The organism is Dietzia sp. Alg238-R159 (assembly GCF_900537145.1).
GTDB lineage: Bacteria > Actinomycetota > Actinomycetes > Mycobacteriales > Mycobacteriaceae > Dietzia > Dietzia kunjamensis.
Map to the genome: position 1 here is coordinate 1 of NZ_UNRI01000005.1, position 57671 is coordinate 57671.

Below are 57671 nucleotides of genomic sequence, written 5' to 3' on the forward strand. Positions count from 1 at the left end.
GGTTAAGGCCCCCCACAGACCATGGGGTTGATAGGCCGGAACTGGAAGCGCAGCAATGCGTGCAGGTGACCGGTACTAATCGGCCGAGGGCTTACACACAAACAGCCCCTAAAGAATCGCAACGCGTCCACTGTGCAGTATCTGAAACAACACACCCACGCAAAAACACGTGGGCCTTGTTTCACAGAGTTACGGCGGCCATAGCGGCAGGGAAACGCCCGGTCCCATTCCGAACCCGGAAGCTAAGCCTGCCAGCGCCGATGGTACTGCACTCGTGAGGGTGTGGGAGAGTAGGTCACCGCCGAACACAACTTCACACGAGAGCCCCGAATCACCCTCACCGGTGACTCGGGGCTCTCGTCATTCCACCCACAACACCCCGACCGCCGGCAGCACCCATCACCCGACGCGCCAACAACGAACCCCGCAACTGCTCCACACCCACCACCTCACCACCGGGACCCGACAACGGCACCCTCCAATTCGGATACTCATCCGACGTCCCCGGAACATTCACCGCACGGCGATCACCCACGAGATCCGCCACCGACACGGCGAACAACAGCGACGGCGACTCGGCCACGAATCGATGCAGTGCCACGACCAGATCATCGGGGGAGTCCCCGTCGAGCAGGCCACGCTCCCGCACGACAGCAGTGAAGGCCGAGATCTCGGCCTCGGCACCACGACGTTCCTCGGCGCTGTCGCCCGTCAACTGTCCCAACTCCTCGCGGATATCCACATGGACGAGGTCGGCGTAGCCGGCGGTCGGCGGGAGATCATGGGTCGTCACCGACGCCATACACAGCCGTCGATAGTCCTCAGGCGGGATCGGGGCGTCCTCGTCCTGCTCGAACCACATCACGGACGTGCCCAGGATCCCGAGCTCGGACAGCGTCTCGCGGACCCCCGGAGCCACCGTTCCCAGGTCCTCGCCCACCACGACCGCGCCGGCCCGTGACGCCTCGAGTGCGAGAACTCCGAGCATCGCCTCGTGGTCATAGTGGACATATGTGCCCTCGGTCGGAGCCGCGCCCCGGGGAATCCACCACAGCCGGAACAGGCCGAGGATGTGATCGATCCGGACGCCGCCTGAATCCCGCAATGCCGCGCGGACGATGTCGCGGAAGGGACGGTAGCCCTCCTCGGCGAGGGCGTCCGGACGGAGCGGCGGCTGCGACCAGTCCTGACCGCGTTGGTTATAGGCGTCCGGGGGAGCACCCACCGAGACCCCACGGGCCAGTGAATGGTGGAGCGACCACGCATCGGCGCCCGTGGGATGGACCCCCACCGCCAGATCGTGCAGGACCCCGAGACGCATCCCCGCGGCAAGGGCCTCGCGCTGGGCGTGCGCCCGCTGCTCCGCGACCAACCACTGCAACCACAGGTGGAAACGGATCTCTTCCGGATTCTCGTCGGCGTAACCCGCGACGGCCTCCGAGCCCGGATCCCGGAGTTCCTCCGGCCAGGTGGACCAGTCGGGGCCGTGGTCACCGGCCAGCGCGGACCACGTGGCGAAGCCCAGAATCCCGGGCTGCTCATCGACGAACCGGTCGAACGAGTCGGCCCGGGCGCGAGCCAGCGGGACCATGAACAGGATGCGCAACGCCTCGAGCTTCGCGGTCCACGAACTGTCGCGATCGATCGTGTCCACAGTGTTGGTCGCAGCCGCGGTGCGGGCCAGGTCATCCACGCGACGGCGGTCGGCGACTGACAGGGCGGAGTACTCCGGCACGAGCTCGGGGCGCAGGTACAGGGGGGAGGCGAACCGGCGGGTCGTCGGGAGATAGGGCGACGGACCGACCGGCACGAACGGCTCACCCGCATGCATGGGGTTGACCAGGACGAAGTCCGCGCCGAAGTCGCGGCTCGCCCACCCGGCGAGGTCCCCGAGGTCGGCCAGATCGCCGACGCCCCAGGATTGTTCCGACCGGACCTGATAGATCTGTGCCGCCAACCCGACTGCACGGTGCTCCTCGAGTCCGGCGGGCACGGGGATCGCGCGGGGATGGACTAGCAGGGTGCACTCACTGGAGTGGCGGGTGCCGTCCGGGGCTCGGACCACTGCGGTGACGCGATGCCATCCGACGGGCAGATCATCGGGGACCGCCAGAGTGACCCGCTCCATCGCCACCCCGTCGACATCCCGGGCGATCCGGGGTTCGTCGAGGGGGAGCAACGTCGACGGCACGTCGGCGTCCTCGAGAAGGACCTCGACATTCACGATCGCGCCGCGCGGGACGTGGACCGGGCACCCGATGGCGGTGCCCTCACGCGCCACCAGCGTCGGTGGCAGCACACGTCGCCAGGGGCGCAGACGAACAGCACCGAGTGCCTCACGTTCGGAGACGCCGCCCTCGTCGTCGTCGTCGCCGCCGACCTCGACGCCCATCGCGGCGAGCACCGCGCGCAGGGTCGAGGCCGGGACCTCGCGACGGACGCCGTCGGCGTCCTCGTAACTCGATGCGACGCCGCAGACATCGGCGAGCTCGGCCAGGGCAGGGGATACGGCGTGGTTCTCGGTCACGGGACCCACTGTGCCACCGGAGCGAGCCCAGTGAGTCTCGTGCAGAAACGGACCGCAGTCCGAACCGTCCGGTGGGCACAGCGTAGTGTGAAGCGGAACACGTATCAGCTCGCTCAGAGAAAGGCCGTGGACCACCCATGACCGAGGCATTCATCTACGACGCCATCCGGACTCCGCGAGGCAAGGGCAAGCCTGGCGGCGCTCTGCACGGGGTCAAGCCGATCGACCTGGTCGTCGGCCTCATCGAGGAGATGCGGCGTCGCTTCCCCGATCTCGACGAGAACCGGATCTCCGACATCATCTACGGGATCGTCACCCCGACGGGGGATCAGGGCATGGACCTGCCGCGGATCGCCGCGCTGGCCGCCAAGATGCCCGACACCGTCGCGGGTGTGCAGATCAACCGTTTCTGTGCCTCCGGTCTGACCACGATCAACATGGCAGCGCAGAAGATCCGCTCCGGGTGGGACGAGGTCGTCCTCGCCGGTGGTGTCGAGTCGATGTCCCGGGCGCCGATGGGCTCCGACGGCGGCGCCTGGGCTCTGGACCCGGCCACCAACTACGACACCTACTTCTCCCCGCAGGGGATCGGCGCCGACCTCATCGCCACCCTCGAGGGGTTCACCCGCGAGGACGTGGACCGCTACGCCGAGCGCTCGCAGCGCCTGGCCGCCCGCGCATGGGAAGAGGGGCGCTTCGCCAAGTCCGTCGTGCCCGTCAAGGACATCAACGGCGTCACCATCCTCGACCATGATGAGCACATGCGCCCGGGCACCACCGTCGAGGCCCTGGCCAAGCTCAAGCCGTCCTTCGCCATGGTCGGCGACATGGGCGGATTCGACGCGGTGGCACTGCAGAAGTACCACTGGGTCGAGGAGATCAACCACGTCCACCACGGTGGCAACTCGTCCGGCATCGTCGACGGCGCCGCACTCGTGGTCGTCGGATCGGAGAAGGCCGGGCAGGAGATGGGCATGACCCCGCGCGCCCGCGTCGTCGCCGCGGCCACCTCCGGTGCCGACACCACCATCATGCTGACCGGGCCCACCCCGGCGGCCAAGAAGGCGCTCGCCACCGCCGGCCTGACCCCCGATGACATCGACCTGTGGGAGCTCAACGAGGCCTTCGCCTCCGTCGTGCTGCGCTTCCAGAAGGACATGAACATCCCCGACGAGAAGCTCAACGTCAACGGCGGCGCCATCGCCATGGGGCACCCGCTCGGCGCGACCGGCGCGATGATCACCGGCACGGTGCTCGACGAGCTCGAGCGCACCGGCGGCAAACGAGCCCTCATCACCCTCTGCGTGGGTGGCGGCATGGGCGTGGCCACCATCATCGAACGCGTCTGACCCGCACCGACACCACAGGCATAGGAGTAGAAAACCAGTGAGCGAAAACATGTTCCGGTGGGAGCAGGACGGCGACGGCATCGTCACCCTCACCATGGACGACCCCGACCACGGCGCCAACACGATGAACGCCCGGTTCATCGACGACTTCTCCGCCACCGTCGACCGCATCGAGGCCGAGAAGGAGTCCATCAAGGGCGTTGTGCTGACGTCCGCCAAGAAGAGCTTCTTCGGCGGCGGCGACCTCAAGTCCATGATCAAGGCCGGTCCCGACCAGGCCGACGAGCTCTTCGAGCGGTCCATGAGCATCAAGGGCCGCATGCGCGCTCTTGAAACCTGCGGCGTTCCGGTCGTGGCCGCCCTCAACGGCGCGGCCCTGGGCGGTGGCCTCGAGCTCGCGCTCGCCTGCCACCACCGCGTCATGGCCGACGCCCGCGGCGCCAAGGTCGGCCTGCCCGAGGTCACCCTCGGGCTGCTGCCGGGCGGCGGCGGCATCGTCCGCACCGTCCGCATGTTCGGCCTCGCGCAGGCCGTGCCCAACATTCTCATGTCCGGCCGGTCCTTCGCCCCGGACAAGGCTCTCAAGGCCGGCCTGGTCGACGAGGTCGTCGAGCCCGAGAAGCTCCTCGACGCAGCCAAGGCCTGGATCAAGACCGACCCCGAGGCGAGCCAGCCGTGGGACCGCAAGGGCTGGACCCTGCCCGGCGGCACCATCAGTGACCCGGCGCTGGCCGGCGTCCTGCCGTCGTTCCCGGCGAACATGCGCAAGCAGACCAAGGGCGCACCCTCCCCGGCACCGCGCGCCATCATGGCCGCCGCCGTAGAGGGCTCGCAGGTCGACTTCGCCACCGCCGAGAAGATCGAAGCACGCTACTTCGTGTCCCTCGTCACCGGCCCCATCGCGAAGAACATGATCCAGGCGTTCTTCTTCGACATGCAGCACTGCTCCTCGGGCGGGGCCCGGCCCAAGGCCGCCGACGGCTCGGAGATCCCGCGCACCCAGTTCACGAAGGTCGGTGTCCTCGGCGCCGGCATGATGGGCGCCGGCATCGCGTACGTGTGCGCGAAGGCCGGCATCGAGGTCGTGCTCAAGGACGTCGAGCAGGCCTCCGCCGACAAGGGCAAGGCGTACTCGGAGAGCATCGAGGCCAAGGCCCTCGAGCGCGGTCGCACCACGCAGGAGAAGTCCGACGCCCTGCTCGCCCGCATCACCCCCACGACAGACCCGCAGGCCCTGGCGGGGTGCGACCTCGTGATCGAGGCCGTCTTCGAGTCGCCCGAGCTGAAGAAGAAGGTGTTCCAGGAGATCGAGGACATCGTCGCCCCCGACGCGCTGCTCGGCTCCAACACCTCGACCCTGCCGATCACCGACCTCGCCACGGGCGTCAAGCGGCCCGAGGACTTCATCGGCCTGCACTTCTTCTCGCCCGTCGACAAGATGCAGCTGGTCGAGATCATCAAGGGTGACAAGACCACCCCGGAGACGCTGGCCAAGGCGATCGACCTCACGCTGGCCATTCGCAAGATCCCGATCGTGGTCAACGACTCGCGTGGCTTCTACACCTCACGGGTCATCGGCACGTTCGTCAACGAGGCGATCGGGATGCTGGCCGAGGGCATCGAGCCCGCCACCATCGAGCAGGCCGGCCGCATCGCCGGCTACCCGGCGGCCCCGCTGCAGCTGTCCGACGAGCTGAACCTCAACCTCATGGTCAAGATCCGTCAGGCGACCCGCGACGCCGCAGAGGCCGCTGGTGAGGAGTTCGTCCCCGACGCCGTCGACCAGGTGATCCTCAAGATGGTCGAAGAGCTCGAGCGTTCCGGCCGCGCCGCCGGCGCCGGGTTCTACGAGTACGCCGACGGCAAGCGCGCCGGATTGTGGTCGGGTCTCCGCGAGGCGTTCAACACCTCCCCGGACAACGCACCCCCGCTCCAGGATCTCATCGATCGCATGATCTTCGCAGAGGTCCTCGAGACGCAGAAGTGCGTCGACGAGGGCGTGATCGTCGACGACGCGGACGCCAATATCGGCTCCATAATCGGCATCGGATTCCCGGCGTGGACCGGCGGCACCCGCCAGTACGCCAAGAACTACTCCGAGCCGGGGGCCAAGATCGCCACCGGGTACAAGGGTTTCGTCACCCGTGCCGATGAGCTGGCCGCCAAGTACGGTGAGCGCTTCTCGCCCACCGAGTCGCTGAAGAAGCTGGCAGCCGAGCAGGGCTGACCTCCTCCCACACGGCCCGTACGGCGGTCGTCCCGGGGATACCGGGGCGGCCGCCGTACGAGCATCCCGGCGCGTGCGAACGCCTCTCGGTGTCGCGGAACGTGTGCACCACCTCGCGCGGGAGGGCGTTCGGGGCCGTTGTCCCCATGGCCGATTCGCAGAAAGGGAACGCGAGATGTCTGGGCTGATCACAGCGGACGATCTGCACAGTGGATATCGGATCCGACTCGGGGAGATGACCCTCTCGGAGGAGGAGATCGTCGACTTCGCGTCCGAGTGGGATCCCCAGTGGTTCCACACGGACCCGGCCGCCGCTGCGACCGGGCACCACGGAGGCGTGATCGCCAGCGGCATCCACACCCTGGCGATCCTCCAGAAGCTCAGCGTGGAGGCGTTCTACTCACGGTCGGCCGTGATCGCCGGGCGCGGATTCGACCGCCTGCGCTTCACCGCCCCGGTGCGTCCGGGCGCCACGCTGAGTGGCACGGCCACCGTGACCGAGGTGAGCCTCGACGAGGCGAGGGGGCGGGTTGGGATGGACATCGAGATGCACGATCAGGACGCGCGGACCGTCCTCACCGCCACGATGACGGTGTTCCTGTGGCGCCGCGGCCACGGTGGCGCCGCCGGCGGGTGACGGCGGGGCCGGACCCGAACCCGATCCGCGCGAGCGCGTGGAATCCGGCGTCAGCCGCGCTCTGCGGCGACCCGGCCCATCCGCACGAACGCCTCGGTGAGCAGCTCTGCGGAGCAGGCGAAGTTCGCCCGGGCGAAGCCCTCGCCCTCCGTGCCGAACGCCGGCCCGGGGCTCAGCGCCACCCGGCCCTCGTCGAGGAACGCCGCGGCCGGGTCGTCGCCCAGACCCGGGTAGCCGCGCAGGTCGATCCACGCCACGAACCCGGCGTCGGGCCGACGCCACCGCGCGCGGGGAAGGTGCTCGGCCAGCAGCTGCTCCATCAGATCGAGGTTCGACGCGAGCGCGGCACGCAGCTCATCGAGCCACTCCAGTGACCCGGTCAACGCGGCCTCCGCGGCCAGTGCCCCGAAGTGCCCCACGGCGCCCGACAGCGCCGAGCGCCGGACGTGGAACCGCTCCGGGTTGCCGTTGATCACGAACGCGCACTTGAGTCCGGCGAGGTTGAACGCCTTGGACGCCGACGAGATGGCCAGCCCCACCTCGCGCGCGGTGTCGGAGGCGGCCAGGAACGAGGTGAAATCGACTCCCGGCGTGGCCAGGGGCGCCCAGATCTCGTCGGAGACCACCACGGCGTCGTGCCGCGCGGCCAGGTCGGCGAGCTCGGCCAACTCTGCCTGGCCGTGAAGAACGCCCGTGGGGTTGTGCGGGTGACTGAGCAGCACGGCCCGGGCCCCGTCTGCCAGAGCCTGCTCGATGCCCGCCAGGTCCAGTCGCGGGTCCTCGCCGTCGTGGTCGACCAGGGGCACCGCGACCGGCGTCATCCCCACGCGCCGGATCCACGGTCCGAACGGCATGTACACAGGCGGCGTGTACACCACGCCGCTCCCGGCCGGGATGGTCCGGGCGAGGGTCTCCCGCACGCCCACGCCGACGTCGTTGACCGGCACAACCGAGTCCTCCGGCACGTCGTACCCGAAGCGCGAGTAGTACCGTGCGCACACCCCGGCGAGGCGCTCGATCTCGGCGAAGTAGCCGGTGTCACCGTCCGCCACCGCGGCGGCGAGGCGCTCCCGGATCGCCGGGGCGAGCAGGACGTCGGTCTCGGCCACGAACAGCGGCAGGACGTCCTCGGGGTAGGCCACCCACTTCTGGCTCCGCCGTCTACGCAGCTCGGACTCGGGGACATCCAGGGGGAACGGCACGGCGGCGGATCCTTTCGCAGCGGGTTCGACCGTCCCAGGTTACTCAGCTGCCGGGCACGAACCCCGGGTGCACCCACACGTCGAAGTCCCGGGAGTCGGCGCCGAACGGGGAGAGCGGCATCAGCGAGACCCACGTGGTGGTGGTCGAGCCGGGGATGGTGCCGGCGGGGACTCCGATACCGCCCGACGTGGTGGGCCATCCTCGCTCGTAGGCCAGGTCGTAGGCGCCCCGGACGCTCCCGTCGGCCGCGGACCCCGTCGATCCGGTGATCACGTCCGAGAGCACCGTGATGCGGTGGAGCCGGTGCGGCGTCCCCGAGGGGTCGCGTTGCCAACAGTCCGATCCCTGGGACACGTAGTTCGAGCACCAGATCTCCGTGTCCGTGCCGAACGGGGAGAGCACGCGCATGGGTGCTCCGTTCGGGGCCCAGAACTGCGGATCCGACGGCGCGACGGCGTAGGGCCAGTACGAGAGCTCGGCCCATCCGAACGGGCCGTCGGTGGCGGGTGGGAACGGGCGGTCGGCGGGCCAGGCTGGATCGTCGAGTGACTGGGCGAGGGCGGCGGGCGCGGTCGCGAGGGGGCCGAGTAGCGGCGTGGCCAGGAGGACCGCGGCGAGAGCGACGCGGCGGAGTTGTGTGACGGTGCGTGACATGGACCCAGTCGACCACGCGAGCGGCACCCTCACAGGCCGAACCGCCAGACGTGAGTACACCGTGACGGGACCGTCACGACGGGTAGCGCAGGGGAAACAGCGGATTCCTACGGTGGCGTGGCACAGGGCGCCGGCGGGGCGCCCGCTACCGGGGAGAGGTGTAGCGATGACGCGCTCGCACGTGATCGAGGACTGGGATCCGGAGGACACGGCCCAGTGGGAGTCCGGAGGCCGGCGCACCGCGATGCGCAATCTGTACTGGTCGGTGTTCGCCGAGCACGTGGGGTTCTCGGTGTGGACCCTGTTCGCCGTGATGGTGCTGTTCATGCCCACGGACGTCTACGGCCTGGACGCGCCGGACAAGTTCCTGGTCTCCGCGGTGGTCACCCTCACCGGCGCGTTCCTGCGCATCCCCTACACGCTGGCCACCGCGACCTTCGGCGGCCGCAACTGGACCATGTTCTCCGCGTTCGTGCTGCTCATCCCGGCGGGGGCGATGCTGTGGATCATGGCCAATCCCGGGCAGCCGCTGTGGCTGTACCTGGTGGTGGGCGCCCTCGCGGGCCTGGGCGGCGCCAACTTCGCCTCGTCCATGACCAACATCAACGCCTTCTTCCCGCAGCGCATGAAGGGCTGGGCGCTGGGCCTCAACGCGGGCGGCGGCAACCTGGGCGTGGCCACCATCCAGGTGGTGGGGCTCGTGGTGATCGCCGCGGCCGGAAACCGCTCGCCGCACTGGGTGATCGCGGTGTACCTGGTCCTGCTGGTGGTCGCGGGCATCGGCGCGGCATGCAAGATGGACAACCTCGAACACCACACCGTGGACGTGACGAGCATGCGCGACGTGGCAGGCGACCGCGACGGCTGGGTGCTGTCCCTGCTCTACATCGGTACCTTCGGCTCGTTCATCGGGTTCAGCTTCGCCTTCGGGCAGATGCTCACCATGACCTTCACCGGTAACGGGCAGTCCCCGGCCGACGCCGCTCTCCACGCCGCGCAGATCACATTCCTCGGCCCGCTGCTGGGCTCGTTGACCCGCATGCTGGGCGGCCGCCTGTCCGACCGCTTCGGCGGTGCCCGGGTCACCCTGGTGACCTTCCTCGGCATGGCCGCGACGACGGTGGCGCTGATCGTCACCTCGAGCATGCAGGCGGCCGACGGCGGCCGACTGTCCGGCGGCGCGCTGGTGTTGTTCTTCGCGGCGTTCCTCACCCTGTTCGCGCTCACCGGGATGGGCAACGCCTCGGTCTACAAGATGATCCCCACCGTCTACGAGGCCCGTAGCCGCGGCCTGGACCTGCCGGAGGCCGCCCGGGCGGCGTGGTCGCGCGCGCATTCGGGCGCCCTCATCGGGGTCGCCGGCGCGGTCGGCGCGTTCGGCGGGTTCCTCATCAACATGACCCTGCGCAGCTCCTACCAGTCATCGGGGTCCGCGACCTGGGCGTTCGTGGCGTTCACGGTCTTCTACGTGGTGGCGGCGCTCGTCACGCGGGCGGTGTACCTCCGGCGTCCGAGCGCCGCGCCGACGGGGGCCGGGGCCGCGGCATCCCGCACCGCGTCGGAACAGGGCCGGGCCGCACGTCCGGTGCCGGCCGCGCGCTGACCGACGGGGACGAGGGGACGACGACGACGAGGAGAGCACCATGACGACCGTTCGCAGCAGCCAGGAGGTGCCGAACCTGACGACGGTGCCCGAGCCCGTTGAGGCGGGCCCCGGCGGGGACCGGCCCACCCACACGCACTGCCCGTACTGCGCCCTGCAGTGCGCGATGACGGTGACGCCGGCGGCGGACCCGGCCGAGGCGGTCGAGGTGGCGCCCGCGTGGTTCCCCACCAACCGTGGCGGGCTGTGCCGTAAGGGGTGGACGTCGGGAGAGCTGCTCGATCACCCGGGCCGGCTCACCACCCCGCTCATCCGTCACGACGGGCGATTGGAGCCGTGCGACTGGGACACCGCCCTGGACCGCGTGACCGAGGGGATCCGCCGTGCGCAGGCCGCGGGCGGGCCCGACGGTGTGGCCGTGTTCGGCGGGGGCGGCCTGACCAACGAGAAGGCCTACCAGCTGGGCAAGTTCACCCGGCTCGCGCTGGGCAGCCGGCTCATCGACTACAACGGCCGCTGGTGCATGTCCAGCGCCGCGGCGGCCGCGAACCGCAGCTTCGGCCTCGACCGCGGACTGCCGTTCCCCGTCACCGACCTCACCGACGCCCGGGCCGTGATGCTCATCGGTGCCAACCCCGCCGACACCATGCCTCCGTTCCTCCAGCACCTCGACACGGCAGCACGCGCGGGCGGGCTCGTGGTGGCCGACCCGCGGCTCACCGCGACCGCGCGGCGCGCCCTCGACGGGGGCGGTGTGCACCTGCGACTGCGCCCCGGCACGGACGCGGCACTCGCGCTGGGACTGCTGCACCTCGTCGTCGTCACCGGCGCGGTCGACACGCGGTACATCGCCGAGCGCACCAGCGGGTTCTCCGACGCGTGGGCGCACGCCGCCGCCTGGCTCCCCGACCGCACCGAGCGCGTCACCGGCGTCTCGGTCGCCCACCTCGAGCGGGCGGTCGCCCTGCTCGCCCGCGCGCGTGACGCCGGGGCGGGGTCGTACATCCTCACCGCCCGGGGCGCCGAGCAGCACGCCGACGGCACCGCCGTGGTGGGCGCCGCCATCGCGCTCGCCCTGGCGCTGGGACTGCCGGGACGTCCGGGGAGCGGCTACGGCACCCTCACCGGGCAGGGCAACGGGCAGGGCGGCCGCGAGCACGGGCAGAAGGCCGACCAGCTGCCCGGGTACCGGATGATCACCGACCCCGCCGCCCGCGCGCACGTCGCCGGGGTGTGGGGAGTGGACCCGGAGCAGATTCCCGGGCCGGGTCTGTCGGCGTTCGAACTACTCGACTCGCTCGGCCGGCCGGGCGGGCCCACCGCGATGCTGCTCCACGCCTCCAACCCGGTGGTCTCCGCGCCCGACGCCGACCGGGTGACCGAGCGGCTACGCGCGCTGGACACGCTCGTCGTGGCCGACTTCGTCCTCTCGGAGACCGCCGCGCTGGCCGACGTCGTCCTGCCCGTGCCCCAGTGGGCGGAGGAGGAGGGCACGCTCACCAGTCTCGAGGGCCGGGTGCTGCGGCGACGCCGGTCCGTCACCCCGCCCGCCGGCGTGCGCGACGAACTGTGGATCTGGCACGAACTCGCCCGCCGCCTGGACCGCGGACCCGAGCGGTTCCCGCCCGACGCGCGAGCGGTGTTCGGCGAGCTCGCCCGCGCCTCCGCCGGCGGCAAGGCCGACTACTCGGCGATCGACTGGGACCGACTCGACGCCGGCGAGGCACTCCACTGGCCGTGCGGCGCCGACTCGCCGGACGGCACGCCCCGCCTGTTCCTCGACCGCTTCGCCACGCCCGACGGCCGCGCCCGGTTCGTCGTGGACGAACCGCGCGCACCCGCCGAACCACCCGACTCGCAGTACCCGCTGCTCGGCACCACCGGGCGATTGCTCGCGCACTACCAGTCCGGCGCGCAGACCCGCCGGGTCGCCGAGCTCGCCGACGCCGAACCGGACATGTGGGTGCAGGTCCACCCCGTCGTGGCACGCGCGGCCGGCCTGGTCGACGGTGATCCCGCGCGCATCGTGTCGCGGCGGGGCGCGGTCGAGGCCGTGATCCGCTGCGACGAGGACATGCGCACCGACACCGTCTTCCTGCCGTTCCACTTCCCGGGCGACGGCCGGGCCAACCTGCTCACCCTGCCGGAGCTCGACCCGCACAGCCGGATGCCCGAGTTCAAGGTGTGCGCGGTCCGGCTGGAGGCGGCATGAGCGCGCGCCGCGTCGTCGTGGTGGGCGCTGGGATGGCCGCCGCCCGGCTCGCGGAGGAACTGCGCGTCGGCGAGCCGGACCCGGAGCGGTTGTCGGTGACCGTCCTGGGCGCGGAAGCGGAGGAACCGTACAACCGAATCATGCTGTCCCACGCCGTCGCGGCCCGGCCGGTCGCCGCCCCCGCCGCCCCCGACGCGCCGGCAGTGGCCCCCGCGGCCCCCGCCGCCGTCGCGCCCGCGCCGGTTTCCCGACTCAAACCCGTCGGGTGGTGGGAGCGTCACCACATCACGGTCCGGACTTCTACACCTGTCGCGGCGATCGACCGCGCCTGCCGCGAGGTGGAGCTCGCCGACGGCGAACGCATCGGCTACGACCACCTGGTCCTGGCCACGGGAGCCGCACCCCGCATCCCGCCCGTCGACGGCATCCGCGGCCCGGGCCGTGGTCTGGCGCCCGGCGCGTTCACCCTCCGGGATGCCGCGGGTCAACGAGAACTGACCGCTCATCTCGCCGCACACCCCGGCCCGGTCGCGGTCGTCGGTGCGGGCTTCATCGGCCTGGAGATCGCCTGCGCACTCGCCGGGGCGGGGCACGACGTCGTCGTCGTCCACCCCCGCGACCGGCCCATGAACGGGTGCCTCGACGCCGGCGCCGGCGCCGTACTGGTCCGCGCCCTCGCCGCGCTCGGGGTGCGGGTGCTCACCGGCGTACGCGCCACGAGGTGGGACGGCGTCACCCTGACGCTCGACGACGGCGAGGTGCGCTGCCGGACGGTCGTGCTCACCGCCGGGTCCGCGCCCCGGACAGACCTCGCACGCGACGCCGGGCTGGAGGTGGGCCACGGCGTGGTCGTCGACGACGAGCTGACCACCAGCGATCCCGCCATCTCCGCGATCGGCGACTGCGCGCAGCACCGGGGCGTCGTCAGCGGACTGGTCGCACCCGCCTGGGACCAGGCCGTGGCGCTGGCCGCCCGGCTCAGCGGCGCGGACCCGCAGGCGAGATATCTCGGGGGCGCGGAGGTGACCAGGCTCAAGGCCCACGGGCTCGACGTGGTCGCCCTGGGCTCGCTCGCGACCGACGTCTACGGATCGCGGTGCCCCGACACCGGTGCGCCCATCGAGGTCACGACCCTGAGCGAACCCGCCCGCGGCCGGTATGCGCGCGTCGACGTGGCGGGGGGACGGGTGGTGGGGGCGGCGCTGGTGGGGCACCCGGAGCCCGTCGGGACACTGACGCAGCTGTTCGAGAACGCTCTTCCCGTGCCGGACGACGTCGTGTCGGTGGTGCTGGGACGTGCCGAGGCGGTGGCCGCACAGACCCCGTCGACGATGCCGGCCGCGGCGGTGGTCTGCCGCTGCAACGGTGTGAGCAAGGGGGACCTGGTCGCGGCCTGGGCCGACGGGGCACGCGACAACGATGCCCTGGCGCAGCGGACCCGCGCCGGGACGGGCTGCGGTGGGTGCTCGTCGGCGGTCGACGGGATATGTGGATGGCTACAGGAGGCGGGATGACGGGGGACGCGCGGGCACGGGACGCGGCGGCGGGGGCGTGCGGTGCTGCGGCGGGGGCGGACGAGGCGGTGGAGGGAAACCTGCCGGACACACGCCTCGTTCATGATGGGGGAGTGACCGATTCCGACGTGACCACCTCCGAACCCGATCTCCCGCTGCTCGGACGCACTGTCGCCGTCACCGCCGCCCGGCGGGCCTCCGAACAACGGACCCTCCTCGAGCGGCGCGGGGCCACCGTCCTGCACGCCCCGGCGATGCACATGATCCCCATCGCCGAGGACACGGTGGTGCGCGAGGCCACCGGGCGCCTGCTCGACGCGCCCGCCGACCTCATGGTGCTCACGACCGCGGCCGGCGTGCGCTGGTGGATGCAGGTGTGCGAGGAATGGGGCCTGGCCGACGACCTGCTCGAGCTGATGGGCGCGGTCCCGCTGTACTCCCGCGGACCCAAAACCACCGGCGCGATCCGTGCCGCCGGCCTGCGCGAGCACGCCTCGGCCAAGAGCGAGGCCAGCCCGGAGCTGCTGGAGATGCTGCTCGAGCGCGGCGTGGAGGGCCTGACGATCGGCGTCCAGATCCAGGGCGCCGGCTCCGGGTGGAACCCGATGTCCGTGCTGCTCGACGGTCTGCGCGAGGCGGGTGCCGACGTGATCGAGGTGCCCGTCTACCGCTGGGAGCTGCCCGACGATCTCGCGGCACTCGACGATCTGGTGCGGACCATCGCGGCGCAGGGCGTCGACGGCGTGACCTTCACCGCGGCCCCGGCGGTGGTGGCGGTGCTCAAGCGTGCCGAGGCACTGGGCGTGTTCGACGACCTGCTCGAGGCGCTGGACGGGCCCGTCGCCGCGCTGTGCGTGGGGCCGGTGACCGCGGCGCCGCTGGCCGAGCTCGGTGTGCCGTTCACCAGCCCGGACCGGATGCGGCTGGGGTCACTCATGCGGCACACCACCGACGAGCTCGCCGCCCGGACCGCGCCGATCGAGGTCGCCGGGCACGAGCTCACCGTGTGTGCGGCGGCCGCACTGGTCGACGGTCGACTCGTCGAGCTCACCCCGGCCCAGCTCGCGCTGCTGCGGGCCCTCGCCCGGCGCCCCGGGGCCTGCGTGAGCCGCGATGACCTGCTCGCGGCTCTCCCCGGAGACGGCACCGACCTGCACGCCGTCGAGACCGCGATGGGTCGCCTGCGGCGCGCGCTCGGCGTTCCCGACCTCGTGACGACCGTCGTCAAGCGCGGATACCGACTCAGCATCTAAAGGCGCCGCCGGTCCTGCGGACTCCTCGACCTATGCGCCCTGAATGGTCCGAACCCGCAGCGTAACCCGCCAGTGAATGTGCATTCTGCCATCGCACGCCAGCGGGGCGGGGCACGCAGACGGGGCAGCGCACGCAGAAGGGGCAGCGCACGCAGAAGGGGCAGCGCACCCGCGAGTGGGTGCGCTGCCCCTGGTTCGGGCCGGGCCGGGCCGGCGGCGCGCAGGGCCTGGGGACTACGCCGCGATCACGCGGGCATGCCGGACGGCGGGCTGGGTAGCCACGAACACCGTGCCATCGGCGGCGACCCGGGCGGGGAACACCGAGAGTCCGTGCGAGGGGTCGTCGAGGCCGCGACCGTCGGCGAGCGCATAGGCCTGCTTGCCGATCGGTGAGATCACCGCGGGTTCGCCGGCGCGGTCGCCCACCAGGCCGCGGCTCATCACGGCGGCCCGGGCGACGGGGTCGATGTTGCAGAGGGCGCGGACCTCGTCGTCGTCGATCTTGTAGACCGCCACCTGGCGGCCGTCGGGCAGCAGGGCGGCGACCCCACGCCCCGGGATGAGGCGGCCGACCGGGCAGACGGCGATCTCGGCGGGGCGCGCGGCGCCCGATGCGGGAGCGGGGCGGGTGGCGGTGAACAGCTGGGTGGTGGTCATGACGGATCTCCTCCTGGTGGGCGGAACTGGTGAGCGGAAGTCGTGAGCGGAAGTCGTGGGCGGAAGTGGTGGGCGGAAATGGTGGGCGGAGCTGGTGAGCAGGAGTCGTGGGCGGGGTGGCCGGCAGAGCTGGCCGGTGTCCGGCGCGGGACCGTCAGACGCGGGCCGGCATGGACGGCGAACCGAGCAGGACCGGCACCTTGCGGCCGTCGCGCTCCTCGAACTGCACGGTGGGGTCGGGCGCCTCGGGGGCGTTGATGAAGGAGACGAACCGGCCGAGCTTGTCGGGGTCGTCCAGGACGGCCGCCCACTCGTCCACGTACCCCTCGACATGCGATTCCATCCGGCCCTCGAGCTCGGCCGCGAGCCCTAGTGAGTCCTCGCACACGACCTCACGCAGATGGTCGATGCCGCCTTCGAGCGACTCCAGCCACGGTGCGATCCGCTGCAGGCGCTCGGCGGTGCGGACGTAGAACATCACCGTGCGGTCGATGTAGCGGATGAGCTGGTCGTCGGTGAGATCCCCGGCCAGCAGCTGGGCATGCCGCGGGGTCGCGCCGCCGTTGCCACCGACGTAGAGGTTCCAACCGGTCTCGGTGGCGATCACCCCGACGTCCTTGCCGCGCGCCTCGGCGCACTCGCGGGCACAGCCGGAGACGCCCATCTTGATCTTGTGCGGCGCCCGCAACCCGCGGTACCGGGTCTCGAGCAGGACCGCCATCCCCACGGAGTCCTGCTGACCGTAGCGGCACCACGAGGTACCCACGCAGCTCTTCACCGTGCGCAGCGACTTGCCGTAGGCGTGACCGGACTCCATGCCCGCGTCGACCAGGCGTCGCCAGATCTGCGGCAACTCCTCGACACGCGCGCCGAAGAGATCGATCCGCTGGCCGCCGGTGACCTTGACGTACAGGTCGTGGTCGCGTGCGATCTCGCCGATCACGATGAGCTGATCGGCCGTGACCTCCCCGCCGGGCATCCGCGGGACCACCGAATACGTGCCGTTCTTCTGGATGTTGGCCAGGAAGTGGTCGTTGGTGTCCTGCAGCGAGGCCTGCTCGCCGTCGAGAACATGGTCGGAGCTGGTCGAGGCGAGGATCGAGGCGACTGTGGGCTTGCAGATGTCGCAGCCGGAGCCGCGGCCGAAGCGCCCGATCAGGCCGGAGAAGGTCCGGATCCCGGTGACCGTGACGATCTCGAACAGCTCCGAGCGGGACTGGTCGAAGTGCTCACACAGTGCCGTGGACTGCTCGACCCCCTCGGCCTCGAGCACCTGACGCATGAGCGGCAGGCACGACCCACACGAGGTGCCGGCGCGGGTGCACGCCTTGAGTGCCGGGACGTCGCACGCCCCGCCACAGATCGCGTCGCGCAGCGTGCCCTTGGTGACGGCGTTGCAGGAACAGATCTGGGCGTCGTCGGGCAGCGACTCCACGCCGACACCGCCGCCGTCCGCCGCGGCGCCGGGAGTGATGAGGGACAGGGGATTGGACGACGGCAAGGTGCGCCCGAGCAGCGGCTTGAGCAGCTGGTACGGGCCCGCGTCCCCGACGAACACCCCGCCGAGCAGGGTCAGGGCGTCGTCGCTGAGGACGAGTTTGGAGTAGGTGCGCGTGACGGGGTCGTCCACCACCAACTCGAGGCAGCCGGGCGTGCGCCCGTGGGCGTCGCCGAAGCTGGCCACGTCGACCCCCATGAGCTTGAGTTTGGTGGCGAGGTCGGCGCCGGTGAACTCGGCGTCGGCGCCCGGACCGTCGCCCAGCCGGGCGGCGACCACCTCGGCGGAGGCGTACCCGGGTCCGACCAGGCCGTAGCAGGTGCCCTCGATGGCCGCACACTCGCCGATCGCGAACACGTGCGGGTCCGAGGTGCGGCACGCCCGGTCGGTCAGCACGCCGCCCCGCTCGGCCAGTGCCAACCCGGCCCCTCGGGCGAGCTCGTCACGGGGGCGCACACCGACGGAGAACACCACGACCGCTGCCTCGACCGCGGTCGTCTCGCCGTCGTCGCCGGTCAGGGTCACCCGGACCCCGCCGTCACCGTCCGCACCGTCGCGCGGTTCGATCACCGTGTCGGTCACGCTCAGGTGCACCTCGATGCCACGGTCGCGGATGAGGTCGCCCAGCAGCGCGCCGCCCCGACCGTCGACCTGGACGGGCATGAGCCGGTCGTTGCGCTCCACGACGTGCGGGGTCAGCCCGATCAGGCTCAACGCATTGGCGGCCTCGATGCCGAGCAGCCCGCCGCCGATCACGACGCCGTGCGCGCCGGGCCCTGCGGTCTCGGCGGCCGCGCGGATAGCGTCGAGGTCGTCGAGGGTGCGGTAGACATGGCAGCCGGGCAGGTCGTGACCGGGCACGGGCGGGACGAACGCGCGCGAGCCGGTGGCCAGCACCAGCGTGTCGTAGGAGATGAGCTCGCCGGAGTCGAGTTCGACCTGCCGCGCGGATCGGTCGATCGCCGTGACGAGGTGTCCCGAGCGGACGGTGACCCTCGGGTCGGCGGAGTGGCGGGCGTCCTCGAGGTGCAGGGCCGCACGTTCCCAGGCGCCGACATAGGCCGAGAGGCCCACGCGGTCGTACGCGGGGTCGGGTTCCTCGCCGATCACCGTGACGGCCAGGTCGGTGTCGGCGTACCGCGAGCCGAGGGTGGAGACGAATCGGTGGGAGACCATCCCGTGCCCGACGACGACGATGTGCTCAGTCATTCCTGGACCTCCTTCGAGCCTGTACCGATCAGGCTAGGAAGGCGGTGTTGCGGAACTGTGGCGTCGGATCACGGTCCCGTGACGCTTAGTTCACAGGGGACCCGGCGGCGGGTGAGGCCGCGGACGGGCTACGGGTGCGGGCGTGCCGAGGGCGCGCGGATGCCGGGAACCGGGTGAGGGCGGTCGCTTGCGCAGATGCCGGGGGAGGGGGAGCCGCTCAGTCGAGGGGGAGCAGGCTCGTCGGCGTGGCCGAGACCTCGTCCACCCGGTCGAGGTTCTGGCGCACCCGCTCCCACTCGCCGGAGGGGATCTCCTTCTCGAGTCGGCGCAGGACGGCCTTGTCGGAGGTCGCCCATGCAACGGGCATGGGTGAGATGAACTGGTACAGGTTGTCGCCGCCGCGGGCGCTGCGGTTGCCGACCACGGCCACGCACGGCACGCGCTCGCCCACGCGGACGTCGTGACCCGGGAGCTTCTCGCAGCTGCGGACGGCCAGCGCGGGGAGCTTTCCGGCGGAGCGGTCGACGGCACGGTCGACCAGCGCCAGGAGGGTCAGCCCGCGGGGGCGCACCTCGGCGATGATGGCCGGGACGAGTTCCGAGGTGGCGTAGGTGCGCTGCATCGAGCCCATCTTGCGCGGGATGTACCCGATCATCGCCAGGCATCCGAGAGCGAAGACCCCGGCCAGCGCGGCGACGATCCAGGCCCAGGCCTCGAAGCCGGAGTAGATGAGCAGGCCCACGGCCGCGCCCAGGACGAGCACACCGAGGATGCCCGCGGACCACTGCAGCCGCCGCACCTCGGCGAGGCTCTCGTTGTGCTTGCGGACCCAGGCGTCGTCGACGGGGATGTCGGCGAGGCGGTACTGCTCGTGCGGGGCGCGGGGGGTGCGATCGACGGCCATGGGTCCAGTATCCCAGGAACCGTCCGGACCGGACCCGCGGGTGGCCGCCGGCGTCAGCCGACCTCGGGGATCGGCGGCCCCAGCAGGTCGTCGGCGTCGATGATCCGGTAGGCGTACCCCTGCTCGGCGAGGAACCGCTGCCGGTGCGCGGCGTACTCGGCGTCGAGGGTGTCGCGCGAGACCACCGAGTAGAAGTGTGCCTGGCCACCGTCGTGCTTGGGCCGCAGCAGCCGGCCCAGCCGCTGCGCCTCCTCCTGCCGGGAGCCGAACGTCCCCGACACCTGCACGGCCACACTGGCCTCGGGCAGGTCGATCGAGAAGTTGGCGACCTTGGACACCACGAGCGTGGAGATCTCCCCGGCGCGGAACGCGTTGAAGAGCTTCTCACGCTCTTTGTTGGAGGTGGAGCCCTGGATGACCGGGGCGTCGAGCTCGTCGCCGAGCTCCTCGAGCTGGTCGAGGTAGGCACCGATCACCAGGGTCGGGGCGCCGGCGTGCTTGGCGAGGATGCTCTTGACCACAGGGATCTTGGTCCGTGCGGTCGAGCACAGCTTGTACTTGTCCTCCGCCTCGGCGGTGGCGTAGAGCATCCGTTCGTTCTCCGTGAGCGTCACCCGTACCTCGACGCAGTCGGCCGGGGCGATCCAGCCCTGCGCCTCGATGTCCTTCCACGGGGCGTCGTACCGCTTGGGTCCGATGAGGGAGAAGACGTCACCCTCTCGGCCGTCCTCGCGCACCAGGGTGGCGGTGAGCCCGAGCCGGCGCCGGGACTGCAGGTCCGCGGTCATCCGGAACACCGGCGCGGGCAGCAGGTGCACCTCGTCGTAGATCATCAACCCCCAGTCGCGGGAGTCGAACAGCTCCAACGCCCGGTGGACGCCCTTGGTCTTGCGGGTGACCACCTGGTACGTGGCGATGGTGACCGGGCGGATCTCCTTGCGCTCGCCGGAGTACTCGCCGATCTCGTCCTCGGTCAGCGTGGTGCGGGCCAACAGCTCCCGCTTCCACTGCCGACCGGCGACGGTGTTGGTCACCAGGATGAGCGTGGTGGCCTTGGCCTTGGCCATCGCGGCCGCCCCGACCATCGTCTTGCCCGCGCCGCAGGGCAGCACGACGACACCCGAGCCGCCCGCCCAGAACGAGTCGGCGGCCATCTGCTGGTAGTCGCGCAGCTCCCAGGGCTCGGTCTCGGTGGACAGGTCGATGTCGTGGGCCTCGCCGTCGACGTACCCGGCCAGATCGTCGGCGGGCCAGCCCACCTTGAGCAGCTCCTGCTTGAGGCGGCCGCGCTCGGACGGGTGCACCACGACGGTGTCGGTGTCGATGTCGGCGCCGAGCATCGGGGCGATCTTCTTGTGGCGTTTGACCTCGGCGAGCACTGCGGAGTCCAGGGAGACCAGGGTCAGTCCGTGGACCGGGCTCTTGACCAACTGGAGCCGGCCGTAGCGGGCCATGGTCTCGGCGATGTCCACCAGCAGCGGCTGCGGGACGGGGAAGCGGGAGAAGTTGACCAGCACGTCGACCACCTGCTCGGCGTCGTGGCCGGCGGCCCGGGCGTTCCACAGCGCCAGCGGCGTGATCCGGTAGGTGTGGACGTGCTCGGGGGCGCGCTCCAGCTCGGCGAACGGGGCCAGCGCCTGGCGCGCGTCGTTCGCCTGATCGTGGTCGATCTCCAGCAGCACGGTCTTGTCCGACTGGACGATCAGCGGTCCACCACTCACTCCGGCCCTCCTCGGGGTCTCACCGGACCCGCGTGGGTCCGACCCTTCATTGTCCAGGAATCCGGGTCAGCGGGTCGGGTCGACGTCGGAGACGGAGATCACGCGGTGCAGCGGCAGGGTGACGGGCTCGGCGGAATCGGGCTCGATCCCCTCGATCCGACCCCCGCCGACGGAGGCCGGCACGAGCAGTCGCGCGGTGGACCGGCCCTGGGCGTCGACGACCGAGACGGTGACGGCGGTGCCCGTGCTCGCCGCGTCGTGCAGGCGGGCGATGGCGGCCTCGCCGGTGTACGCGCCCCCTGAAGTACCCCGCGCCGAGCGCACCCGGTCGGCCGAGCGCATCGCCGCGACGGCCGCCCGCAGTTCGGAGGGGGTGGCCGTGCGCGTGGGGACGCGGGGCGCGCGGGTGATGCGGCTCTCCCGGACACGGGCCACCGGCCGGGTCAGGGCGACGACGGCGCCGGTCGTGTCCTCGACGACGGGGGAGAACCCGTGCTCGCGCAGGGCCTCCACCAGGTCCAACGGCCGGGCCTGGGAGATGAGGACGGTCGGCGCGACGGTCCGCAGTGCGCAGTTCTCGGCCACCGTGGAGCTGAGGACCTGGGCGACCAGCGACGGGTCGTCGCACCGGACGAAGGACAGGGCGGTACCCACCCGCAGCCGACCGTGACGACGGGCCACGTCCTCGATGAGGTAGTCCAGCGACTGCGGGACGGGGGTGACGGAGGTCCGGGCGAGCAGGTCCCGGATCCCCGCCGCCGTGCGCCCGGCGTCGAGTGCGCGACGCACGGAGGTCTCGGTGACGCGGTAGGTGGTGGCGGCGCCGGCCGACTCGACGTCGGCCAGGAGCGCGAACTCCGCGGCGAGCTCGGGCACGAGCGGGCCGGGGGCGAGGATCGTCAGGTCGGCCTGGACGATGACCTCCGAGACCGGGTCTGGCAGGGCGGCGACGAGGACCGGTTCGAGGTCCTCGACGCCGGGGGCGGGGGTGCCGTCATGGGTGGTGGCGGTGTGGGTGGCGGCTCCGGCGACGGGTGCGTGGGTGTCGCCGGCGAGGGCCCTGGCCGCGCTGGTGGCGGTGGTCCCGACGACGAGTCCCATCAGACGCGCCTCCGCCACGGTCTCGGCCACGGGCCGGGAACCCGCACGCGAGAACCACACCGGCGAGGACCAGCGCACCACCTCCGTCAGCAGAGTGGCGTCGGGCTCCGCTGCGGGGTCCAGGGCGGCCAGCGCCTTCAGGACCCGGATCCGTTCGGTGGGTCCGGGCGGGCCGATGGGCTCACCCAATGCGGGCACGGTGCCGCCGCCCTCGATCTCGGACCCGACCCGCCACGGCGTCCGCGGCATGGACCACCACGCGAGGACGAGCTCGGCCCAGCGGCGTGCGGGTTCGCGGGCCGACCACACGTCGGCGGCCTCGGTGGGCGCCCACACCGAGTCGAAGGCCACGTCGCCGACGTCGGCGTCGCCGACCGCGATGAGTCCCGCGGCCGCGAGGACCTCGAGCAGCAGGGGGAGCTCGCGCTCGACGAGGCCGGAGGCGCGGGCCACCCGCCGCAGTTCGCGCACCCCGACACCGCCGGCCTTGAGGGTGGCGGCCGGGGCGGTCGACAGGGCGGAGAGGACCGAGTCGCAGCGGTGCAGCAGCTCAAGGGCCGCGACGCCGCCGGAGGCGTCGACCCGGCCCGCCCCGCCCGCCCCGCCCGCGGCCGCCCCGGCCCTCGGAGCGGCCCACGCAGGGGCGTGGAGCAGCGACGATCCCTCGTCGCGGGCGCCGTGGCGGGCCCGGTCCAGCGCGTGGGCACGCGGGACGACCACCTCGCCGTCGTCCCCACCGGTCACCTCCGCGAGCCCCGAGCCCGCCAGCTCTGTCGCGGCGGCACGCACCGGCTCCGACGCCCCGGCGCCGAGAGCCCCGACGGGGGTGCGCCCGCGGGCGATCGCCTCGAGCACCCCGACCGCCGGAGCGGACAGGCCGCCCCAGGCGACGTCGAGGTCGGCGCCCGCGGGCTCGCCGGGGTGCGGCGCCACCACCGGGGCCGACCGGACGGCCACCGCCGTGACGGGCGCCATCCGGACATGGTCCCCTCCGCCCCAGAGCAGGGTGAGGTCGCGGAGACGGGCGAGGGCGGCGTGGAAGACGGGCTCGTCGTCGTCGACACCCAACCGGCCCGACACCGCACCCAGCGGCACCGCCCCGGAATCGGCTCCCACCGCTGCGGCGGTGGCCAGGACCACGAGCTCCGGCCACGTCAGGGTCCCCAGCGCGCGGGCGGTGGACGCCGGCAACCGCAGCCTCGACGCGAGCACGTCGACCGAGGCCGGGGGAGGGGTGGCCACATCTGGACGCAACTCGCACACGCGGACGAGCGCGTCATCGGACAGTCCGGCCAGCCACGCGGGGAAGTCCGGCTCGTCGCCGGCGGCACCGGGGGAACCAGCACGGCGGGGGGCGACACGGCGGGAGGAGGCTCGGGAACTCGGCATGATCCGTCCCAGCCTAGTGAGATCGCGGCGGCGGTGAGGACCGTCCGGGTCCGATACGACCCGGATGCTGACGGGACGCCCGCGAGGTGAGACACTGGACACGTGGCTGCCAAGAAGAATCTGACCCATGACAACCCGGGATGGCCCGACGCCTCGTTCGGCGAGCACCCGGTGACCGAACTCGCCGCGCTGGTCGCGGGAGGCCTGTCCCCCTTCGGGCAGGAGACCTTCCCGCTGCCGCAGCATCGGCTGGGCTACCTCCACCCGGAGACGGTGGTCAACAGGACCGTCCGCACCCGCTGAGCGCGACGCACTCACACACGAGGAAGGGCCGCCACTCCCTGCAGGGGGTGGCGGCCCTTCCTCGTGGTCCGTGGACCGGGGCTGCGCGGGTGACGCGTCAGTTGGCCAGGTAGGTGGCGAAGAAGCCGTCCACCAGGTCCTGGTTGCCGGCGTAGGCGGCGTCGACGGCGTCCCGGTTGGCCTCGTAGGTGTCGGCGATCGGCAGCACGATGCCGCGGCCCTCGGCGAAGGAGGACAGGGTCGCCACGTGATCGGCGGCGGTGACCGCCTCCGGGGCGGCGGGCGCGGCCGGGGCGTGGGCACGCGGGGCCGGCGCGGGCGCCGGGTTGGACAGGTCGCGCGGGGTCGGCGCGGAGTTCAGGCCCAGCTTGGCCGAGCAGGCGGGCCAGGCGCCCCAGCCCTGACCGGCGAGGGTCTTCTCGGCGATCGCGATCTGCTGCTCGCGCGTGGCCTGGTTGGCCGTCGGGGCGTACTGCGTACCGCCGTAGGCGGCCCAAGTGCTCGGCGAGAACTGCAGGCCGCCCTGGTAGCCGTTCCCGGTGTTGATGCCCCAGTTGCCGCCGGACTCGCACTGGGCCAGGCGGTCCCAGTCGGAGTCGGGGGCGGCGTTGGCGGCCGGCGCGAGGGCCAGGCCGGCGGCGGAGAACGCGGTGCCCGCGAGGACGACCTTCACAGCGTTCCTGGGCGCTGAGGAGGCGGCGGCACGGTGGCGTCCGGTGTAAGAGGTCATGTCGTCAGTCCTTTTCACTCTGTGCCTACGGGGTGAGCTGTCGGGTTCGGACGAGTGCGTCCGGCCGCCGGTGGCGGCTTCACCCCAAGGCGACCATCGGTCGCCGGGCCGTGGTGGGCCCTGTCGGGTCCCCCGTCCCCGCCCGGGTAATGGTCACTGTGGCATCGGCCGCTGGGCGGGGTTCGGTAGGTGCGTCCGATGCCGACTCGCTGACGAGTCTGCTACGAAACTGTAGCGGTCCGATGCCGGATCGTCACCATTCTGAAATAAACCGAGGCAGTCTGGGTCTGACGTGCGTGCCGTTATCGGCTCGTTACCAGCGGTGTTCGCGGGAGGGTGTGGTTGATCACACCGAGGGCGGTCGCGAGCCGAGGATGGCGTAGAGCAGCCCCAGTAGGAACCCGACCGGCGTGAACAGCATCGCGCCGAGATACAGGAGGGTCGGCGCGTCGCGGCCGAGCACGAACGGGGTCAGCGCCGCCGCGACGGTGAACAGCACCCCGATCGTGAAGATGACGAGCGCCGTCACGAACAGGCCCCGGCGTCGTGGCCGCACGGGGTCGGCTGCCCGGGTGGACGCCGCGGCGTCAGGTGTCCAGGGGTCGTCGGCAGGGCGTCGATCGTCGGCGGTCACACGGGGAGGTTACCGCTCGCCTCGCGGTGGGCACCAACGCGCACGAGGGTAGTCTCGGGGCATCAGTCATGGTTGTCGGTCGCGTATCCCGCGTCCGGTCGGAAGGTGGTTCGCGGTGCCCAGCGGCAAGGTCAAGTGGTACGACGCGGAGAAGGGCTTCGGTTTCCTGTCCCAGGAGGGCGGAGAGGACGTCTACGTGCGCTCCGAGGCGCTCCCCGCAGGGCTCGAGACGCTGCGTCCGCGCCAGCGCGTGGAGTTCGACATGGTCTCCGGGCGCCGCGGCCCCCAGGCGTTGCGCGTGGTGGTCCACGACGAGCCGACGGTCGCGGAGGAGCGGGCCCCGAGGAGCGGGCCCCGACGTTCGGCGGACGAGCTGCACGGGATGGTCGAGGACATGATCAAGGTGCTCGAGTCGACCGTCCAGCCCGAGTTGCGCCGTGGTCACCGGCCGGAGGCCAAGGTCTCGGGCCGGGTGGCGTCGGTGCTCCGCGCGGTCGCGCGCGAGCTGGACGCCTGACCCACGGATCAGTCGGCGTAGGTGAAGCGCACCGACCACTCGCCGTTGAGGATCGACTCCGACCCGTCAGCGGCATAGACGATCGCGACCGCACGGATGGCGAGGCCCTCGATCCGGCCCTCCTCCGGGGTGGTCACGGGCACCAGCAGCTGGCCCGGCCCGCCGGCCTCGACGGTGTAGTCGCGGGAGCCGTCGGCGCGGATCTCATAGACGTCCATCGTCGACGCACGCAGCTCTCCGGGCAGCCGGACGGTGAGGACGTCCTCATCCTGCACCCGGAACTCGCCGACCGGATTGGTGAAGGTGTTCCCGTCCAGGTCGGTCGCGGTGAACGGCAGCACGGTCACCTGGCCGCGATCGCTCGCGACGGTCACCTCGGGTAGTGCACCGTACCGGGCCTCCGAACCCTGCCAGGCGCCGACGATCGCGGCGATCATGATGATCATCCACGCCGCGATCGCCCAGGTGATGGGACGGATACGGGAGCCGGTCGACGGGGTCTCGTTGCGGGAACTCACTCCCTCATTCTGCCGAGGGGCCGGGTGTCGGCCACACCCGGGTCGCGCGGCGGGCCCGGGAAGCGCGGCCTGTTGCCGCCTAGGCCGGGGACGAGGGTCGACCCGCGGCCGGTCAGGTGCGATTGCGCGAACATCAGGGCGCCGACCACGGCGATCACCGAGAACCCCACGGTGAAGTCGGTCGGCAGGAGGACGCCCAGTGCTCCGCCGAGGACCCACGCCACCTGCAGGGCGGTCTCGGAGCGACCGAAGGCCGAGGAGCGTGCGGCGTCCGGGATGTCCGTCTGGACCGACGCGTCGAGGGCGACCTTGCCCAGGGCGCTGCACACCGCCGCGACGAGCGCGAGGACGGCCGCGGCCCAGATGGTCCCGAGGAACGCGGCGACGACGGCCGTCGCCAGGGCCGCCCCCGCGGCCGTGCCGGCGATCCGTTCGGGCCGGCCCAGCGGGAGCCGCGCACCGACGGCGTTGCCGGTGAAGGTACCCAGCCCGCCGGCGGCGCCCGCCATCGCCAGGAGGCCGGCCTGCTCGATCGCGGTGGCGTCCTCCTGGGCCTTGGCCATGAACGCCAGGAACAGGGTGAGGAAGCCGGTCATGAAACGCAGGAGCGACACCGCCCACAGGTTCGCCAGGACGTTCCTGCCCAGCGGCCGCGTGAGGACCGCCCGGAGGTCACCGGTCAGACTCGGGCCCCGCTCCATCCGCAGGGTGGCGGACTCCTCGTCCCGGGACGCCTCGGCGTGCGCGGGGATGGTCACGGCGACGTAGGCCGCGACAAGGGCGACCGCTGCGAGCAACCACAGGGCGGCGTCGGAGTCCCACAGCCATGCCACGGCGCCGGCTGTCGCCCCTGCGATGAGGCTGCCGCAGACGTGCCCCAGCACGGTCAGGCGGGAGTTGGTGCGGACCAGGTCCAGGGTCGGGGGCAGCACGTGGGGGGTGATGGACGCCTTGACGACGCCGAACGTCTTGGACAACACGAGCATGCCCAGCGCGAGGGGGTACAGGAGCCAGGAGTCGAAGTTCAGCGCGAGGATCACCGCGAGCACCGCACGCAGGGTGAACGTCAGTGAGACGGTGAGACGTCGGCCCCGGTGGAGGCGGTCCAGGGCGGGGCCGATGACCGGCGCGATCAGCGCGAACGGCGCGACCGTGACCAGGAGGTACAGCGCCACGCTGGCGCGGGACTCCGCGGTCGCGGCGGAGAAGAACAGGGTGTTGGCCAGGGCCACGGCGAGAATCGCGTCGCAGGCGAAGTTGGCGACCGTGACGTAGCTGAGCGGAGCGAGTCCCGAACGGTCCGCGCCGTCGGCGTGGAAGACCCGGCGCACGCCCCGTCCGGCGGAGGAGGCGGCGCGGCGCGCGGGACCGGCGGTACGCTCACCCAACGAGGCGCACCTCGTACATGGTCGGCCACAGCTTGCCGGTGAGCAGGACGTTCCCGGAGTCCGGCAGTGCCGCGATCCCGTTGAGCACGGCATCGGGGTCGGCGGGCCGCGGTTGCTGGAGCTGCCCGGCGTCGTAGATGGCGGTGACCTGCCCCGTGGCGGGGTCGATCCGCACGATCTCGTCGGTCATCCACACGTTCGCGAGGACCGAGCCGTCCGCACATTCCAGTTCGTTGAGCCGGGTGACCGGCGTGCCCCCGGACGTCACCGACACGCGTCCGGTCGGCTCGAAGGTCGTCGGGTCGCGGAAGGTCAGGGTGTCGGAGCCGTCGCTCATCACCAGCGCCGTGCCGTCGGAGCACAGGCCCCAGCCCTCGCCCTCGTACGGGACCTCGGAGCGCACCTCGAGGGTCTGCGGGTCGCGGTTGTGGGCGATGCCCTTCTGCCAGGTGAGGGTCCACAGGGTGTCGGGGGTGACGGCCAGGCCCTCGCCGAACTCGTCCCCCGCCATGGCGACGGTCACCGCGGGCTCGCCACCCCCCAGCGGTCGACGCTGGACCACGGAACTGCCGACCCGCCCCGTCGACTCGTAGATCTCGTCGCCCACCACCTGTAGCCCCTGGGTGAACAAGGACGGGTCGTGATCGAGCGTGCGCACGACCTCCACCGAGCCGCGCGCGGGTTGCGGGTCCGACGGCCCCACCGGCACCCGGGGGGCCGCCGAACTCCCGGCGGCCGAACCGGCGGGGACGCTCGACGAGGCAAGGGACGCGCCGGCGGAGGTGGTGGCGGGCGGTGCTCCTCCGTCGTCCGAGGAACACGCCGTGAGTGCGGCGACGAGGCTCAGGGACACGACGAGGGGGCCGACCGGGCCGAGGGCGCTGCGCATGCCCCCCAGGATGCCGCACGACGGGCCGGGCCGTGACCTCCACGCGGAGATGCGCATAATGGGAGACGTGAACACCGAGGTAGGCACGGATCAGGGGTCGGATTTCGACGGCGCGCTGCGTGAGCGGCTGGCCACCGGCGTCGACGTGGCCCGGTCGGCGGTCGAGGAGTTCGCCGCGGAGGGTGTGGGGGAGCACCTCGGCAGCACCGTCGAGGCGGAGTTCACCACCACGCACCGGTTCGCCTCCGAGCTGCCCGGGTACCGAGGTTGGTACTGGGCCTGCGTCCTCGCGCTCGTGCCCGGTGGTGACCTGACCGTCGACGAGATCGCGCTCCTCCCGGGAGCGGACGCGCTGGTCGCCCCCGAGTGGGTGCCGTGGGATCGGCGCATCCGGCCCGGGGACCTCGGCGCCGGGGATCTGCTCCCGCCGCCCGAGGACGACGACCGGCTCGTCCCCGGCTACACGCTGAACGGCGACGACGAGCTGGACGACGCCGCGGGGCCGATCGGTCTCGGCCGACCGCATCACCTGAGCTGGGAGGGGCGGGCCGCCGCCGCCGACCGGTGGACGGTCGAGCGCGGACCGGACACCGAGATCGCCCGGGCCGCCAAGCACCACTGTGGGACCTGTGGGTTCCTGGTGCCCGTAGCCGGGTCCCTGGGCGCCCTGTTCGGCGTCTGCGCCAACGAGTTCTCCGCCGACGGGCAGGTCGTCCACCTCGAGTACGGCTGCGGCGCCCACAGCGAGGTCGAGATCCCCTCCGACACCGGGCCGGCCGTTGCCGAGGCGTACGACGACGCCGCCGTCGACGTGGTGGTCCTGCCCCAGCAGCTCGCCGCGACCGCACGCGCTCGCTCCGCCGCCGATGACCGCACGGACGATCAGGCCGCGTCCGGCCACGCCGCGTCCGGTGCGGCCGCCCCCCACCAGGGTGGGGACGTCGAGACGTCGGCCGACGAGCCCACGTCCGCGGACTGACCCGCTCAGTCCAGGTCGTAGTCCAGGCCCTGTTGGGCACCCGCGCTGCCGCGTAGTACGGCCCGGCGCTGCAGTGCATAGACGATCGTGCCGACCGCCCCGACGCCGACGCCGACCGCGCCCAGGATGACCGAACGCATGTCGACCTCCTCCATGAGCATGTGGGCCAGGAGGGCCAGCGTCCACGCCAGGGTCCCGATGATGACGACGGGTCGGGGGTCCAGCAGGTAGGCGGGAATCCGGGGGACCCCCGGCTCTGTCGACTCGTCCGTCATGACCGCGACGCTACCGCAGGCGGCGGGGCGGTTACTCTATGACGGTTCCTCACCCACAGCTCAGGAAGGTCACCAGATGTCGCAGAGCACCGGGGCCCCGTCGCAGCCCCCCACCAAGGTCGGGGCGCTCGATCGCTACTTCAAGATCAGCGAGCGCGGCTCGACGGTGTCCCGCGAGGTCCGCGGCGGGCTCGTCAGCTTCTTCGCGATGGCCTACATCATCATCCTCAACCCGCTGATCCTCGGCTCGGGCACCGACGTCGAGGGCAACCAGCTGTCGATCGTCGAGATCGCCGCGGTCACCGCCTTCACGGCGGGCGTGATGACCATCGCGTTCGGTGCGATCGCGCGGTACCCCTTCGCATTCGCCACGGGCCTGGGGATCAACTCGCTCGTCGCCGTCACCATCGCGCAGCAGGTGACCTGGGCCGAGGCCATGGGCCTGGTGGTCATCGAGGGCATCATCATCGTGATCCTCGCCGTCACCGGGTTCCGCACCGCCGTGTTCAACGCGGTGCCCGGCGAGCTCAAGGCGGCCATCGCCGTCGGCATCGGCCTGTTCATCGCGATGGTCGGTGTCGTCGACTCCGGTTTCGTCCGCCGCCTCCCGGACGCGGCCGGCACCACCGTCCCGGTGGGGCTGGGCATCAACGGGTCGATCGCCTCGTGGCCCACCTTCGTCTTCGTCGTCGGTCTCCTGCTCTGCGGAATCCTCGTCGCACGCCAGATCCGCGGCGGCCTGTTCATCGGCATCGTCGTCACCGCGGTCTTCGCGGTGATCGTCGAGGCCCTCGCGGACGCGGGCCCGTCCTTCGTCGACGGTGAGCCCAATCCGACCGGCTGGGGCCTCGCGGTCCCCGGCATCCCCGATTCTCTCGGGGGCATCCCGAACCTGTCGCTGATCGGCCAGGTGGACCTCATCGGCGCGTTCGTCCGCATCGGGCCGCTGGCCGCGGGACTGTTCGTCTTCACCCTGCTGCTCGCCAACTTCTTCGACGCCATGGGCACCTTCACCGGCCTCGGCAAGGAAGCCGAGCTCATGGACGACAAGGGCAACCTGCCCAACATGAAGGCCGCGCTGGTCGTCGAGGGATTCGGTGCCGTCGCCGGTGGTCTGACCTCGTCGTCGTCGAACACGGTGTTCCTCGAGTCCGCCTCCGGCATCGCCGAGGGAGCCCGGACGGGCCTGGCGAACGTCGTCACGGGCGGGCTGTTCCTGCTGGCGATGTTCTTCACCCCGCTGTACGAGGTCGTCCCGGTCGAGGCCGCCGCGCCCGCGCTGGTGATCGTGGGTGCGCTGATGATCTCGCAGATCAAGGCGATCGACCTGACCAACTTCGCGGTCGCGCTACCGGCGTTCCTCACGATCGTGGCGATGCCGTTCACGTACTCCATCGCCAACGGCATCGGGATCGGTTTCATCGCCTGGGTCGTCATGGCCACGGCCACCGGCAAGGGCCGCACCGTGCACCCGATCCTCTGGATCGTCGCGGCCGCGTTCGTCGTGTACTTCGCCATCGGTCCCATCACCGACGCGCTGGCCTGACCGGCCGGCGGAGGAGCGAGCGAACCGTGCACGTCGTCGACGTCTCCGACCCCGCCGACCCCAGGCTGGACGACCTGCGTGACCTCAACAACTCCGACCGGCGGCCCGACCTGCCCGGCGGCCGGGGACTGGTGATCGCCGAGGGCACGTATGTCGTGGGCCGCATGCTCCTCTCGCGCTTCCGGCCGCACGTCCTCCTGGGGACCGACGCGCGGTTGCACCAGTTGCGCAGGGAGGCCGCCGCCGAGGGGTGGGACGCCGACGAGCGCGCGGGCGACGCGGTGTATCTGCGCACCACCAAGGACGTCCTCAGCGAGGTGATCGGCTTCCGGTCCAGCCGCGACATCCTCGCCGCCGCGGACCGGCCCGCACCACTGCCGGTCGAGGAGGTGCTGGACGGCGCGCGGACGCTCGTCGTGCTCGAGGGCGTCAACGACCCCGAGAACCTCGGCGCGATCTTCCGCAACTGCGCTGCCCTCGGGGTCGACGGCGTGCTGTTCGGGGCGGCCGCCGGGGACCCGCTCTACCGGCGGGTCGTGCGGGTGTCGATGGGACACGTGCTCCGCCTGCCGTTCGCCCACCTGCCCGGCACGCCCACCACCTGGCAGCGTTCGCTCGAGGACCTGCGGGAGCGGGGCTTCCGGACCGTCGCCCTGACGCCGTCCGCCGACACCCCGCTGTCCCGGGCCGTCGACGCCGACAGGGTGGCGTTCGTGCTCGGCGCGGAGGGCCCGGGGCTCACCGAGCACGCGATGCGTGCCTGCGATGTGCGGGCCGCGATCCCCATGACCGACGGCACGGATTCGCTCAACGTCGCCACCGCCGCGGCGGTCGCGTTCTACGAGCGGTCCCGCCGGGACTGACCCGCTCGCGACGGGCCGCGTCGACCCGCTAGCGGGATCCGCCGTCGCGACGACGGCGGGACACCGAGTCCGCGCCCCGGCGCACGGCGTCACCGACCAGGCCGGCGATGCTCCGTATCCGGCCGCCGCGCGCACCCCCGCCCGGCCCGCGGGATCCGGAGGGGAGACGCTCGTAGTCGTCGTCGGCGTAGGGGGAGGGCCCGCCGTCGGCGCTGTCGCCATCGGCGTCCGTGTCGGACCCGACGCCGGCGGCACGCCTCGCGGCCGCGTGGAGCTCGGCGCGGCCCGGCATCCCCACGACGTGCAGTGCCGGCCCGGAGAGCGGGGTGTGTTGGCGGACCTCGCGGCGGCCGTCGGTGGCGAACCCGTGGACCGGGACGTCGAGACCGCCCGGCTCCAGGTCGAAGCCGAGCCAGTCGCGGTGGGCGGCGTGGAGGAGTGACGACGGCGAGAACGGCAACGCCAGGGGGTTGTCGGTCGCCGTGTCGAGCGGGAACTCGCCGGCCCAGTAGGGCCTCTCGAACGGCAGGGGCATGCCCTCGTCCTCGACGATCCGGTCGTCGGCCCCGGCGAACGCCCGCACGAGCCGACCCGACTCCCACCGGGCGAATCCGCTCACCCCGTCCTCGGCATCCTGGGCGAACAGCAGGATGGTGGGCGCCTCGACCAGTTTCAGCCACATCTCCGGGGTGGCGGACGGCGCGATGGGCCCCTCCACCGGGGTCTGGACGACGGTGAGTCCCGGGAACGAGCCCACGTAGATCTCACCCGGTCCGGCCGAGGCCGAGCGGTTGAGCGGGAACGCGCCCAGGGACGCCACCGTGACGGTGGGGAACAGCCGCGACAGCAGGCGGCGCGCGAAACCGGGGTCGGACGGCTGTCCCGCCCGGATCGGTGCGGCGGGATCGTCCGTGGCCAGATACCAGAACGTTGCGACGTGGTGTCCCATGACCGGACTCAGTCGTCCTTACCGCGGACCCCGAGCAGGACGTCCTCCCACGAGGGCATCGTGGGGTGACGGCGCGAGGGGCGTCGTTCGGGTTCGGTGGGCGTGGGCTGGAGGAAGTCCTCGTTGTCGTTGTCGTCGCCGTCGTTGTCGTTCCCGCGTCGTTCCCCCGTGGGGCGGGAGTCGCCGGACGTCGACTCCGACCGTCCGGACGCCCCCGGTCCCGTCCCCGCGGGAGGGGCGGATGCTGCTGGGGTGGACGATCCGGCTGGGGTGGCCGGCGCGGCGGACGGCGCGGGAACCGCGCGGATCGGCGGCGGGCCCGGCGGCAGCGGGGGAGGAGACGAGACCGAGCGCAGCGCCGTCGCGCGCGAGGGGTCGAGGATGCTCTCGGCCTCGTCGTCAAGGGCCCGGGCCGAACCGCCGTGCGAGTCGGGGACGAACGACCACGTCGCACTGGCGTCGTCGGACAGGCCCGCCGGCCAGGAGGTACGGACGACCCACCCACCGGACCGGTCACGCCAGGCGTCCCAGACGACCAGGTCCGGGTCCACGCCACGGCGGTCGAGGGCGGCACCCACCCGGTCGGCGAGCGTGTTGAGGGCCGGGCCGTCCGGCAGCACCGGATGGGCGCCCTTGGCCATGTCGGCGGCGTTGGCGCGTTCCAACAACACCGGCACGGCGAACCCCTGGATCCGCGACAGTGACACGCCGGCGTCGGCGGCGACCTCCTCCGGGGAGGCGCCGTGCCGGATGCGGTCCTGGATCTCGCGGGGGCGCAGCGTACCGGTCACGGGAGCCCGACCGGACCCACCACCGGGCACGAACTCACCACGGGCGGCCGCCCGCAGACGATCATCGAGTGGGAGGGAGAGCTTCTCGCCGGAGTCCGCGACCTCGCATTCGACGACCGACGACTCGGTGTCCACACCGACGATCCTCAGCTTCCGCATGCCGCCTCCTCGACTCCTCGCGGTCCCGTGGGCGGCTCGAGGGGTCGAGTGGCGCGCACCCGGGTCCTGGGCGTTGATCCACATGGTAGGTCAGCACAGCCCACCCGGCGCGCGGACGGGCCGGGTGGGCTGCGGAAAACTGCAGACGATGCTGCGCGGGTGGCCCCGGAGGACGCCGATCAGGCGAGCTGGCCGACCACGTGGTCGATGCAGCGGGTCAGCTGCGTGACGTCCTCCGGCTCGATCGCCGGGAACATGCCGATGCGCAACTGGTTGCGGCCCAGCTTGCGGTACGGCTCGGTGTCGAGGATGCCGTTGGCGCGCAGCGTCTTGGCGACCTTCGCGGCGTCGATCTTCTCGTCGAGGTCGATGGTGCCCACGACCTGCGAGCGGTGGGCCGCCTCGGTGACGAACGGGGTGGCGTAGTCGCTGGCCTCGGCCCAGTCGTAGAGGCGCGCGGACGAGTCCTTGGTGCGCGCGACGCACCAGTCCAGACCGCCCTGGGAGTTCATCCACTCGATCTGCTCGGCGAACATGATCAGCGTGGCCACGGCCGGGGTGTTGTACGTCTGGTTCTTGCGCGAGTTGTCCACCGCGGTCGGCAGGGACAGGAAGTCCGGGCACCAGCGGTCGGTGGCGGCGATCTCGTCGACCCGAGCGAGTGCGGCCGGGCTCATGATCGACACCCAGAGGCCACCGTCCGAGGCGAACGACTTCTGCGGCGCGAAGTAGTAGACGTCCGTGTCGGCGATGTCGACGGGCAGCCCGCCGGCGCCGGAGGTGGCGTCGATCGCGACCAGCGCGTTCTCCGAACCGGCCGGGCGGGACACGGGGAGCATGACGCCGGTCGACGTCTCGTTGTGGGCCCAGCCGATGAGGTCGACGGACGGGTCCGAGGTCGGCTCGGGGGCCGAACCGGGCTCGGCGGAGATGACGATCGGGTCGGCCAGGAACGGCGCGCCGCCGGTGACCTTGGCGAACTTCGAGGAGAACTCGCCGTAGGTCAGGTGCAGCGACTTCTCGCGCACCAGGCCGAAGGCGGCGGCGTCCCAGAACGCGGTGGTGCCACCGTTGCCCAGCACGACCTCGTAACCGTCGGGCAGCGAGAACAACGAGGACAGGCCGTCGCGCACGCGGCCCACGACGTCCTTGACCGGGGCCTGCCGGTGGCTGGTGCCCATCACGGTGGTGGCGGCGTCGGACACGGCCGCGATCTGCTCGGGACGGACTTTGGACGGGCCGCAGCCGAAGCGGCCGTCGGCGGGCTTGAGGTCGGCGGGGATGGTGGGCAGCTGATCGCTCATGCTCTTGGGGTGCCGTTCGGTCGGGGTGTGGGACGTGGTCCATCGTAGTCCGGCCCGTCCGTGGCCCGGAGTACCGTCTGGGTCATGGAGGAACCCGCCCTGGAACCGGCCGATTTCGACGTGATGCGGGTCGGGTACGGCCTGCATCCGCGCTTGGACGTCGCCGACCTGGACGACGGGTGGCTGCCGCTGTTCACCGCGTGGTTGGAGGAGGCGGGGCACCGAGGTGTCCGTGAGCCCAACGCGATGGTGCTCGGCACCGTCGGTGCCGACGGCCGGCCCTCGACCAGGACGGTGCTGTGCAAGGGCGCCGACGAGCGGGGGGTGACGTTCTTCACGACGACGACGTCCCGCAAGGGCACGCAGTTGGCGGAGACCGGGTATGCGTCAGTGACCTTCCCGTGGTTGGTCGCCGAGCGTCAGGTCCACATCGAGGGTCCGTGCCATCCGGTCGACCGGGCGGACAGCCTCGACTACTGGCGCACGCGGCCCCGGGGGTCGCAGGTCTCGGCGTGGGCTTCGGAGCAGTCCCGACCGGCCGAATCCGTCGAGGAGCTGGAGTCGCTGTACGCGACCGCGGAGCGGCGACTGGCGGGCGTCGACGAGATCCCCATGCCGGACAGATGGGGCGGGTTCCGGCTGGTGCCCGAACGGGTCGAGTTCTGGCAGGGCGGTCCGGACCGCTTCCACGACCGCGTCGAGTGCCTCCTGGCGGGGGAGACCTGGACGGCCCGCAGGCTCCAGCCCTGACCACCCGCGTCCAGACAGGCTGTGGGGCCGTGGGGGGAGCGTCTGAGAACTCCCTTCGAACCGTGGTCCGCCCTCACGGTAGGGTGTGGCACAGCACATTCGTGGCGGGATTCAGGCCGCCGGGACCAGTCGTCGGAGAGGGAATCGCGTGACCGCAGGCTCGAACGGTTCGGACCGCAATGCAACACTGTCCTACCCCGGCGGTGAGCTCGAACTCGATGTGGTGGAAGCGACCTGCGGAAGCGACGCGGTGCAGCTGGGTTCCCTGCTGGCGAAGACGGGGATGACGACCCTGGACGTCGGGTTCGTCAACACCTCCGCCTGCACCTCGTCGATCACCTACATCGACGGCAACGAGGGCATCCTCCGTCACCGCGGGTACCCGATCGACCAGCTCGCCGACAACGCGTCCTTCCTGGAGGTCTCGTACCTGCTCATCTACGGTGAGGACCCCACGGAGGCCCAGCTCGCCGAGTTCACCGAGAAGGTGCTCGCCGAGACGACGCTGCCCGGCCAGATGATGCCGCTGCTGCAGGCCTTCCCCCGGGACACCCACCCGATGCCCGTCCTGTCGGCCGGCGTGAGCCTCTTCGGGACCCACGGTGACGACCTGGACATCGACGACCCCAAGGCCGTCGACCTGGCCACCGCCCGACTCCTCGGACGCGGCCCGACCCTGGCCGCCGCGATCGAGCGCATCCGGGGCGGCAAGGACGCCATCGACCCGGACCCGTCGCTCGGGTACGTCCGCAACTTCCTGCGGATGACGTTCGGCCCGGACTACGAGGTCACCGACGAGGTCGCCGACGCCCTCGACATGCTCCTCGTGCTGCACGCCGATCACGAGCAGAACTGCTCCACCTCCACCGTCCGCATGGTCGGTTCCTCCGAGGCCCCGCTCTACGCCTCGATCACCGGGGGCATCAACGCGCTGTACGGTCCGCTGCACGGTGGCGCCAACCAGGCCGTGCTGGAGATGCTCGAGCGGATCGACTCGGAGGGCGGCGACGCCACCGACTACATGGACCGGGTCAAGAACAAGGTCGACGGCGTCAAGCTGATGGGCTTCGGCCACCGCGTCTACAAGAGCTACGATCCGCGCGCGCAGATCGCCAAGAAGCACGCGCACGCGCTGCTGTCGCAGAGCAACGACCCGCTGCTCGAGATCGCGCTCAAGCTCGAGGAGACGGCGCTCGCCGACGACTACTTCGTTGAGCGCAAGCTCTACCCGAACGTGGACTTCTACACCGGCCTGATCTACCGCGCGATGGGCTTCCCGACGGAGATGTTCACCGTGCTGTTCGCGCTCGGCCGTATGCCCGGGTGGATCGCGCACTGGCGCGAGATGCGCGAGGATCCGTCCACCAAGATCAACCGCCCGCGTCAGGTCTATACCGGCCCGGCCGAGCGGAGTTTCACCCCGATCAGCCAGCGCTGAACCCGGGAACCTGACTCCAGGAGGAGACACCATGGACAAGCCCGAGATCGACATGCCGACGGGCCCCGCGCCCACCGACCTCGTCGCCGAGGACATCACGGTGGGGGACGGTGCCGAGGCGGTCGCCGGCGGCAACGTCACCGTCCACTACGTGGGGGTCGACTACGAGACCGGTGAGCAGTTCGACTCCTCCTGGGACCGCGGCGAGTCCATCACCTTCCCGCTCAACGGCCTGATCCAGGGTTGGCAGGAGGGGATCCCGGGGATGAAGGTCGGCGGTCGCCGCCAGCTGGTGATCCCGCCGGACAAGGCCTACGGCACCTCCGCGGCGCTGCACCCGCTCGGCGGCAAGACCCTGGTGTTCGTCATCGACCTGCTCAACGCCTGAGCCCTCCTCCCGTAGCCGGGAGACCCGATCGCCCCGTCCTCCCCACGGAGGGCGGGGCGATCGGCGTCGGTAGGGGGGCCGGCAGGGCGGAGATGGCGGGGCGGACGTCGCACGCCTCGCCCGGGCTGACGCGCACCGTGGGGAGCCCGGGGTGTGTGCCCGTTCTGCCCGCATAGACGGGGGCTACGCGCCCGGACTGGTCCCAGGCGGACGCGCACCCCCGCGCAGCCGTGCAGAACCGGCGCGTAGGTCCGGGTTACTTCCTCGGTCGCAGGAAAGGCGCCAGCGCGTCCAACACGGCCGGGTCCTCGATCGTCGAGGGCACCACGACGTCCTGTTGTCCGTCGGCGATCTGCCGCATGGTCTTGCGCAGGATCTTGCCCGACCGGGTCTTGGGCAGCCCCTGGACCACCGTGCAGTCCCGGAACGTGGCCACCGCGCCGATCTCGTCACGCACCATCGCCACCAGCTCGGCGCGTAACTCCTCGGGGTCGCGGACCTGCCCGGACTTGAGCACCACGTACCCGACGGGCCGCTGGCCCTTCAGCTCGTCCCTGACCCCGATCACGGCGGCCTCCGCCACGGCGGGGTGGGTCGCGATGACGGCCTCCATCGACCCGGTCGACAGGCGGTGGCCGGCCACGTTGATCACGTCGTCGGTCCGGCCCATCACGTAGACGTAGCCGTCGGAGTCGATGTACCCGCCGTCCCCGGTCGAGTAGTACCCGTCGAAGACCGACATGTACGAGGAGACGAACCGTTCGTCGTCCTCCCACAGCCCCGCCAGCGTCCCCGGTGCCATGGGCAGCTTGATCGCGAGATTGCCTTCCTCGCCCGCGGGCAGCGGGTTGCCCTCGCCGTCGAGAACGTGCAGGTCGTACCCGGGCACGGCGACGGTGGGCGAGCCCGCCTTGATCGGCATCGGCTCCAGACCACGCAGGTTGGACGCGATCGGCCACCCGGTCTCGGTCTGCCACGAGTTGTCCACCACCGGCCTGCCGAGCTTGTCGGTGGCCCACTGGTAGGTGTCAGGGTCCAGGCGCTCACCCGCGCAGAACAGCGTGCGCAGGGAGGACAGGTCGTACTTGTCGACCTCGGCGCCCTCCGGATCCTCCTTGCGCACGGCGCGGACGGCGGTCGGGGCGGTGAACAGCGCGGTGGCCCGGTGCTCGGAGATGACCCGCCAGAAGGCCCCGGCATCCGGCGTGCCGACCGGCTTGCCCTCGTAGATGATGGACGTCGCACCGATCAACAGCGGTGCGTAGACGATGTACGAGTGGCCGACCACCCAGCCCACGTCCGAGGCGGTCCACCACACCTCACCCGGCCGGACCCCGTAGACGTTCCACATCGACCACGCGAGCGCCACCGCGTGGCCGCCGTTGTCCCTCACGACGCCCTTGGGCAGGCCCGTGGTGCCGGAGGTGTAGAGGATGTACAGGGGATCGGTGGCCTTGACGGGCACCGGGGCCGCCCGCTCGGACGCGGCGACGGCGTCATCCCAGTAGCTCCAGGTGGTGCCCGGCGTCTCCGGGAAGGCCTCGTCGGGGAACTGCTCGTGACGCGGGGCCACGATCACGGCACCGGGGGTGTGCCGGGTGAGTTCGAGAGCCTTGGTCACCATGGGGAAGTACGGCACCTTGCGGGTCGGCTCGATCCCGCCGTGGGAGGTGACGATGACCTTCGGGCGCGCGTCGTCGATACGAATCGCCAACTCCGGGGCGGCGAAGCCCCCGAAGACGACGGAGTGCACCGCACCGAGCCGGGCACACGCGAGCATCGCGACGGCCGCGCGGGGAACCATGGGCATGTAGATGACGACCCTGTCGCCCCGCCCGACGCCCTCGGCGGCCAGCGCTCCGGCGAACTCCTCGACCCGGTCCAGCAGCTGGGCGTAGGTGATGGTCTCCTTCACCCCGGTCACGGCGGAGTCGTAGATGAACGCGGCCTGGTCCCCCCGGCCCGCCTCGACGTGGCGGTCCACGCAGTTGTAGGAGGTGTTCAGCTCCCCGTCCGGGAACCAGCGGTAGAACGGCGGGCGAGAGCGGTCGACCGCCGTGGTCGGAGGCGTGGTCCAGTCGATATCCGCCGCGACGTCGAGCCAGAACGCGTCGGGATCGCTGATCGAAAGCCGGTGGGCGGCGGCATAGGACGAGGCGGTGGAGTCCGTCATCGGGAGTTCCCCTCACAGGTGGGAGCGTGCCCGCCGGCCGGGCCGACGGGCTGTGACAAGACTCACTCTAGTGGCAGGCCGAGCTCCCGATACCTCATCATCCGCTCGGCATACCTCCGCTCAGGGGGGCGCCTGCGGACCTCGAGGAGGGCCGCGGCGACGGCATCGGCCATCCGGTCGCAGAAGGATTCCGGTTCGTCGGCGGCGTCGGGCCTCTCCGGGACCACCACGTCCACGATCCCGGCTCCCAGCAGGTCGGCGGAGGTGATCCCCTGCGATCGGGCGACCTCCGGCGCCCGGGAGGTCTCGTGGTGGAGGATGGCGCTGGCGCCCTCGGGCGGGAGCGGTGCGAGCCACCCGTGCCGTGCACACAGGACCCGGTCGGCCGGGAGCAGCGCGAGGGCGGCCCCGCCGGTGCCCTGGCCGAGTATCACCGAGACGGTCGGGCTGGACAGCGTGACCAGGTCCGCGAGGCTCCGGGCGATCTCGCCCGCGAGGCCGCCCTCTTCCGCCTCCCGGGACAGCGCGGCCCCCCGGGTATCGATGAGCAACACCAGCGGAACGCCCATCTCCGCCGCGATCCGCATCCCACGGCGGGCCGACCGCAACGCGGACGGACCGAGCGGGCTCGTCTCGTTCTCCGCATCGCGGTCCTGGGCCAGGACGACCGCGGACTGGCCCCGGAAGCGCGCCAGGGAGAGCAGGAGGGACCCACTGTCCTCTCCCTGCCCCGTCCCCGACAGCGGGACGCGGGTGGGTGCGACCCGGTCGAGGAAGGCGCGGGCGCCCGGGCGGTCGTGCCGGCGGGACCGGGTGATGGCGTCCCAGGCGTCGGGTGGGGTGCCGTCGTCGGGCTCCGGCTCGGGTACGGGGCCGGGCGGTGGGGCCGGCTCGTCGTCGGAGGGCGGGTCCTGGCACAGCACCCGCAACGCCCGCGCGGTGAGGTCCCGCAGGCCCTCGGGAGGGAGGACACCGTCGATCATCCCGCGGCGTGCGAGGTTCTCCGAGACCTGGACGCCGTCGGGGAAGGGGGCGTCGTAGAGGGCCTCGTACACGCGGGGTCCCAGGAACCCGATGAGTGCTCCGGGTTCCGCGACGGACACGTGCCCCAGTGAGCCCCAGGACGCGAACACGCCGCCGGTGGTGGGGTGCCGCAGATAGACGAGGTAGGGCAGGCCAGCGGTCTTGTGTCCCGCCACCGCGGCCGAGATCTTGACCATCTGCAGGAATGCGATCGTGCCCTCCTGCATCCGGGTCCCACCGGAGGTGGGGGAGGCGAGGATGGGCAGGCCCTCGGCGGTCGCCCGTTCGATCGCCGAGACGATCCTCTCGGCGGCGGCGATCCCGATGGAGCCGGCGAGGAAGTCGAACTCGCACGCGATGAGCACCACGCGTCGACCCAGCAGGGTTCCTTCACCGGTGATGACGGACTCGTCCACTCCTGATTTCTCGGCCGCCCGCCGCAGGGAGTCCTCGTACGCGGGCACCGAGTCCACGTGGGGCGGTCGCACCGGAGCGCCGTCCCACGGTCGGAACGAACCGTCATCGAGGACGAGGTCGAGGATCTGCAGAGCTCCCGTTCGCGCCATGACCGCATCGTACGGTGGGGGCGGCTACCAGCCGGTATCCTCGGCACAGGGGTGCTCCGCCGCACCCCCCGTCCCGCTGAGGAGGCCCCGTCGCCATGATCGTCACCCGTAGGGACGGCGCAGTAGTCGTCGTCACCATCGACCGTCACGAGACCCGCAACGCCCTCGACGCCGAGGTGTGTACCGCGCTGCGGGAGGCCGTCGAGGCCGCCGGTGCGGAGGCCGAGTCCGAGGACCCGGTCCGGGCGATCGTCATCACGGGTGCGGGGACTGCGTTCTGCGCCGGGGCCGACCTGTCCGGCGGGGTGTACAACTCGAACTTCTACGACTGCCACGCCGGCATGCTCCGGGCCGTCGAATCGGCCCCCGTGCCGGTCATCGCAGCCGTCAACGGACCGGCCGTGGGCGCCGGTGTGCAGCTCGCGCTGGCCGCGGATCTCCGGGTGGTGGCACCGGGCGCGGTCTTCGCCGTCCCGGTCGTCAAGGTGGGGCTGGCGCTCGACAACTGGACGATCAAGCGGCTCGCCAACGTCGTCGGCGGCGGGCACGCCCGCTCGGTCCTCATGACCGCGCGCCCCGTCGGCGCGGAGGAGGCGGCCCGGATCGGCCTGGCGAACGAGATCGGTGACATGGATTCGGCGATGGAGCTCGCGGCGGAGCTCGCCCGCTCGGCGCCGCTGAGCCTGCGGCACATCAAGACCGTCATCAACGACGACGACGCCCGGCTGCTCCCGCGGGACGAGCACACCGAGCTCCAGCTCCGGGCCTGGGGCAGTGAGGACATGGCCGAGGCCCGGGCCGCGCGCGCCGAGAAGAGGCCCCCCGTCTTCCGCGGACGCTGACGCGCCACACCAGCGGTGGGGCGCGCCGCGGCGGCTCCCACGTGTCGGCCCCACGTGGACCCCGGCCCGGGTACGATTCCAGCGCCCGACCCGGATCCGCCTGACGTGGGCGTCTGGCACGGCCCCGGGTAAATGACATCCAGGGGGAACGCCAGCGATGGCCAGGCACAGTGCGTCGCCGCAGAGTGGGAATCCGACGGCCCGCAGGGTCGTCCTCGTGGGAGCCGCGCTCCTCGCGGTCGTGCTCGTCGCGGTACTGGTGCTCGCCGGGCTCTCCCGGGCCGGTGTCGGTGGATTCTGTGGAGACGACCTCCGGATCAGTGTCGCCGCCGAGCCCGAGATCGCCGACCACGTGGATGCCCTGGCCGAGGATGCCGACGGGTGCTATTCCTTCGAGGTCGCCCCTGTCTCGTCGGCTGACCTCGCCGGGCGTGTCGCCTCCCGTGAGGCGCTCCCCGACATCTGGGTCCCGGACTCGGCGGTGCGGCTCGCGCAACTGTCGCGGGACGTGCAGATCCCCTTCGACACGGTGGTGAACTCGCTCGCGTCCACCCCGGTGGTCATCGCGTCCCGCGACACCCCGGTCGACATGTCGACGTGGACCTCCGCCCTGGCGACCCCGGGACTGACGATGGGCGATCCCGTCCGGTCCGGGATCGCGGACGCGCCGATCCTCGCCGCCGCGTCCGAGGTGGAGATCATGCGGTCGACCGCGGACGCACTGGGCGCGTCCATGGCGATCCTGGCGCAGGGGCAGATGAGCCGCATGGAGGTTCCCCCGACATCGCGCGAGATGCTGGACAGGGTGGTCTCCGGGGGCGGCGCGACGATCGTGACGGAGCGTGAGGCGGTGCTCGCCCGGCGTGAGGCCCCGCACACGGGACTCCAGATCGCCGCTCCCGCCACCGGGGCGGTGTTCCTCGGGTACCCGCTGGCGGTGACCACCCAGGACCCGACCCGGCGAGCCGAGGTCGCCGGTGCCGCCGAAGCACTCCGCGACGCCACGGCCTCGCCCGCCCACCGCGACGGCCTCTCGGCGGACGGTTTCCGGAAAGCGGACCGCGCGCCCCTCGCGGACGGGTCAGGGGTGGGCGAGATCGAGATGCTCGTCGTCCGCGACCCCGACCGCCTCCACGGCGTCCTCCGACGGTGGCGGGTGTTGGCGATGCCCGGGCGGTCCCTCGTCCTGGTGGACACCTCGGGATCGATGGGATTCGGGATACCGGGTACGGACCGGACCCGGATCGAGGCACTGGTCGCCACGGCGGGCGCCGGCCTCGGGCAGTTCCCCGACGACGCGGCTCTCGGGCTGTGGGCGTTCGGCGGGGCCGCCGGCCGGGATGGCAGGCCCTACGCGGAGGTCGCGCCACTCCGACGACTCGACGAGGCCGGCGCCGACGGTTCGCACCGGGAGGCCCTCGGCGGCGCGCTGGCGGCCCTGCCCGGTCTGGTGGGCGGCGGAACCGACCTCTACCGGTCCGTACTCGACGCCTACGCCCAGGTGCGCTCCGGCTACGACCCCAACATGGTCAATTCGATCATCGTGATCTCCGACGGGGCCGACGACGCCACCTCGGACCTCGACGAAGGGGAGTTCCTCGCCCGACTACGCGACATGGTCACCCCGTCGCGCCCGGTGATCGTCGTGACGATCAGTCTGCTCGACGACGCCGCGTCGGGCACCCTGGCGGAGATCTCCCGGGTGACCGGCGGCAGCAGCCACGTCGCGCGGACGCCCGACGAGATCGTGCGGGTGTTCGCCGACGCGGTGGGCAGTCGCGGAGCGGCGCCCGGCGCCTGACTCGCTTAACCCCGGATAGAGGTAGCTGCCCCCCTCCGATGGGGGGGTGATGAACTGCGGTTTCCGTGGAATCGACCGTGTTGATCGAGAGTCTCCGCCGCGAACTTGTGTTACGTGTCACACTTCCCCCGTCACTATCTGTGAGGCGCATCACTACAGGGGTGCGCTGATGAGAACCCGAAACGGAGGACCTCCGTGTCCCAACCAACTGATCCGCCGACGGGGGGCGCATCGCGGCGAACCCCGGGAACGGCGGAATTCACGGCGATGCAGTCCAGCCCCGCCTTCCAGGAGCTGCGCAGCAAGTTCCGGGCGTTCGTCTTCCCCATGACCGTCGCCTTCCTCATCTGGTATTTCCTCTACGTCATCCTCGCCGTCTATGCCACGGACTTCATGGCCACGAAGGTGTTCGGGAACATCACCTGGGGCCTGATCATCGGCCTGGGACAGTTCGTGACAACCTTCCTCATCACGTTCCTCTACATCCGGTTCGCCAACCGCGTGATCGATCCCCGTGCGGAATCCATCCGCCTCGAGCTGGAAGGTGAGGCCGTCTGATGGATTGGCTACTCAACATCAACGAACTCGTACCGGGCGAACAGGTCGGCAGCACGCTGCTCAACATGGTCGTGTTCGGCGTCTTCATCGTCATCACGATGACGCTTGTCCTCAGGGCGTCCAAGTCGACCAAGTCTACGAAGGATTTCTACACCGGCGGGTCCACCTTCACCGGTCCGCAGAACGGGTTCGCGATCGCCGGTGACTATCTGTCGGCGGCATCCTTCCTCGGCATCGCCGGCGCGATCGCGATCAACGGCTACGACGGCTTCCTCTACTCGATCGGATTTCTCGTCGCCTGGCTCGTCGCCCTGATGCTCGTCGCCGAGCTGATGCGCAACACCGGCCGGTTCACGATGGCCGATGTGCTCAGCTTCCGCCTCAATCAGCGGCCCGTCCGGATGGCGGCGGCCCTGGCCACCCTCGCGGTGTGCCTGTTCTATCTCATCGCCCAGATGGCCGGTGCGGGTGGCCTCGTAGCGCTGCTGCTGAACATCAACGACTCCACGGGGCAGGCGATCGTCGTCGCGGCGGTGGGGCTGCTGATGATCGTGTACGTGCTGGTCGGCGGGATGAAGGGCACGACCTACGTCCAGATGGTCAAGGCGGTCCTGCTCGTCGGCGGTGTCCTGATCATGTGCCTCCTGGTCCTCGTGGCCGCGCGCGGCAACTTCTCCGCGCTCCTGGGTGAAGCCGTCGCCAACTCGGGCAAGGACCTGTTGCAGCCCGGTCTGCAGTACGGCGCCACCGAGACCAGCAAGCTCGACTTCGTTTCCCTGTCGATCGCACTAGTCTTCGGTACCGCCGGCCTGCCGCACGTGCTCATGCGCTTCTACACGGTCCCCACGGCCAAGGAGGCCCGCCGTTCCGTGACCTGGGCGATCGCGCTCATCGGCGGCTTCTATCTGTTCACCCTCGTGCTCGGCTTCGGTGCCGCGGCGATGGTCGGCCCGGAGGTGATCGAGGCCGCGCCCGGTGGCGTGAACTCGGCGGCACCGCTCCTCGCATTCGCCCTCGGCGGTGAGATCTTCCTCGGCATCATCTCCGCGGTCGCCTTCGCGACGATCCTCGCGGTGGTGGCCGGGTTGGCGATCACGGCGTCCGCATCGTTCGCGCACGACATCTACAACGGCGTCATCAAGCACGGCAAGGCCACCGAGAAGTCGCAGCTCCGGGTCTCGCGGATCACGGTCGTCGTGATCGGGCTCCTGTCGATCGTCATGGGTATCGGCGCCATGGGGCAGAACATCGCCTTCCTCGTCGCCCTGGCCTTCGCGATCGCCGCGTCGGCGAACCTGCCGACGATCCTGTACTCGCTGTTCTGGAAGCGGTTCAACACCACCGGCGCCCTGTTCTCGATGTACGGCGGGCTCATCAGCACCCTGGTGCTGATCGCGCTCTCGCCGGCGGTCTCCGGTGGCGAGAAGTCGATGATCACGGGCGTCGACTTCTCCCTGTTCCCGCTCTCGAACCCGGGCATCGTGTCGATTCCGCTGGCGTTCCTGCTGGGCATCGTCGGCACGTTCATCGGGAAGAAGGACGAGTTCCCGGAGAAGCGGGTGGAGATGGAGGTCCGTTCCCTCACCGGTGTCGGTGTGGAGAAGACCATCGCTCACTGACGTCTCCTCGGCGGGCCCACCACCACGGGCCCCCGCCGGGTCCGCCCGGTCGTCCTCGGACGACCGGGCGGACCTCGTCGTGGGCCGGGAGGGACTACCCTCGGTGGGCACCACACCGATTCGGAGGCGGTAGAGATGTATCCCGGACAGGACGACCAGACCCGACGCATGGGGCAGCAGCCCGACTCGCGTGCCTACTCGCGGATGGGCGACGACCAGGCCTACGACCCCGCCTATGACGACGGCTACGGAGCCGACGGGGGATACGCCGCCGCGCCCGCGGCGAAGCGCCGTGGCCCCGCCCTCGATGTGGGCAAGTTCGCCGGCAGCGTGGTCGCGACCGCCCTTGTGGCGGCCATCGCCGGATGGCTGATCGCATGGATCGTGGAAGCGGTGTTCGCGCGTTTCGGCCACCAGTGGGCCAACGGCGGGAACACGCCCACGATGTACGCGGTCTACGGGGCCGTCGCCGCGCTCCTCGCCGGGCTGCTCTGGTACCTGCTGCTCGTCGGCACGGCCAACCCCCAGCAGTTCTACTCCTGGACCGTCGGGCTGCTCATCGTCGCCGCTGTGGCGTTGCCGCTGCTGGTCACGGTGCCGTTCCTCGACGGACTGGCGGCCGCGATCGTGCACTTGTTCATCGGATTGCCGATCCTGGCACTGACCAGCGCGTTCTCCGCCACTCTCCGGCGATGACGCGCCCGCGGCGGCCGTGACGGCCGGCCGCTGTGGGTGGTGCCCCCGAGAGGAATCGAACCTCCGACACCGGCTTTAGGAGAGCCGTGCTCTATCCACTGAGCTACGAGGGCGGGAACGGGGGAGAGTCTAACCGATGGGCGGGGGATCGTGATCGCCGACTTGGAGTGAGTGGTCCCGGCCGGTAGTCTTGACCGTCGGCGTCCATGTCGTCCCCTGGTGGGGCGGTGGACCACCTCGCGCGGGTCACCACCGGCCGCCGTTCGAGGGGGAGGGCGCCCGCCCGGCCGGCAGCCCACTAGACAGACAGAGGTATCGCCTGTGTCCACGTACACCCCCAAGCCCGGGGACGTGACGCGCGCCTGGTACGTCATCGACGCCACTGATGTGGTTCTCGGTCGACTCGCCGTCCAGGTCGCCAACATCCTCCGTGGCAAGCACAAGCCGCAGTTCGCCCCGAACGCCGACACCGGCGACTTCGTCATCATCATCAACGCCGACAAGGTCGCGATCTCGTCCAACAAGCGTGACCGAGTGGTGCACCACCGCCACTCCGGTTTCCCGGGCGGCCTGAAGTCGCAGTCCCTCGGCAAGGCCATGGACACCCGTCCCGACCGCGTCGTCGAGAAGGCCGTCAAGGGCATGCTGCCGAGCAACAAGCTCGGCCGTGCCGTCGCCTCCAAGCTCAAGGTGTACGCGGGTCCCGATCACCCGCACGCCGCCCAGCAGCCCGTGCCCTTCGAGATCAAGCAGGTGGCCCAGTGACCGACGAGAACATCACCCCCGAGGCCGAGATCGCCGACGACGTGGTGGCGGATCTCGCTGCCGAGGTCGCCGAGGACTACAGCGAGGCCGACTACGCCGGTGGCACCGACTTCGTCGCCGACGCCGACGCCCAGCTGGGGTCGACCGTCACCTCCGGTCCGGCCCAGGCCGTCGGACGTCGCAAGGAAGCCGTCGCCCGCGTGCGCCTGCTCCCCGGTTCCGGCCAGTTCACCCTGAACGGCCGCACCCTCGAGGAGTACTTCCCGAACAAGGTGCACCAGCAGCTCGTCAAGTCGCCGCTGGTCCTCGTCGAGCGCGACGAGCAGTTCGACATCGTGGCACTGCTCCACGGTGGCGGCCCCTCGGGTCAGGCCGGCGCGCTGCGTCTGGCCATCGCCCGCGCGCTCATCCAGTACTCGCCGGACGACCGCCCGGCGCTCAAGAAGGCGGGCTTCCTCACGCGCGACGCCCGTGCCGTCGAGCGCAAGAAGGCCGGCCTCAAGAAGGCCCGTAAGGCCCCGCAGTACTCGAAGCGCTGATCCACCCGGGTCGCGTCACCGGAGCAGGCCCCTGCGTATGCGGGGCCTGCTCCGGTCCATTTGCCCACTGCACTGTCGGTCGGGGTTATCCTGACCCGGCCATTCACGCCCACCGTCCGCGGCGGGGCGAACCATCACCCCCGGAGGACCACACGATATGACGCGACTGTTCGGCACCGACGGGGTCCGCGGACTCGCCAACCGGACCCTCACCGTCGACCTGGCCGTGCGCCTGGGGGCGGCCGCCGCGGCGGTCCTGGCGACCGAGGTCGAGCCGTCGCCCCGCCGGGCCGAATCCCGGCCCGTCGCCGTCGTCGGCCGTGACCCCCGTGTCTCCGGGGAGATGCTCGAGGCCGCCCTGGCCGCCGGCCTGGCGAGTCAGGGCGTCGATGTCCTGCTCGTGGGCGAGTTGCCGACCCCGGCCGTCGCCCACCTCACGGCCCAGCACGAGGCCGAGCTGGGTGCCGTGATCTCCGCCTCGCACAACGCGATGCCGGACAACGGCATCAAGTTCTTCGCCGCCGGGGGCCACAAGCTGGCCGACGAGGTGGAGGACCGTGTCGAGGCCGCCCTCACCGACGGTGCCATCACCGGACCGACCGGCTCAGCGATCGGCCGTATCTCGCGGGCGACGCAGGAGGACGCCTTGGACGGCTATGTCCGGCACCTGCTCGATGCCACGCCGGGCCGGTTGGACGGGCTCGTCGTCGTCGTCGACTGCGCCAACGGCGCCGCCAGCGCGGCGGCCCCGCGTGCCTACCGCGAGGCCGGCGCCACGGTGATCGAGATCCACGCCAGCCCCGACGGCTACAACATCAACGACAACTGCGGTTCCACCCACCTCGACGACGTCCGCGCCGCGGTGCGCGCGCACGGCGCCGACCTGGGCCTGGCGCACGACGGCGACGCGGACCGGTGTCTGGCCATCGACGCCTCCGGCGAGGTTGTCGACGGCGACCAGATCATGGCGATCCTGGCCCTGGCGATGCGCGACTCCGGGGAACTCGTCGGCAACACACTGGTGGCCACCATCATGAGCAACCTGGGGCTCAAGGTCGCCATGCGGGAGGCCGGGATCGAGATCACCGAGACCAAGGTGGGCGACCGCTACGTCCTCGAGCGTCTGCGCGAGGGTGGGTACAGCCTCGGCGGCGAACAATCCGGGCACCTCGTGCTGCCCGCCCACGCCACCACCGGTGACGGCGTGCTCACCGGGTTGCGCCTCATGGCCCGCATGGCGGAGACCGGCAAGTCGCTGGCCGAGCTCGCCGGGGTCATGACCGTGCTGCCGCAAGTCCTCGTCAACGTGCCGGTCGAGGACAAGGCCGCAGTCGTGGCATCCGGGGCGGTCTGTGACGCCGTGGTGGGGGAGGAGCGCAGGCTCGGCTCCACAGGCCGCGTGCTTCTGCGTCCCTCCGGCACCGAGCAGCTCGTCCGCGTGATGGTCGAGGCGGAGGACGCGAACCTGGCCGGCGAGGTCGCCGAGCGCCTGGCGGGCGTGGTCGCCGCCGTGTGACCGTCCGGGCCCGTGCGCTCTCCGGCGCCGGGCCCCCGCGACCGGGCGCCACGGGCCGGGCACCGGAGGGCGATCAGCCGCCCGTGAAGGACTTGACCAGCTTGAGCATCGGCGGGGCGCTGGCGAGCAGGTCGTCGGCCTCCTCGTCGAGCATCTCGTGGGTGACCGTGACGGTGCCCTTGAACTCCGCCTCCGGATCGGCGAACGCGGCATAGGTGTCGTCGTCGGTCAGGGTGGCCAGCAGGTACCCCGCCAGCAGCGGGCGCACGGCCCGATGGGTGCGGAGGTCGGGGTCCGCCAGCCCGACCCGCTCGAGAAGCGGGTTGCGCTCGACCAGACCCGTCTCGATCGCCTTCTCCAGGCGTCGGTGTACCAGGTCGCCGCGCCACAGGCGCTGCAGTTCGCGGGCGTCCTCGGAGTGGACCCCGCCCGCACCCGAGAGCAGCAGGGCGGGGGCGTCGACGGTCATCGCCCGATCGGCGGCCGAGGGCACGGTCTCGGTGGGGAAGACCATGACCACCCCGTCGATGTCGGTGCGCTGGGAGGCCAGCAGCGCGGCGACCCCGCCGCCGAGACCGTGCCCGGCCACGGCGATCCGGTGTGGATCGGCCCGGACGGCCCCGCGGCCCAGGGTGGCCTGGAGGACGTCCTCCAGCGCGGCCGACAAGTGATCCGCGTAGTGCTGGTGGTTCGGCCTCAGGCCGCGGTCCGAGGCGGGCGCCACCACCACGAACCCCCACGACGCGAGATGCTTGAGGGTGTCGACGTAGTGCTCGGGCCCCCTGGTCCAGTCGTGGGCCCAACCCACGAGCGGGGCCGGCGACGGAGCGCCGCGGGGGACGAACACGACCCCCGGCGTCCCGGTGAAACCGAGGTCGCCCCTGTCGACACCGTAGGGGCCGCGTCGGGACACCCGGGCGAGCAGTTCCTTCGTCTTCTTGGCCACGATGGCCACAGTATCGCCTCGGGGGCGACGAAGGGGCGAGGGTCCCCGGACTGCGTGGCTACACTTAGCGGCCATGTGCGGAATCGTCGGATATGTCGGGCACAGGCCCGCCCTCCCTGTCGTCGTCGAGGCCCTGCGGCGGATGGAGTACCGCGGCTACGACTCGGCTGGTGTCGCCGTCCTCGACGGCGCGGGCACCTCCCGGGTCGAGAAGAAGGAGGGCAAGCTCGCCAACCTCGAGGCGGAGCTCACGGCCGCGGGCGGGGACGGGTTCCCGGGTACCACCGGCATCGGCCACACCCGCTGGGCCACCCACGGTCGCCCGAGCGACCGGAACGCCCATCCGCATGTCTCGGGCGACGTCGCGATCGTGCACAACGGCATCATCGAGAACTTCGCCCCGCTGCGCGCGGAGCTCGAGGCCGCCGGGGTCGATCTGGAGTCCGACACCGACTCGGAGGTGGCTGCCCACCTGGTGCGGTGCGAGATGGAGTCGGGCCGCAGCGGCGGCGACTTTGTCGCCGCGTGCCGCACCGTGCTCCGCCGCCTCGAGGGCGCGTTCACCCTTGTCTTCAGTCACGCGGCCCACCCCGACGTCCTGGTGGCCGCGCGCCGCTCGACCCCGCTGGTGCTGGGCGTCGGCGAAGGCGAGATGTTCCTCGGTTCCGACGTCGCGGCGTTCATCGAGCACACCCGCGAGGCGGTCGAGCTCGGCCAGGACAACGTCGTGGTGTTGCGGGCCGACTCCTACGAGATCACCGACTTCGCCGGTGAGCCCAGCGAGGGGCGCCCCTTCCACATCGACTGGGATCTCGCCGCCGCCGAGAAGGGCGGTTACGACTACTTCATGCTCAAGGAGATCGCCGAGCAGCCGCAGGCGGTCGCCGACACGCTGCTGGGCCATTTCCAGAACGGCCGCATCGTGTTGGACGAGCAGCGAATGACCGACCAGGACCTGAGGGACATCGACAAGGTGTTCATCGTCGCCTGCGGCAGCGCCTATCACTCCGGCATGGTCGCCAAGTACGCGATCGAGCACTGGACGCGCCTGCCATGCGAGGTCGAGATCGCCTCGGAGTTCCGTTATCGCGACCCGGTCCTGGACCGTTCCACGCTGGTGGTGGCCATCTCCCAGTCCGGCGAGACCGCGGACACCCTCGAGGCGGTCCGCCACGCCAAGTCCCAGAAGGCGCGCGTCCTGGCCGTGTGCAACACCAACGGCTCGCAGATCCCGCGCGAGGCCGACGCCGTCCTGTACACGCACGCCGGTCCCGAGATCGGTGTGGCGTCGACGAAGGCGTACCTGGCGCAGATCACCGCCAACTACCTCGTGGGCCTCGCGCTCGCGCAGGCCCGCGGCACCAAGTACCCGGACGAGGTCGCCGCCGAGTTCCGTCAACTCGAGCAGATGCCGCACGAGATCCAGAAGGTCGTGGACTCCCTCGACCCGGTCCGCGGGATCGCCCGGGAGCTCGCCGGCGCGAAGTCGGTGCTGTTCCTGGGGCGCCACGTCGGCTACCCGACGGCCCTCGAGGGCGCGCTCAAGCTCAAGGAGCTCGCGTACATGCACGCCGAGGGCTTCCCGGCGGGCGAACTCAAGCACGGGCCCATCGCGCTCATCGAGGAGGGCCTGCCGGTCTTCATCGTGATGCCGCCGGTCGAGGGCCGCGGGGTGCTGCACTCGAAGCTGGTGAGCAACATCCAGGAGATCAGGGCCCGCGGCGCGCGGACCATCGTGATCGCCGAGGAGGGTGACGACGTCGTCCGGCCGCTGTCGGACTACTTCATCCCGATCCCGGCGTCGACCACTCTCCTGCAGCCGCTGCTGGCCACCATCCCGTACCAGGCGTTCGCGGCCGAGGTCGCGGCCGCGCGGGGGTACGACGTGGACAAGCCGCGCAACCTCGCCAAGTCCGTCACGGTGGAGTGACCCGCCGCCGGGTCTGAGACGGATCAGGGGCCGATGGTCATGAGGCGTGCGCACCCGGTGGAGGCGGTCCGCGGGGCGGAGCGCCCGCTGATCGCCGCGGCGGAGGCGGCCGGCGATCCCGACGCGGTGATGCGTCGGGCAGCCGCGGGGGTCGCGCACCACACGGCGGCGTTGCTCCGCGAGGTCACCGGCGGTGTCTACGGCCGGTCGGTACTGCTCGTTGTGGGTAGCGGGGACAACGGCGGTGACGCCCTCTACGCCGGCGCCGTGCTGCGTGCGCGGGGGTGTGGGGTCGAGGCAGTCCTGACGAACCCCGATCGTGCCCACCCGCGGGGGGTGGCCGCGCTCCGGCGGGCGGGGGGCCGAATCGTGTCCGCCGGCGAGGTGTGCGCGATCGGGCGGCGAGGGCCCGACGTGGCGGTCGACGGCGTGGTCGGACTCGCCGGCACCGGGCCCCTGCGCGAGCCGGCCGCGGAGGTGATGGCGCGGGTGCACGCCGCGGGCGTGCCGGTGGTCGCGGTGGACCTGCCCAGCGGCGTTGACGCGGACTCCGGCACCGTGCACGAGCCCCACGTGCAGGCGGCGCTCACCGTGACCTTCGGGGTGCTGCGCCGCGCGCATCTGCTCGCCTCGCCGGTGTGTGGCCGCGTCGAGGTGGTGGACATCGGGTTGTCCGAGCCGGCGGCGGGGCCCGGAACGGTCAGGCGCCCGGACCGCGGCGAGGTGGGACGCACGTGGCCGGTGCCGGGCGCGGGAGACGACAAGTACACCCAGGGCGTCGTGGCCGTGCGCGCCGGATCCGACCGGTACCCGGGGGCGGCGGTGCTGTGTGCGTCCGCCGCGGTGGCGGCGACGTCGGGGATGGTGAGGTACGTGGGCTCCGCGGCGGACGCGGTGCTCGCGGCCCGACCGGAGGTGGTGTGCCACCCGACCGTGTCCGGGGCCGGCACCGCCCAGGCGTGGGTGGTGGGGCCCGGGGGCGGGACGGGGGACGACGCGGTGGCCGACATCGACGCGGTCCTGGCGACGGGGCGCCCCGCTCTGCTCGACGCGGACGCACTGACCTGTGTCGCCGCGCACCCGGTGCTGTTGCGCGGTGCGACGGCACCGGTGCTGCTCACCCCGCACGCCGGGGAGTTCGACCGACTCACCGGTGGATGGGACCGCGGGGACCGCCCCGGCGCGCTGCGCCGGTTCACCGCAAGCCTGAGGGACCGGGGGATCGCGGCGACGGTGCTGCTCAAGGGGCGGGTCACCCTGATAGACGACGGCGAGACGACGTTCGCCGTGGATGTCGGTTCCTCGTGGGCCGCGACAGCGGGTTCGGGCGATGTCCTGGCCGGGATGGCGGGCGCGCTGCTGGCGAGCGGCATGGGTGTCGGTGGCATGGGTGTCGGTGGCATGGGTGTCGGTGGCAGGGGGGTCGGTGGCAGGGGGGTGGGCGGTTCCGTTCCCGGGGAGTCGTTGGCGTGGCCGGCGGTCGCGGCCGCGACGGCGCACGGGGAGGCCGCGCGGCGGGCCGCGCACCGCCAGGGAGTGGCGGGTGCGCCGATCGGGGCCTCCGATCTGCTGGCAGCAGTGCCGGGAGCGATCTCCGCCCTGCGGGGGGCGTGAATCGCCCACCGGTGATGGTTTTTGGCAGTATTGACGAAATGGGTCCAGTTGTCCCCCCGGCGCCGTGCCGCGCCGAGATCGATCTGGACGCGATCGAGCACAACAGTCGCGTCCTGGTCCGAGCTGCGCGCGGGGCGCGGGTCATGGCCGTGGTCAAGGCGGACGCCTATGGTCACGGGGCCGTCCCGGTCTCACTGGCCGCACTGCGCGGTGGCGCGCACGCCCTCGGCGTGACGACCATCGCGGAGGCGACGCAGCTTCGGTCGGCGGGGATCGGGGCCGAGATCCTGGCGTGGCTCTACTCGGCGTCCGATGACGTCCGGTCGGCCCTGGAGGCCGACATCGACCTCGCCGTCCCGAGCCCGGGTCACCTCGACACCGTGCTCGAGGCCGCCCGACGTACCGGCCGCCGCGCGCGGATCACCCCCAAGATCGACACGGGTCTCGCCCGGTCGGGCATCGCGTTGGAGGACTGGCCGGCCGTGCTCGAGCGGCTGGTCGCGGCGACCGCCGGCGGTCTCGTCGAGGTGACGGGGTTGATGGCGCACTTCGCCCACGCCGATGATCCGGGCAACCCGGTGATCGACCTGCAGGTGGCCCGGCTGCACGAGTGCGTGTCCCTCGCGCGTGCCCGGGGGCTGGAGTGCCCGGTCAACCACCACGCCAACTCCGCGGCGACCCTGACCCGCCCCGAGGACGGCTTCGAGATGGTCCGTCCGGGGATCGCGCTCTACGGTCTCAACCCGGTCGAGGGCCTGGAGGCCGACCTGGTCCCGGCCATGACGTTCTCGGCGGAGGTCCTCCTGGTGAGGCGCGTGGCCGCCGGTCAGGGCGTGAGCTACGGGCACACGTGGCACGCCCCGCACGACACCACCGTTGCCCTGATCGCTGCCGGTTACGCCGACGGGGTGTGGCGGCTGCTGTCGGGCCGGATGGACGTCACGATCGGCGGACGCCGGTATCCGAACGTCGGCCGCGTCTGCATGGACCAGTTCGTCGTCGACCTCGGCCCGGAGCCCGCGACGCCGGTCCGGGTGGGGGACACCGCGGTGCTGTTCGGGAACGGGGCCGACGGCGGCCCGACGGCCGCCGAGTGGGCCAGGACGGTCGGCACCATCCACTACGAGGTGGTCACCGCCGTGCGGGGGCGTGCCGAGAGGCACCACGTCCTTCGTGCGTCACACGGTGCCGACCGGGGGCGGGAGGCTGCGATATGAGCGAGGACGACGACGGCGAGGTGACCGGTCGCAGCGGAAGGCCCCGGATCCGTCTGCCCAGACGCCCGGCCCGGTCCGCGGCCGAGGAGCCGGTGGAGGTCCGACCACCCGAGGTCGTGGGGGGCGCGCCCGGGGATCTCGAGGCGATCAGGGAGCATATCCGGACCCCGGGAGGGCTGCGTGCGGGCCTGGGAGCCCTCGGTGCGGCCACGCTCGGTTCGGTGGTCACCCTGCTGCCCGGTCGACGCGCCAACGACCCGTGGGCGGGCGAAGACATGTGGGAACTCGGAGTGGACCGTGGCTCCATGGTCGCGGCCTCCGACGGCGTACCGCTCGCGGTGCGGGAGGCCGGCCCCACCGATGCGCCGATGACCGTCGTGTTCGCCCACGGCTACACCCTGTCGATGGACAGCTGGCACTTCCAGCGGCGGCATCTCGCCGACCGGTTCGGCTCGGAGATCCGGATGGTGTTCTACGACCAGCGTGGACACGGGCTGAGCGGGATGAGTTCGCGGAAGAACTCCACCATCGACCAGCTGTCCCGGGACCTCGACACCGTCATCTCGGCGACGGCACCCACCGGTCCGGTGGTGGTGATCGGGCATTCCATGGGCGGGATGACCGCGATGGGCTATTGCGCCCGCCACCCGGAGGCCGTGCGGGAGCGCGTCCTGGGGGTCGGGCTGGTCGCCACCGCCATGGCCGAGCTCTCCGAAGCGGGGCTCGGCGCGGTGCTCGACAACAAATCCGTCGCGCGGCTCGCCGGTCTCGCGGGCCGGAGTCCCGGGGTGTTCACCAACGGCCGGCGGGCCCTCGGGGCGCTCATCTCACCGTTCATCTACGGCGGTTCATTCGGTGACCCCGCCACGATGAGCCCGACCGTCGCCCGGTTCGTGGACAAACTCATCGGCTCGACCGACGTGCTGACCATCGCCAACTTCTTCGAGACCCTCACCCAGCACGACGAGTCGGCCGCCGTGCCCGTCCTGCGGGACGTCCGCACGACCGTCCTGTGCGGTGACCGCGACCTGCTCACCCCGCTCGACCGGTCGGTCGACATCGTCGAGGAACTGCCGGACGCCGAGTTCGTGGTGGTCCCGGGAGCCGGGCACATGGTGATGCTGGAGGAGCCCGCCCACGTGTCCGAGGTTCTGGGGGACCTGGTGGCCGACGCGATCATCGAATGGCGGGAGAGGGAGCGTCGCGCCGGCGGCGTGGGCCGCGGCGCCACGCCCCCGCCGGACCGGGACGCCGGTGGGGAGACGGCCCCGTCCACCGACCACGACCGGGCCTCGTGACGATCCGCGTCCCCGGGGAGCGCGACCTGCCGACGGTGGAGGACACCCGAGCACTGGGCGCCGAGCTCGCCGGCCTGCTCCGGGCCGGCGACGTCGTGGTCCTCGACGGGCCCCTCGGCGCCGGCAAGACCGCCCTGACCACCGGGATCGCCGCCGGCCTGGGGGTACGCGGACGCGTCACCTCGCCGACCTTCGTCATCGCCCGTCGCCACGCCCCCGCGACGCCCGGCGGTCCGGGGTTGGTCCACGTCGACGCCTACCGGCTGCTCGGCGGCCAGGACCCGGACGGCCCGCAACCGACCAGGGGCGACCTGGCCGACGAACTGGAATCGCTCGACCTCGACACGGCACTCGACAGCGACGTGGTGGTCGTCGAGTGGGGCGCCGGATTCGTCGACTCCCTCGTCGAGGCGCCACTGGTCGTCACCCTTCGTCGGCCCGACGGCACCGACGTCCGGACGGCGAGCTGGCGCCGGGACGCCTCGGACG

At 71.6% G+C, this 57671-nt stretch carries 48 protein-coding genes, 1 tRNA gene, 2 rRNA genes and 1 riboswitch (1 of these 52 running past the window's edge); of the genes, 30 read left to right on the forward strand and 21 right to left on the reverse strand.

The window, feature by feature from the left end; translation table 11 throughout:
* Positions 1-99: ribosomal RNA gene (locus G6R20_RS12400) — 23S ribosomal RNA — on the forward strand; the annotation flags it as partial.
* Between the two features lie 91 nt (positions 100-190).
* Positions 191-307 (forward strand): 5S ribosomal RNA (gene rrf, locus G6R20_RS12405).
* Positions 308-337: 30 nt separating this feature from the next.
* Here rrf and malQ read toward each other — a convergent pair.
* On the reverse strand, positions 338-2527 hold the full coding sequence (gene malQ, locus G6R20_RS12410) for a 4-alpha-glucanotransferase (RefSeq protein ID WP_205475865.1): 2190 nt from the start codon (positions 2525-2527) through the stop codon (positions 338-340).
* A 137-nt stretch (positions 2528-2664) separates the two neighbouring features.
* On the opposite strand from malQ, the gene G6R20_RS12415 reads away from it, so the two are divergent.
* The 3 genes from G6R20_RS12415 to G6R20_RS12425 all read left to right on the forward strand — a co-directional run bounded on the left by G6R20_RS12415 (position 2665) and on the right by G6R20_RS12425 (position 6740).
* Positions 2665-3876, forward strand: a complete 1212-nt coding sequence (locus G6R20_RS12415) for an acetyl-CoA C-acetyltransferase (protein ID WP_096905959.1) — start codon at positions 2665-2667, stop codon at positions 3874-3876.
* A 37-nt stretch (positions 3877-3913) separates the two neighbouring features.
* Positions 3914-6103 carry a 3-hydroxyacyl-CoA dehydrogenase NAD-binding domain-containing protein gene (locus G6R20_RS12420; RefSeq protein ID WP_132063576.1) on the forward strand — a complete coding sequence of 730 codons (2190 nt, stop codon included), beginning with the start codon at positions 3914-3916 and terminating at the stop codon, positions 6101-6103.
* Positions 6104-6278: 175 nt separating this feature from the next.
* Positions 6279-6740 carry a MaoC/PaaZ C-terminal domain-containing protein gene (locus G6R20_RS12425; RefSeq protein WP_119193401.1) on the forward strand — a complete coding sequence of 154 codons (462 nt, stop codon included), beginning with the start codon at positions 6279-6281 and terminating at the stop codon, positions 6738-6740.
* Between the two features lie 50 nt (positions 6741-6790).
* On the opposite strand, the gene G6R20_RS12430 is transcribed toward G6R20_RS12425, so the two are convergent.
* Together G6R20_RS12430 and G6R20_RS12435 are read right to left on the reverse strand one after the other, a co-directional pair.
* Entirely contained in the window at positions 6791-7942 is a 1152-nt protein-coding gene (locus tag G6R20_RS12430; protein ID WP_119193402.1) for an aminotransferase class I/II-fold pyridoxal phosphate-dependent enzyme, read from the reverse strand.
* A 43-nt stretch (positions 7943-7985) separates the two neighbouring features.
* Positions 7986-8597 carry a hypothetical protein gene (locus G6R20_RS12435; RefSeq protein ID WP_163376597.1) on the reverse strand — a complete coding sequence of 204 codons (612 nt, stop codon included), beginning with the start codon at positions 8595-8597 and terminating at the stop codon, positions 7986-7988.
* A 166-nt stretch (positions 8598-8763) separates the two neighbouring features.
* Here G6R20_RS12435 and G6R20_RS12440 point away from each other — a divergent pair, with 166 nt between their 5' ends.
* From G6R20_RS12440 to G6R20_RS12455, 4 genes are all read left to right on the forward strand, one after another.
* A complete protein-coding gene (locus G6R20_RS12440; RefSeq protein WP_163376598.1) occupies positions 8764-10200 on the forward strand; it encodes a nitrate/nitrite transporter in 1437 nt (478 codons plus the stop codon).
* Between the two features lie 40 nt (positions 10201-10240).
* Entirely contained in the window at positions 10241-12412 is a 2172-nt protein-coding gene (locus tag G6R20_RS12445; RefSeq protein ID WP_163376599.1) for a molybdopterin oxidoreductase family protein, read from the forward strand.
* Positions 12409-13926 (forward strand): FAD-dependent oxidoreductase, encoded by a 1518-nt coding sequence (locus G6R20_RS12450; RefSeq protein ID WP_163376600.1) that lies wholly within the window; start codon positions 12409-12411, stop codon positions 13924-13926. The genes G6R20_RS12445 and G6R20_RS12450 overlap by 4 nt, the downstream gene beginning before the upstream one ends.
* 128 nt (positions 13927-14054) lie before the next feature.
* On the forward strand, positions 14055-15179 hold the full coding sequence (locus G6R20_RS12455) for a uroporphyrinogen-III synthase (RefSeq protein ID WP_205475874.1): 1125 nt from the start codon (positions 14055-14057) through the stop codon (positions 15177-15179).
* Positions 15180-15413: 234 nt separating this feature from the next.
* On the opposite strand, the gene nirD is transcribed toward G6R20_RS12455, so the two are convergent.
* From nirD to G6R20_RS12480, 5 genes are all read right to left on the reverse strand, one after another.
* On the reverse strand, positions 15414-15836 hold the full coding sequence (gene nirD / locus G6R20_RS12460; RefSeq protein ID WP_096905950.1) for a nitrite reductase small subunit NirD: 423 nt from the start codon (positions 15834-15836) through the stop codon (positions 15414-15416).
* A gap of 154 nt (positions 15837-15990) precedes the next feature.
* Positions 15991-18543: a nitrite reductase large subunit NirB gene (gene nirB, locus G6R20_RS12465; RefSeq protein ID WP_163376602.1), complete on the reverse strand. Its 2553-nt coding sequence runs from the start codon at positions 18541-18543 to the stop codon at positions 15991-15993.
* A 217-nt stretch (positions 18544-18760) separates the two neighbouring features.
* Positions 18761-19447 carry a DUF3239 domain-containing protein gene (locus G6R20_RS12470; protein WP_163376603.1) on the reverse strand — a complete coding sequence of 229 codons (687 nt, stop codon included), beginning with the start codon at positions 19445-19447 and terminating at the stop codon, positions 18761-18763.
* Between the two features lie 53 nt (positions 19448-19500).
* Entirely contained in the window at positions 19501-21168 is a 1668-nt protein-coding gene (locus tag G6R20_RS12475; RefSeq protein WP_069390399.1) for a DNA repair helicase XPB, read from the reverse strand.
* Positions 21169-21234: 66 nt separating this feature from the next.
* Positions 21235-23658 carry a helicase-associated domain-containing protein gene (locus G6R20_RS12480; RefSeq protein ID WP_163376604.1) on the reverse strand — a complete coding sequence of 808 codons (2424 nt, stop codon included), beginning with the start codon at positions 23656-23658 and terminating at the stop codon, positions 21235-21237.
* Positions 23659-23760: 102 nt separating this feature from the next.
* Here G6R20_RS12480 and G6R20_RS12485 point away from each other — a divergent pair, with 102 nt between their 5' ends.
* Positions 23761-23961, forward strand: coding sequence for a hypothetical protein (locus tag G6R20_RS12485; RefSeq protein WP_067712692.1), 201 nt, complete (start codon positions 23761-23763; stop codon positions 23959-23961).
* Between the two features lie 97 nt (positions 23962-24058).
* Here G6R20_RS12485 and G6R20_RS12490 read toward each other — a convergent pair whose 3' ends face one another.
* Both G6R20_RS12490 and G6R20_RS12495 read right to left on the reverse strand, forming a co-directional pair.
* The gene (locus tag G6R20_RS12490; protein WP_067712689.1) at positions 24059-24691 is read right to left on the reverse strand and encodes a transglycosylase family protein; all 633 of its coding nucleotides are present in this window, start codon (positions 24689-24691) and stop codon (positions 24059-24061) included.
* A gap of 8 nt (positions 24692-24699) precedes the next feature.
* Positions 24700-24856: riboswitch (cyclic di-AMP (ydaO/yuaA leader) on the reverse strand.
* Positions 24857-25037: 181 nt separating this feature from the next.
* A complete protein-coding gene (locus G6R20_RS12495) occupies positions 25038-25325 on the reverse strand; it encodes a hypothetical protein (RefSeq protein WP_067712686.1) in 288 nt (95 codons plus the stop codon).
* A 115-nt stretch (positions 25326-25440) separates the two neighbouring features.
* Between G6R20_RS12495 and G6R20_RS19015 the strand changes: the two genes are divergently transcribed.
* The gene (locus tag G6R20_RS19015; protein WP_159148729.1) at positions 25441-25842 is read left to right on the forward strand and encodes a cold-shock protein; all 402 of its coding nucleotides are present in this window, start codon (positions 25441-25443) and stop codon (positions 25840-25842) included.
* Positions 25843-25850: 8 nt separating this feature from the next.
* Here G6R20_RS19015 and G6R20_RS12505 read toward each other — a convergent pair whose 3' ends face one another.
* From G6R20_RS12505 to G6R20_RS12515, 3 genes are read right to left on the reverse strand one after another with little or no spacing between them, the layout of a single operon-like run.
* A complete protein-coding gene (locus G6R20_RS12505) occupies positions 25851-26360 on the reverse strand; it encodes a DUF2771 family protein (RefSeq protein ID WP_159148728.1) in 510 nt (169 codons plus the stop codon).
* A complete protein-coding gene (locus G6R20_RS12510; protein WP_163376605.1) occupies positions 26357-27748 on the reverse strand; it encodes an MFS transporter in 1392 nt (463 codons plus the stop codon). Before G6R20_RS12510 ends, G6R20_RS12505 begins: the two co-directional genes overlap by 4 nt.
* Entirely contained in the window at positions 27741-28637 is an 897-nt protein-coding gene (locus tag G6R20_RS12515; protein WP_163376606.1) for a glutaminyl-peptide cyclotransferase, read from the reverse strand. Before G6R20_RS12515 ends, G6R20_RS12510 begins: the two co-directional genes overlap by 8 nt.
* A gap of 58 nt (positions 28638-28695) precedes the next feature.
* Between G6R20_RS12515 and G6R20_RS12520 the strand changes: the two genes are divergently transcribed.
* On the forward strand, positions 28696-29616 hold the full coding sequence (locus G6R20_RS12520) for a DUF3027 domain-containing protein (RefSeq protein WP_163376670.1): 921 nt from the start codon (positions 28696-28698) through the stop codon (positions 29614-29616).
* A gap of 5 nt (positions 29617-29621) precedes the next feature.
* Here G6R20_RS12520 and G6R20_RS12525 read toward each other — a convergent pair whose 3' ends face one another.
* Complete coding sequence (locus tag G6R20_RS12525) at positions 29622-29891, reverse strand: DUF2530 domain-containing protein (RefSeq protein WP_163376607.1); 270 nt, start codon at positions 29889-29891, stop codon at positions 29622-29624.
* Positions 29892-29967: 76 nt separating this feature from the next.
* Between G6R20_RS12525 and G6R20_RS12530 the strand changes: the two genes are divergently transcribed.
* Positions 29968-31437, forward strand: coding sequence for an NCS2 family permease (locus G6R20_RS12530; protein ID WP_119193207.1), 1470 nt, complete (start codon positions 29968-29970; stop codon positions 31435-31437).
* Between the two features lie 26 nt (positions 31438-31463).
* Positions 31464-32300: an RNA methyltransferase gene (locus G6R20_RS12535; RefSeq protein ID WP_067712671.1), complete on the forward strand. Its 837-nt coding sequence runs from the start codon at positions 31464-31466 to the stop codon at positions 32298-32300.
* A gap of 28 nt (positions 32301-32328) precedes the next feature.
* Here the strand turns inward: G6R20_RS12535 and G6R20_RS12540 are convergent, their stop codons facing one another.
* The 3 genes from G6R20_RS12540 to serC all read right to left on the reverse strand — a co-directional run bounded on the left by G6R20_RS12540 (position 32329) and on the right by serC (position 35503).
* The gene (locus G6R20_RS12540) at positions 32329-33249 is read right to left on the reverse strand and encodes a hypothetical protein (protein WP_163376608.1); all 921 of its coding nucleotides are present in this window, start codon (positions 33247-33249) and stop codon (positions 32329-32331) included.
* An 8-nt stretch (positions 33250-33257) separates the two neighbouring features.
* Positions 33258-34199, reverse strand: a complete 942-nt coding sequence (gene sepH / locus G6R20_RS12545) for a septation protein SepH (RefSeq protein WP_163376609.1) — start codon at positions 34197-34199, stop codon at positions 33258-33260.
* 179 nt (positions 34200-34378) lie between these two features.
* Positions 34379-35503, reverse strand: a complete 1125-nt coding sequence (gene serC, locus G6R20_RS12550; protein WP_163376610.1) for a phosphoserine transaminase — start codon at positions 35501-35503, stop codon at positions 34379-34381.
* Positions 35504-35587: 84 nt separating this feature from the next.
* On the opposite strand from serC, the gene pdxH reads away from it, so the two are divergent.
* The 3 genes from pdxH (at position 35588) to G6R20_RS12565 (ending at position 38079) form a co-directional block, all read left to right on the forward strand.
* The gene (gene pdxH, locus G6R20_RS12555) at positions 35588-36253 is read left to right on the forward strand and encodes a pyridoxamine 5'-phosphate oxidase (protein ID WP_120286235.1); all 666 of its coding nucleotides are present in this window, start codon (positions 35588-35590) and stop codon (positions 36251-36253) included.
* 148 nt (positions 36254-36401) lie between these two features.
* Positions 36402-37691 carry a citrate synthase gene (locus G6R20_RS12560; protein WP_096905937.1) on the forward strand — a complete coding sequence of 430 codons (1290 nt, stop codon included), beginning with the start codon at positions 36402-36404 and terminating at the stop codon, positions 37689-37691.
* Between the two features lie 31 nt (positions 37692-37722).
* A complete protein-coding gene (locus G6R20_RS12565; RefSeq protein WP_067712656.1) occupies positions 37723-38079 on the forward strand; it encodes an FKBP-type peptidyl-prolyl cis-trans isomerase in 357 nt (118 codons plus the stop codon).
* A 256-nt stretch (positions 38080-38335) separates the two neighbouring features.
* Here the strand turns inward: G6R20_RS12565 and G6R20_RS12570 are convergent, their stop codons facing one another.
* On the reverse strand, positions 38336-40252 hold the full coding sequence (locus tag G6R20_RS12570) for a propionyl-CoA synthetase (RefSeq protein WP_163376611.1): 1917 nt from the start codon (positions 40250-40252) through the stop codon (positions 38336-38338).
* 62 nt (positions 40253-40314) lie between these two features.
* Positions 40315-41841 (reverse strand): carboxyl transferase domain-containing protein, encoded by a 1527-nt coding sequence (locus G6R20_RS12575; RefSeq protein ID WP_163376612.1) that lies wholly within the window; start codon positions 41839-41841, stop codon positions 40315-40317.
* A gap of 95 nt (positions 41842-41936) precedes the next feature.
* On the opposite strand from G6R20_RS12575, the gene G6R20_RS12580 reads away from it, so the two are divergent.
* The 5 genes from G6R20_RS12580 (at position 41937) to G6R20_RS12600 (ending at position 47357) form a co-directional block, all read left to right on the forward strand.
* Positions 41937-42683, forward strand: a complete 747-nt coding sequence (locus G6R20_RS12580) for an enoyl-CoA hydratase (RefSeq protein ID WP_163376613.1) — start codon at positions 41937-41939, stop codon at positions 42681-42683.
* A 217-nt stretch (positions 42684-42900) separates the two neighbouring features.
* The gene (locus tag G6R20_RS12585) at positions 42901-44484 is read left to right on the forward strand and encodes a substrate-binding domain-containing protein (RefSeq protein ID WP_240341444.1); all 1584 of its coding nucleotides are present in this window, start codon (positions 42901-42903) and stop codon (positions 44482-44484) included.
* 267 nt (positions 44485-44751) lie between these two features.
* Complete coding sequence (locus G6R20_RS12590) at positions 44752-45042, forward strand: DUF485 domain-containing protein (RefSeq protein WP_067712641.1); 291 nt, start codon at positions 44752-44754, stop codon at positions 45040-45042.
* Positions 45042-46661 (forward strand): cation acetate symporter, encoded by a 1620-nt coding sequence (locus tag G6R20_RS12595; protein WP_163376615.1) that lies wholly within the window; start codon positions 45042-45044, stop codon positions 46659-46661. The genes G6R20_RS12590 and G6R20_RS12595 overlap by 1 nt, the downstream gene beginning before the upstream one ends.
* Positions 46662-46796: 135 nt before the next feature.
* Complete coding sequence (locus G6R20_RS12600) at positions 46797-47357, forward strand: hypothetical protein (protein ID WP_067712632.1); 561 nt, start codon at positions 46797-46799, stop codon at positions 47355-47357.
* A 37-nt stretch (positions 47358-47394) separates the two neighbouring features.
* Here G6R20_RS12600 and G6R20_RS12605 read toward each other — a convergent pair.
* Positions 47395-47470 (reverse strand) — tRNA-Arg (locus G6R20_RS12605).
* Between the two features lie 208 nt (positions 47471-47678).
* On the opposite strand from G6R20_RS12605, the gene rplM reads away from it, so the two are divergent.
* The 3 genes from rplM (at position 47679) to glmM (ending at position 50177) form a co-directional block, all read left to right on the forward strand.
* Entirely contained in the window at positions 47679-48122 is a 444-nt protein-coding gene (gene rplM / locus G6R20_RS12610; RefSeq protein ID WP_154830355.1) for a 50S ribosomal protein L13, read from the forward strand.
* A complete protein-coding gene (gene rpsI / locus G6R20_RS12615) occupies positions 48119-48661 on the forward strand; it encodes a 30S ribosomal protein S9 (RefSeq protein ID WP_154830354.1) in 543 nt (180 codons plus the stop codon). Before rplM ends, rpsI begins: the two co-directional genes overlap by 4 nt.
* Positions 48662-48818: 157 nt before the next feature.
* Complete coding sequence (gene glmM, locus G6R20_RS12620; protein WP_067712629.1) at positions 48819-50177, forward strand: phosphoglucosamine mutase; 1359 nt, start codon at positions 48819-48821, stop codon at positions 50175-50177.
* 73 nt (positions 50178-50250) lie between these two features.
* Here glmM and G6R20_RS12625 read toward each other — a convergent pair whose 3' ends face one another.
* Entirely contained in the window at positions 50251-51123 is an 873-nt protein-coding gene (locus G6R20_RS12625; RefSeq protein ID WP_240341445.1) for a dienelactone hydrolase family protein, read from the reverse strand.
* Positions 51124-51196: 73 nt separating this feature from the next.
* On the opposite strand from G6R20_RS12625, the gene glmS reads away from it, so the two are divergent.
* The 5 genes in view from glmS to G6R20_RS12650 are tightly spaced (at most 39 nt apart) and all read left to right on the forward strand, a layout consistent with a single transcriptional unit that may run on beyond the window.
* On the forward strand, positions 51197-53053 hold the full coding sequence (glmS, locus tag G6R20_RS12630) for a glutamine--fructose-6-phosphate transaminase (isomerizing) (protein WP_067712623.1): 1857 nt from the start codon (positions 51197-51199) through the stop codon (positions 53051-53053).
* Positions 53054-53092: 39 nt separating this feature from the next.
* Entirely contained in the window at positions 53093-54667 is a 1575-nt protein-coding gene (locus tag G6R20_RS12635; RefSeq protein WP_163376616.1) for a bifunctional ADP-dependent NAD(P)H-hydrate dehydratase/NAD(P)H-hydrate epimerase, read from the forward strand.
* Positions 54668-54705: 38 nt separating this feature from the next.
* Positions 54706-55884 carry an alanine racemase gene (alr, locus tag G6R20_RS12640; RefSeq protein WP_096905929.1) on the forward strand — a complete coding sequence of 393 codons (1179 nt, stop codon included), beginning with the start codon at positions 54706-54708 and terminating at the stop codon, positions 55882-55884.
* Positions 55881-57182, forward strand: a complete 1302-nt coding sequence (locus G6R20_RS12645; protein WP_240341446.1) for an alpha/beta hydrolase — start codon at positions 55881-55883, stop codon at positions 57180-57182. The genes alr and G6R20_RS12645 overlap by 4 nt, the downstream gene beginning before the upstream one ends.
* On the forward strand, positions 57179-57671 hold the 5' portion of the coding sequence (locus tag G6R20_RS12650; protein ID WP_163376617.1) for a tRNA (adenosine(37)-N6)-threonylcarbamoyltransferase complex ATPase subunit type 1 TsaE. 29 nt of this gene lie beyond the right edge of the window; 493 of the gene's 522 nt are visible here — the first part of the coding sequence; it begins with the start codon at positions 57179-57181; the stop codon falls past the right edge of the window. The genes G6R20_RS12645 and G6R20_RS12650 overlap by 4 nt, the downstream gene beginning before the upstream one ends.

Bases quoted from the DNA above. Each gene is read 5' to 3' on its own strand.
- G6R20_RS12595 (WP_163376615.1), top strand. From the start codon at position 45,042: ATGGATTGGCTACTCAACATCAACGAACTCGTACCGGGCGAACAGGTC.
- nirB (WP_163376602.1), bottom strand. From the start codon at position 18,543: ATGACTGAGCACATCGTCGTCGTCGGGCACGGGATGGTCTCCCACCGA.
- G6R20_RS12525 (WP_163376607.1), bottom strand. From the start codon at position 29,891: ATGACGGACGAGTCGACAGAGCCGGGGGTCCCCCGGATTCCCGCCTAC.
- G6R20_RS12600 (WP_067712632.1), top strand. From the start codon at position 46,797: ATGTATCCCGGACAGGACGACCAGACCCGACGCATGGGGCAGCAGCCC.
- G6R20_RS12515 (WP_163376606.1), bottom strand. From the start codon at position 28,637: ATGCGCAGCGCCCTCGGCCCGGTCGGCCCCCTCGTCGTGTCCCTGAGC.
- G6R20_RS12530 (WP_119193207.1), top strand. From the start codon at position 29,968: ATGTCGCAGAGCACCGGGGCCCCGTCGCAGCCCCCCACCAAGGTCGGG.
- G6R20_RS12645 (WP_240341446.1), top strand. From the start codon at position 55,881: ATGAGCGAGGACGACGACGGCGAGGTGACCGGTCGCAGCGGAAGGCCC.
- G6R20_RS12635 (WP_163376616.1), top strand. From the start codon at position 53,093: ATGAGGCGTGCGCACCCGGTGGAGGCGGTCCGCGGGGCGGAGCGCCCG.
- G6R20_RS12565 (WP_067712656.1), top strand. From the start codon at position 37,723: ATGGACAAGCCCGAGATCGACATGCCGACGGGCCCCGCGCCCACCGAC.
- G6R20_RS12490 (WP_067712689.1), bottom strand. From the start codon at position 24,691: ATGACCTCTTACACCGGACGCCACCGTGCCGCCGCCTCCTCAGCGCCC.
- G6R20_RS12470 (WP_163376603.1), bottom strand. From the start codon at position 19,447: ATGGCCGTCGATCGCACCCCCCGCGCCCCGCACGAGCAGTACCGCCTC.
- G6R20_RS12580 (WP_163376613.1), top strand. From the start codon at position 41,937: ATGATCGTCACCCGTAGGGACGGCGCAGTAGTCGTCGTCACCATCGAC.
- glmS (WP_067712623.1), top strand. From the start codon at position 51,197: ATGTGCGGAATCGTCGGATATGTCGGGCACAGGCCCGCCCTCCCTGTC.
- G6R20_RS12575 (WP_163376612.1), bottom strand. From the start codon at position 41,841: ATGGCGCGAACGGGAGCTCTGCAGATCCTCGACCTCGTCCTCGATGAC.
- nirD (WP_096905950.1), bottom strand. From the start codon at position 15,836: ATGACCACCACCCAGCTGTTCACCGCCACCCGCCCCGCTCCCGCATCG.
- alr (WP_096905929.1), top strand. From the start codon at position 54,706: ATGGGTCCAGTTGTCCCCCCGGCGCCGTGCCGCGCCGAGATCGATCTG.
- G6R20_RS12450 (WP_163376600.1), top strand. From the start codon at position 12,409: ATGAGCGCGCGCCGCGTCGTCGTGGTGGGCGCTGGGATGGCCGCCGCC.
- G6R20_RS12520 (WP_163376670.1), top strand. From the start codon at position 28,696: ATGGGAGACGTGAACACCGAGGTAGGCACGGATCAGGGGTCGGATTTC.
- G6R20_RS12570 (WP_163376611.1), bottom strand. From the start codon at position 40,252: ATGACGGACTCCACCGCCTCGTCCTATGCCGCCGCCCACCGGCTTTCG.
- G6R20_RS12445 (WP_163376599.1), top strand. From the start codon at position 10,241: ATGACGACCGTTCGCAGCAGCCAGGAGGTGCCGAACCTGACGACGGTG.
- pdxH (WP_120286235.1), top strand. From the start codon at position 35,588: ATGGAGGAACCCGCCCTGGAACCGGCCGATTTCGACGTGATGCGGGTC.
- G6R20_RS12590 (WP_067712641.1), top strand. From the start codon at position 44,752: ATGCAGTCCAGCCCCGCCTTCCAGGAGCTGCGCAGCAAGTTCCGGGCG.
- sepH (WP_163376609.1), bottom strand. From the start codon at position 34,199: ATGCGGAAGCTGAGGATCGTCGGTGTGGACACCGAGTCGTCGGTCGTC.
- G6R20_RS12435 (WP_163376597.1), bottom strand. From the start codon at position 8,597: ATGTCACGCACCGTCACACAACTCCGCCGCGTCGCTCTCGCCGCGGTC.
- serC (WP_163376610.1), bottom strand. From the start codon at position 35,503: ATGAGCGATCAGCTGCCCACCATCCCCGCCGACCTCAAGCCCGCCGAC.
- glmM (WP_067712629.1), top strand. From the start codon at position 48,819: ATGACGCGACTGTTCGGCACCGACGGGGTCCGCGGACTCGCCAACCGG.
- G6R20_RS12425 (WP_119193401.1), top strand. From the start codon at position 6,279: ATGTCTGGGCTGATCACAGCGGACGATCTGCACAGTGGATATCGGATC.
- G6R20_RS12440 (WP_163376598.1), top strand. From the start codon at position 8,764: ATGACGCGCTCGCACGTGATCGAGGACTGGGATCCGGAGGACACGGCC.
- G6R20_RS12415 (WP_096905959.1), top strand. From the start codon at position 2,665: ATGACCGAGGCATTCATCTACGACGCCATCCGGACTCCGCGAGGCAAG.
- G6R20_RS12540 (WP_163376608.1), bottom strand. From the start codon at position 33,249: ATGGGACACCACGTCGCAACGTTCTGGTATCTGGCCACGGACGATCCC.
- G6R20_RS12480 (WP_163376604.1), bottom strand. From the start codon at position 23,658: ATGCCGAGTTCCCGAGCCTCCTCCCGCCGTGTCGCCCCCCGCCGTGCT.